This is a genomic window from Enterovibrio paralichthyis (genome assembly GCF_019209835.1).
Taxonomy (GTDB): domain Bacteria; phylum Pseudomonadota; class Gammaproteobacteria; order Enterobacterales; family Vibrionaceae; genus Enterovibrio; species Enterovibrio paralichthyis.
In genome coordinates this window covers 344,497-402,167 of sequence record NZ_JAHUTS010000002.1, presented here as the reverse complement: position 1 = coordinate 402,167, position 57,671 = coordinate 344,497, and the positions used below count along the sequence as shown (strand labels likewise).

The following is a 57,671-nucleotide window of genomic DNA, read 5'->3' as shown; positions in this document are numbered from 1 at the left end:
AAATTCAAATCGCGGCGAAAGGCGGCGGTTCTGAAAACAAAACCAAAATGGTGATGCTGAACCCATCAGATGACGTGGCGGCATGGGTAGAGAAAACCCTGCCAACCATGGGCGCGGGCTGGTGTCCGCCGGGCATGCTTGGCATAGGCATTGGCGGTACAGCTGAAAAAGCGGCAGTACTGGCAAAAGAATCCCTGATGGAACACATCGATATTCAGGAGCTGATTGAGCGTGGCCCACAAAACGCCGAAGAAGAGCTTCGTCTGGATATCTTCAACCGCGTCAACAAACTGGGTATCGGCGCACAAGGCCTTGGCGGCTTAACCACGGTCGTAGATGTGAAAATCAAAACCGCACCGACCCATGCAGCGTCTAAACCGGTTTGCCTGATCCCTAACTGTGCGGCAACCCGCCATGTTCACTTCACGCTTGATGGCTCCGGCCCTGCAGAACTGACACCGCCAAAACTGGAAGAGTGGCCACAGGTAACCTGGGAAGTGGGCGACAACGTTCGCCGTGTCAACTTGGACAACATCACCCAGGCAGATATCGAAGAGTGGAAGACCGGCGAAACCGTGCTGCTCTCCGGTAAAATCCTGACAGGCCGCGATGCGGCGCACAAACGTATTCAGGAAATGCTGAACAGCGGTCAGGGCCTGCCAGAAGGCGTGGACTTCAAAGGCCGCTTTATCTACTACGTAGGCCCTGTTGATGCAGTGGGCGATGAAGCCGTAGGCCCTGCTGGACCAACAACCTCAACCCGCATGGACAAGTTCACTGAGATGATGCTCAGCGAAACCGGCCTGATGGGCATGATTGGTAAAGCAGAGCGCGGCCCAGCGACTGTTGAATCTATCAAACAGCACAAAGCCGTGTACCTGATGGCCGTCGGCGGCGCAGCGTATCTCGTCGCGAAAGCCATCAAGAAAGCGCGTGTTGTTGCGTTTGAAGATTTGGGTATGGAAGCGATTTACGAATTCGAAGTCGAAGATATGCCAGTGACCGTTGCCGTTGATTCACAAGGCAACAACGCCCACCAAATTGGCCCTGATACCTGGAAAGTGAAAATCGCCGAAATGGAAGGCTGATTTCCCACGACATTTCAATGTAAATAAACCGCAGCTCGTCTGCGGTTTTCTTTGTCTAATGATCTGATATTGCTCATCAGTGGGGGTAGCGTGCCTTAGCACGTTAGATGTTCGAGAGTGGGCTGCAAACTCCTTGGGCACCATTCTGCAGAATATGCGTGTAAATCTGAGTTGTTCTGACATCGGAGTGGCCTAACTGCGCTTGTACCGTCCTAATATCAGCGCCAGATTGAAGTAAATGTGTAGCAAAGGAATGTCGAAGTGTGTGCGGCGTTACATGCCTATTTATCTCTGCATTCTTTGCGGCACTGTTTACTGACCGCTGAATTTGTTTTTCATTAATGTGGTGCCTGCGAATCAGGGCTGTCTCTGGATCTTGGCTTACTTTGTGGGAAGGAAACAGATACTGCCAAGGCAGTGCTCTACTTTGAGAGGCATACTTCTCTCTGTGCCTATGCGGCATCCAAACCCCTGCGTAATTTTGGTGGTTTAAGTCTCGGCTAAGCGTGGTTTCAACCTGCTCGATTTGGTTTCTTATAGGCTCAAATAACTCGGGTGCCAACGTCACGATCCGATTCTTGCCGCCTTTACCATCAAAGATTTTCAAACATTGATAGTCGAAGTCGATGTCTTTTACTCTCAAGCGCACCGTCTCCATCAAGCGAAGTCCACTGCCATACATAAGTGCACAGGCAAGGTAGTGGTGGTGCGGAACAAGTGAAAGCAGCTTTCTTATTTCATTTCGGGTCAATACAACAGGAAGCTTTTGCTTTCTTTTTGTCATCGCGAAATCGAGAGTGACAGAGAGTGGTTGTTGAATGATTTCCCGATAAAGAAAAACGAGTGCATTTAAAGCCAATGCTTGCGTGTTGGGAGAAACATTACGTGCATTGGCAAGATAGCTTAAATACTGTTCTACTTCGTTATCACCCATTTCCGCAGGATGTTTCATGTTGTGAAAACGAATATATGCCGCAATCCAATGAAGATATGATTCTATTGTCTTCTTCGCATATCTCCTGCGATACATGACTTCCTTGATGGATTGAAGGAAAGGCGAGTTCATAGATGACTCGACCAGAAATTGACTGTATGTATATACAGTTTTTATCGTCATAAGCAGGATTGCAAGAAATGCCCCATTTTGGGGTATTTCCACATCACATTTTTGTGCATTCGCTATTCATCTCATGAAAACAATGAGTTACTCAGTGGTGTAGAATGTGGTATCGGTATTATTGGACAAAGTGGGGTGTTTAAACACCCCACTTTGGGATCTAATAAATTGTTATGCCGCAAGAGTATCAATTTAAGTTCGGAGAAGATATGGGACTCTACATAAGAAAGAGTATCAGCGTTGGTCCATTTCGTTTCAATTTGTCAAAATCTGGATTTGGCGTTTCAGCTGGTGTTAAAGGGCTGAGAGTAGGAACTGGTCCAAGAGGTAACTATGTCCGTATTGGAGCAAATGGTATTTATTATCGTTCGACTATTCCGATTGGTTCTCAGGAACGAATTGTCGACAACACTATTCAGCCCAACTATCAAGAGTCCTTCGAAGCACCGACTCACGAACCACTGAAAGAAATTGAGTCAGCGCATGTTTCGCAGATAGTAGACTCTTCTTCGGCTGAGCTGCTAAAGGAGCTTAATGATAAACGGAAAAGGTCTAGTTCATGGCATTTTATTTTTATTCTATTTTTCGCTGTTGTTTTTGGAATTCATAATGCCGAACTCCCTAAATGGGTTGTCGCTTTGACTGCTGTGTTGGGGATTGTTTCTACTTGGGTTTGTTATACGAGAGACACGTTAGCTAAGACAACGGTACTTTTCTATGACTTTGACTCCGAAATGGAACTTGCTTATGACAAGCTGTTTTCGGCAGCAGAACAAATGGCAAAAGCTAATAAATGTTGGCATATATCAGCCTCAGGCAAAGTCCTTGATAAAAAATATCATGCAGGTGCAAGCAATCTTATAGACCGAAAGCTGACATCGATTATGATCTCTGAACCGCCTCGATTAAAAACAAATGTGAAGACAGTTTCCATTGCAGTTGGTCGTCAAACATTACATTTCTTTCCTGACCGAGTGTTGGTCTATGACACTACAGGTGTCGGAGCTGTGAGTTACCAAGATTTGGTTGTGATGGTCGGAGATAAAAAATTTATCGAAGAAGAGTTAGTTCCTGCTGATGCATTGATCGTTGATAAAACGTGGAAATACGTAAATAAGTCCGGTGGACCAGACCGCAGGTTTAAAGATAACCATGAGCTACCAATTTGCCTATATCAGGAAATGTCATTCACAAGCCAATCAGGTCTTAATGAGCTAATTCAATTATCAACTCGAGGACCAGCGGAAAAGTTTGAAGCCTCTTTAAATTGTTTAGCAGCAGTTCTTCCAAGAGAAATTGACAGCGATAAAATTGCGGCTTAACACATATGAGCCCTTCTCCGGTCAATAGGCAATAGCTTTCTGTTGGCTGCGCTAGCAGCCAATGTTCGCGTCGACTTCGGTTTGTCATTTCCGCTATTACATCGTTTTTTCCGGCAAAAGAGATCATTGTCTGCGATATCACCGCTTCCTGCCAATCGAATAACAGGACAAGATCAGGCATCCCCAAGACACTATTCGGTTAACCTAGGCTGGAATAGAAGATTAATGCCCTCTGAACTCTTTTGCCCAATAATGCGCTCCGGAGCACGCTTCAATATCTATACGCATAGCTCGAATATTTGCTAATGTAGTCAGCAATTTAGCGCGAGATACGGATTTGTGAAGAATGACCTTTCCACGGTCATCCACCGCGTGAAGGGAAAAGTGGTGCTTGGCGAGGTCAACGCCACAAAAGAATTGAGAAGACATGGTTACCTCCGGTATTTGATGCAACACCTAAGTGTGGTAAATCCTCGTGAGGGGGAATTTATGTCATTCGTTATGACTTCTTATCAATAACGGGGTAATCATGGAGTTTTTAAAACAGATAGGATTTGGTGCAATAGTCAAAGGCTTCATCATATTTTCATTTTATGGCTTTTTCACAGTAGGCTATATTTACTTTGCTCATGGTCTAGATGCTGAATTACCAAAGGGAGTAATGGCAACATTAGAAGGGCCGCTATCTCTTTACACTTTTGGTTGGCTGGCTTTGGTCGGGCTGATATTACTGTTGTTAGTTACAAAGTTCGGCTTTAGTCATATTGATATCGAAAGTCGGACACCAAAGCTGGCATTTTATTTAGCGGTTCCAATCTGTGAGTCTGCAATTGCTTTGGGTGTTGTTATTGGTGCAACATTTTTTGGTATCGCCCTAGGTGCTCATTTGTTGTCTGCAATTAACTGGACAGATATTATCTTATATCCTGTTTTCTATACTATGGCATGGGCTATGTTCGTTTTTACCTATCCAGTATGTATGCTTGTAATTTATATATTGGATCAGAAGAAAACAGTAAGACTAAACTTAAATATAGCTACAGCACTTTATATTTTGTGCGTGGTCTTGTTTTTGTATATAGGTTTACCTTGGCAGTCTGTTGTGGAGATAGGCGTAATGATGACTGTTTTGATCGGGGTATACTTGATTCTTCATTGGCGTTTATAGAAGTCATAACACATATGAGCCCTTCTCTGGTCAATAGGCAATAGCTTTCTGTTGGCTGCGCTAGCAGCCAATGCTCTCGAACAACAAAGTCGTCTACTTCGTTTTGTCATTTCCGCCATTAAGTCGTTACTTACAGCAAATACATATAGAGGGTCTATTACTGCGGTCTCACCACTGCCTGTTATTCGAGTTACAGGGCCAGACTAGGCGTCCCCAAGACACTATTCGGTTAATCTAGGCTTGAATAGCAGACCATAAGGCTTAATGCCCTCTGAATTCTTGCTCATTAATGCGCCGCAGAACACGCTTAAATACCTATACGCATAGCTGGCATATTTGCTAATGTAGTCAGCAATTTAGCGCGTGATACGGATTTATGAAGAATGACCTTTCCGCGGTCATCCACCACGTGAAGGGAAAAGTGGTGCTTGGCGAGGTCAACGCCACAAAAGAATTGAGAAGAAATGGTTACTTCTGGTATTTAATGCAACACCTAAGTGTGGAAAATCCTCGAGAGGGGGAATCCATGTCATTCATTATATTTTCGGAGGTTCTGTGAAATTAGTTGATAGCGCAGGAGTAGCAGCGATCCTCACCGCGTATTTATATTGTGTAAGTACTGCGTTTACTCACGGTTACTTCTATACGCTGGGTTTAGATAGTGATCTCCTTGATCGAAACTTTCACCAAATCATCTATTCGGGCTTGATACAAAGCTTAAATAGTTTCGTTTGGCTTGCTTTAGTAGTCTTTATCTTAGTGACAATTTATTCTACGTGGCGAGTCGCAATCAGCTACAACGTACGCAAGGGCTATAAAACTGCAAGAAAAATAGTAAGGTTTAAGAAGCGGTGTGGAATTCGCACAAAGAAACCAACTAAACTAGAAGCTCGCTACCAGCTGCACTTCAATGCTGCTGTTGGTCTTTTTATGGCGACAATAGGGTTCGTTACTCTACTTCTTATACACGAGAATGAAGGGGTCAAAAGAGCTAATTTAGTCATTGAGTCAATCCAGAATGAGCCCGAAACTACTTTCAAAGCTGAGAACTATGAGAATGAGTTAGTGTTTTTGTATTGTGGGGTGCGAAATTGTGCAGGTTATGACCCAAAAGTAGACAGGGTCGTATATGTACCTCAACAGCAGTTCTCACTTCAAAGCAAAAAAATTTAACACATATGAGCCCTTCTCCGGTCAATAGGCAATAGCTATCTTTTGGCTGCGTTAGCAGCCAATGCTCTCGAACAACAAAGTCGTCTACTTCATTTTGTCATTTCCGCCATTAAATCGTTGCTTACAGCAAACACATATAGAAGGTCTCTTACTGCGGTCTCACCGCTGCCCGCCGCCAAATTCAATGACACAGATGTAAAGATTGCGAGCATGCAGAATGATTCCACAGTAACAGCCGTGCTATTGGTTATAGAATTTCATTGAGTCTTCTTCGCTTGGTTTCGTTGCACTCCAGCGTAGCCAGTCTATATGGCTAGCAATCCCCCGTTTTTGAAATGTTTTTCGAGAACCAAAACTCACCAAGTTGGCTTTAAAAGGGTCACTTATGAAAAAGATTGTATGTACATCTCCAGCAGATAACTGGTTTCATTTTTCCAAAAACAATGGAGGAGGTAGCCACAAAGTAAATTTTATGAGGGTTGCAGTTTGGGCAACTTACGATGACGGTGAAACGGTAGGTTTGTTGGGACTAGAGAAACCCAAGTCATATTTGTTAAGCCTTCCTCCTGATCCGAAGGATGTGGCTGGAGGCTATGTACATTGGGATGATTTGAATGAGGAAGAAAAGAGGGAAGCCTTAGAGCAATGTCGTATCGTGCCTTCGTTTTACAGATGACGAGATTGGCAATGCATTAATCCCATTCGCTGATCAAACATATCCACAAAAACGGTAGCTCATACCGTTGTTTTTCCTTACGCTGCGATGAGTTAGCACATTTTATCGTCATTTTTTGCGTGGAGAATGGAGTGAGTAATGGATCCTGGCCGAATTAAAAACGTGGTGTTCGACATTGGTAATGTCGTTGTCCGATGGGCGCCGATGGAGATTATCCGGCTTACGTTTGGGGATTCCGATGATGTTGAACGTCTTGCTAAATCAATCTTTCAATCTGATACATGGTTGAACCTCAACAAGGGGCTTATCTCAGAAAGCGATGCAAAATTGCAGTTTCAGCAAACGCTTGGCCTATCTGAGTTGGAGTCGGATTCCCTTTTTTACTACGTGAAGCAAACACAGCTGTTACTCTATGGCTCGGTTGAGCTGATTCAGCGGCTAAAGTCTGCGGGGTATTCAGTGTTTGCACTGACCGACAACGTGCATGAAATCGTGTCTCACTTAAAGGCGACGTATTCGTTCTGGCCGTTATTCGAGGGCGCTATTGTTTCGGCAGAAGTGGGTTTGTTGAAGCCACAGGCGGAAATCTATCAGACACTGCTCTCCCAGTTTGATTTGCAAGCGTCCGACACGGTATTTATCGATGATATGCCACACAATGTGCAAGGCGCGGAGTCTGTCGGAATGGCAGGCATCCAGTTTTCAAATGCAGCCCAATGTGAAAACGCTTTGAAGGCTTTGGGGATGCACTTCTGAACCTTCGAATTTTGATGGCTGAGTTTACAGCCCAATGGAGAGTCAGTGGCAGGGGATAGCTTGAAAATATCACTCATTGAAAGTGGCAATATTGAAGCTTATCGGGATGCTCTCGATTTGCATCTCTCCCAGGTTTTCGGTGAAGGCAGCACATTGGTTTTGAATGATGAGTTTGTCTGTGCGGCCATCGTTGAGGACAACAACCACATTGTGGCGGCGGGGTTGGCGTATCTCCGCCTTATGAAGCAGGGAGGGAACAGCTTCGATGCAGGCATTATTGGCGGTATCGCTGTTGATTCAGAATACCGCGGGCAAGGCTTGGGTAAGGCCATCACCTCAGTACTCGACCAGTTTTTGTCATCACGTGGCGTAAATCACGCCTTTCTCTTCGCCTATAAACCAGACGTTTATCGCAGCTCAGGATATACAGAGCTAACTGCGCCTATTCACTACTATGACGTGCAGCAGCAACGTTGGAACCAGTTTGTCTACCGCGGTGGTATGGTCAAAGCGCTAAGTAGCGGTCAGCCATTAACTGACCAGGTGATAGAGTTTAACGGTTGTGTGTATTGATCGTGGCGTCGCCTGTTAACGCACTTTTCTTGGAGGTCAAATGGGGTACGTGTATCTGACCATTGCCATCATTGCTGAAGTGATTGCAACGGGGGCGCTTAAATCGTCTGATGGGTTCACCAACTTAGTGCCAAGCATTGTCGTGGTTATTGGCTATGCGGTAGCCTTCTACTTTTTATCGCTGGTGCTGAAATCTATCCCCATTGGGGTTGCGTATGCGATATGGGCCGGGTTGGGCATGGTATTAATCTCCATTGTTGGGTTGGTCGTTTTTAAGCAGAAGTTGGATATTGCCGCTGTGGTTGGCGTGTTGCTGATTATCTCCGGTGTGGTAGTGATACAAGTCTTTTCCACAACATCTGGGCATTAAAGAACCTCGTTAAATTAAATCTCTCTGAATCCTTTCGAATGTGCATGCATCTACAATTTCTGCACATCCCACAGAAACCGTAGCGTGAGCTGCGGTTTTTCATTTTAGCCTCCCCTAATCAATAAACTTTTCTGAGTTGTGAAGCGCCTGTTTTGATTGATAAAGGCCTACCATGTAATGCAATGGATTGGGTGAAAGTCGCAGAAGAGCATGCTTGCAGAAGTACGCCTTTTCAGGGAAAGAATATGAAGAAGTTTTTGAAAGTCGTAGGGATTGTGCTTGGCGGAATCGTCCTCTTTTTCGCCGCATTAGCATTTTGGTCTGTGCAGGCGATTTCCGATGCTCAAGAAAGAGTCACTCCATTTATGGAGCAGAGCGTGCCTTTAGTCGCAACATGGGATGTGAATAATTTCGAAGCGTTGTTGACGCCTGAAATGGTTGAGTCTGCCCAGAGTGAAAAAGGTCAAAAGGCATTCAAATACCTTTCCAAGGTAGGTGGACTGAAAAGTTTCAGTGCACCAAAAGTTCTCAAAGTATCGTCGATTTCCGATATCAGTGGAACGGGGACTGATATTGCGATAGTGCAGGTGAACGCGGAGTTTGATAACGGGCCGGGTGTATTCACTTTCACTTTGCTGGAAACAGATTCCGGTTACCTTATTCAAGGAATTAACTTGAACTCAGATTTCTTTTTGGAAGAGGGAAATTAGGTCTCTTTAACCGGTTGAGTTTTTATACCTTTGGGCAGTGAAGAAGTGGGTTTTTATGTGTAAGTGGTTGATTTTAATTGTTGCTGTTTTGCTCAATGGGTGCGCTTTAACCCCAAATATCGAAAGTGCGGATGAAATTGTTGGCGGTTGGGAATGCGAATCGAAAGACGATTTTGTAGGCCAAATCAATTACAGGGACAAAATCGACTACAACGCCAACGGTACCTTCAAGAAAAATTCAACGGTTGAAATTCAAATGCCCGGCAATCCTGAAACCTATGAAATCTACATTGATGGTATTGGTGGCTGGATGATGAAAGATGGACAGCTAACCGAGCACCTCAGTAAGTATGATGTCGCGGTGAGCAGCAACATCCCAGCGCGATACGCGGATGAATTTAAGAATGATCTTGATTTGCCACAAAAAGGTGTTTGGACGCTGAAACCCTTTGGTGACAACCAAGCACTGAAAACAAGCCAGTATGGGCAGAAACTGACGTGTAAAAAAACGTACTGAATCAATAATTAAAAAACCCAGCGTTCAGCTGGGTTTTCAATTCTAACGCTTGGGTCAAATGGCAGTTATTTTACTTTCCAGCTAATGCTTTCACCGGCGCGGATTGGCACGATAACATCTGAACCAAATGGCATGGTTTGCGGTACTGGCCATTCTTCTTTGGTCAGTGTCACAGTGTCACTGTTGCGCGCAATACCGTAGAAATCCGGGCCATTGTGGCTTGCGAAGGCTTCCAGGTTTTCCAGCTTACCTTCCTGTTCAAACACTTCTGCATAAAGCTCCAGCGCTGCGTGAGCGGTGTAAGAACCAGCACAGCCACAGGCAGACTCTTTGGCACCTTTTGCGTGAGGTGCGGAATCCGTGCCCAGGAAGAATTTCTTGCTGCCGCTCGTTGCGGCTTCAACCAGTGCTTTCTGGTGCGTGTTGCGCTTCAGGATTGGCAGACAGTAGAAGTGCGGTTTGATGCCGCCAACCAGCATGTGGTTGCGGTTGTACATCAGGTGATGCGCAGTAATCGTCGCAGCAACATTCTCGTTCGCGTTTTTTACGAAGTTCGCGGCATCAGCAGTGGTGATGTGCTCAAGAACGATTTTCAGGTTAGGGAAGTCGTTTACGATAGGTGCCAGAACGGTCTCGAGGAATTCTTTCTCGCGGTCGAAGATATCAACATCGTGGGTTGTCACTTCACCGTGAACCAGCAGCAACATGCCCACTTCTTCCATTGCTTCCAGAACAGGGTAGATGTTCTTCGCATTGGTCACGCCGGAGTCGGAGTTGGTTGTCGCGCCTGCCGGATACAGCTTTGCGGCAACCACGGCACCAGAAGCCTTGGCTTTGCGGATTTCATCAGCAGAAGTGTTGTCGGTCAGGTAGAGCGACATAAGAGGTTCAAATTGCTCAGAAGGCTTTTGCGCCATGATGCGTTCGCGGTAAGCAAGCGCCATTTCGGTGTTGGTAACAGGAGGAACTGTGTTCGGCATGATGAGCGCGCGACCATTGTAGCGGCTGATATCGCGGACGGTATCGGTAAGTACTTCACCATCGCGCAGGTGAACATGCCAGTCGTCAGGGCGAGTAATTGTTAGTGTGGTCATTAAGGCGTCCCTCCATAGCTAAAATATCGGATTGGCGCCTGTTGGCAAGGAATGTGAGAAAAAAGCAAACGCTTGCGCTCAGGCGGCAGGATGATAGAGGAAAAGGGCTTTTATTTCATCTTCTTTCTCGAATTAATGCCAACAGGCCAACTATCACCTTTGCATTTTCTTTGAATAAAATCAGGAGCATTGAGGTTTGATGTGCTGGCGTGATCGGAGTCTTAAAGTATCCATTTCACCATAAATCAGCCGCTGGAATGTTTGACTTCATAGGTTGCTATGTTCAGCCTGAGTGTCGCAATGTTTGACAGGGAGTGGGACATGAAGTGTCTAGTGGTGCTATCGCACCCGTTAAAAGAAAGCCTGTGCAGCCATCTTTGCCAACAGACCATCGAGCATCTTGAAGGCAAAGGTTATGACATTACCTTGCTTGACCTTTACGAAGAGAGCTTTGATCCTGTGTTGAGTGCGCAGGAAAGACAGAGCTACTATGCCGACAATTTTGACCGAAGCCAGCTTAACAAGGAGCTGGAGCAGTTGGTTGAAGCCGAGTCGCTGGTGCTTGTTTTTCCGACCTGGTGGTTTAGCTTTCCCGCGATGCTAAAGGGCTGGATTGACCGGGTATGGGCGCCGGGCTATGCCTATGATCATGATGCCGCGCTTGGTGCAATCAAACCGAGGTTACACCGCCTGAAAGAAGTGAAAGTGGTGACGACACTTGGATCGCCTTGGTGGGTAGATAACCTGGTGATGCGCAAACCGGTAAAACGTGTGTTGAAAACCGCAATTTTAGGCGCGTGTGCGAAAGATTGCCGGGTGACTTTCCTGTCGCTCTATAACGCAGAAAAGGCGAGCACGGAGAAAGTCGATAAGTTTGTCCGGAAGATAAAAGCCAAGTTCTAAGGAGTGGGAATGGAAATCCGCAAAGTAGTGTTGAAGGATTTGGAAGCTGTGCAGCAACTGGTTAACGCGGTGTCAAAACTCGATGTGATGCCATTGCTCAATGAACAGGGGCAAGAAGAGTATAAATCTCGCGTATTGCCAGATCTCGCCACTACCTTCGATGACTCACGTTTTTACACTGTGATCGCCTTGAACGACGATGTTGTCATCGGCTTTGCTGCGCTGCGGGAAGGGAACTACCTGACACACCTTTTTGTATCCAAGTCCGCGCAAGGCGCTGGGCTGGGTAAAACGCTGCTGAATCATGTATTGGCAACTACTGAGGCTAAAGAAATTTCACTTCGATCTTCGCTGAATGCATCGTCGTTTTATGCATCTCAGGGCTTTGAGACAACAGGGGATGAAGCGGCGTTTAACGGTATCCGTTTTGTGCCAATGAGACTGGTCAGGTAGCAACATTTATCCCGAAAAAGGACTCGTCGGTCTAAGCTGGATCGCATCGTAGTCCGATGGACGCAGAACCATGAAAAAAGCGTATGGCATCGTCAATATCTTGAATATTTCCGATCAAACCAAGTTTGCTGAGTACGTGAAAGGACATATCCCGACTATTGAGCAATATGGTGGCCGATTTCTGGTAAAAGGTGCAGTGGGTGAAGCACTGGAAGGTGAATGGGAGAGCACGCGTATGGTTGTGCATGAATTTACCAGTATCGAGCAATACAAACTCTGGTATAACTCGGAAGAATACAAACCTTGGAAGGCACTGCGTCAGTCCTGTTCTGATGTGAAGGTCGTACTGGTAGAAGGCTGTATTGATTTCTAACCAGGCGTTTGAGAAGAGAAAAGGGCGGTCAATCCGCCCTTTGTTGTTAACCATAGAGTGATTGCATCACCAGTTTTGGCGTGCGATCCACTTTGAACAAACCCCAGTGTTTTTCTGGCTCCTGCGGGTGCGCATCACCTTTCCATGGCTCATCGAACGCTTCAAAAACGAAGGTGAGGATCTTCTCTTTGCGCGTCCATTCCAGCAGCTGATCGTAATATTGCGCCTGAAGATCTTCCGAAGCATTCCACGGCTCAATACCCCGCCCGTTTGAGGCAGTCGCCCAGCCCGCTTCGGTGATCACCACCGGTTTATTTGGATACAGTTCAGCAACAGCAAGGTAGTTCTGCTTTGTGTATCCCAGTGCATCATCAATGGTTTTGTATTCCCAAACCGGATAGGTATGCAGGGAGATAAAGTCCACAGCTTCCGCCAAGGGAGCGAGTTTGTTTGTCCACGGAACATAGTTTTCACAGAAGGTGACGGGCTGCGAGATTGCCGCCTTCACCTTGTTGACGTGTTCAACCAGTTTTTCAACGGAGATCAGATGATCGCTCCATTCGACGCTGGCTTCATTGCCCACCGACACATAGCCGACGATGTCAGGGTAGGCGTTCGCCAACTCTATTAAGCGGTCAATTTCTTCTTCATTGTGCCGGCGGTTTTTTTCCAGCGTTTCTTCGCTGAATTCTGCACCCCATGGGCATTCAGGGTTGCTCATTTCAGCTGCGACATCTGCGCCCAGCATCACCTTGAAATCGAGCCCTTCGTCTTTGATTACCTGCAAAACCAGTTCGGCGTGGGTGCTGCAGTCATACAAGCGCAGTGCTGACCAGTTTGGCGCAAGAATGTGTAGATCTTCTTTGATTTCCTGATAGGAAGGATAAATTCCTTGTCTAGGGTCTTGTCCTTCGCGGTAACCTGAGTAGCAAATAGCGTTTCTGTATTCCATTGTGCGTCTACCTGTTTGTTCTTCCTGTTTGATTTGGCTGCTCATGAAAAATCATTCTTTGTATTTGAAGTTGCCGTCTTTGTCCCAAAGCCCCCAATACGCGCCCACCGCGCCTTCTTTTTCGACTTTCCAGGCCTCGTCGAACGATGAAAAATAGAACACATCAATGTTCTCTTCATCCGCCCAGTTGTAGGTATCGACGAAGTATTTAAGGGCATTTTCGAGAGAGGGGATTGCGCCACGCTCGGCAATGCCTTCGTTCGGCCAGCCTGTCTCAGACACAATGACGGGTTTGCCTTTCCCTGCTGCAATGGCGCGGCGGTACATCTCTTTCATGTAGGGAACAGCAAACTGCTCTGGGCAGCCTTCCCAGAAGGGGTAGCAGTTGGTCAGGATGACCTGGCAGGCATCCGCGACGCGCGGAAAATCTTCGAATAGAAAATACGCATCAACATAGCCGACGGGTGTATTCGGCAGGGCATCCTTGGCTTGTTCGATATACCCAATGAGCGCATCCTCAGACATATCACCACGAAGCAACACTTCATTTCCGACACCGAGAATGTCGGCACTACCTTCCTGTGCCAAGGCAATGGCGTTTTGCATTTCAACGTCATTTTTTTCCATTTCGCTGCCGAGCCAAACGCCCACCATGGTTTTCAAACCATACTCTTTGGCGATACGCGGAATATGCTCATTCCCCTCGGTGCAGGAAAAGGTTCGAATCCATTTCACGTAGGGCGCAATGATTTGCAAGCGTTCGTGAATTTGGGCTTCAGTGACCTGGGTTCCTGGCCCTTGTCCATCGACATAAGGGCTAAAACAAATGCCGTGAATCTTACTTTCTACGCGATTGCGGGTTTGCTGCTTCAAATGGCTGAGCCACTCTGCTCCATGCTGCTCAACCCTGATAATTTTGCTCGACACTGTGAATACTCCATGTGGTCGTTCATCTAGCGATGTTTTGCGTTTTTAGTTATCTGTCTGGCTTTCGTTTCTGTTTCTTACACCGAAAAGAAAGCGCTTTCTTTTTGATTTATGCCACAAGAATCCTGCGTGATGATTCGCAAAAATGCGAAGGTGAATCTGGATCACAGTTCTAGCGGCGTTGGATCGGTTTGGCTCGTCGGATTGTTTGAGCACCAAGTCATCCTTAAATGGCCTGTGTTGTTTTGGCGGTATTTACGTGCAAGATTGAGGGATATCCCCAAACGACCTGAATCCTGCATCTTTAGGTTGTTTGGGTATAAACCAATCACAAAGGATCAGTGAGATGAAAGGCAAAGCGTTCGCAGAATGGTTGGGTGTGGCGATACCCATGGTTCAGGCGCCTATGGCCGGAGTGCAGGATAGCCAACTGGCATTGGCTGTCAGCCGTGCTGGCGGTTTAGGCTCCATTCCCTGCGGCATGCTCAGTAAAAACGATATCGTTACGGAAATAGAAAGGTTTAAAGCGGCGTCAGACAAGCCATTTAACCTGAATTTCTTTTGCCATCAGGAACTGCCTTTTGATGCAGAACGCCATGCCCAATGGCGGCAGCAACTGTCAGGCTATTTCGAGCGCTTTGACATTGATGAAAGCACCTTTGGCAACAAAGCCAGTCGACTGCCATTCAGTGACGAGATCGCGGATGCCATTGCTCCATATTCGCCGTCAGTGGTGAGTTTCCATTTTGGTTTGCCGGATGAATCCTTGCTGGCAAAAGTCAAAGGGTGGGGCGCGAAGGTGTTTTCATCTGCAACAACGGTTGAAGAAGCAATCTGGCTGGAACAAAACGGCTGTGATGCCGTGATCCTGCAGGGTGTGGAAGCGGGTGGTCACAGGGGGATGTTTTTAACCGCTGATCTTTCAACACAGCTGCCAATCTTTGAGCTGCTGCAGGCGGTTTCTACCCGGGTTTCTTTGCCGTTAATCGCCGCTGGAGGCATTGCAACGCGGGAGGATGTTGTCCGGGCTTTTGACCTGGGTGCCAGTGCTGTACAGATAGGGACAGCCTTCCTGCTGTGTGACGAAGCCAAAACGTCGGCGCTGCACCGTCAGGCGTTAAAATCGGCCAAGGCTAACCATACCGAGATCACCAATATTTTCTCTGGCCGTCCAGCGCGGGGCATTGTCAACGGTGCTATGTCAGGGCTGGGGAGTGTGCGGGAAGATGCGCCGTATTTTCCGTACGCATCGATAGAAATGGGACCTTTGCGCGCCGCCGCGGAAAAGCGCGGCAGTGACGAGTTCACGCCACTTTGGTCGGGGATGAACAATGGACATTGCAAGGAAACCAGTGCGGCTGACATTACCCATGCGCTGATGGGCATCCACGATTAAGTTGGTATAGCCATAAACGACAAAGCGGGCTCGGGGCCCGCTTTGTCTGTTTTACGGCAAAGAAATATCTACACCGTGAATTTGTGTACCAGTTCGTTTTGGTTCACGGCTTGTTGATCCAGACGCTGGCTGGCACCTGCAACGTCCTGCATCGCGGTGTAGCTGTTGTCGGCAATGTAGGAAATATGCTCAACGTTGCGAGCAATATCGGCAGAGGTTGTGCGCTGCTCGGCGGCAGCTTGCGCAATCTGGCTGCTCATGTCGCTGATCATCATGATGATGGCTTCAATTTCTTCCATCGCTGAGTTGGCGTCTGAAGCCTGTGCCACGCTGTTGCTCATTTCTGTCACGCACTCTTGCATCACCTGAACAGCTTCACGTGATTGCGACTGCAGCTTGCTGATCATCTCTTCGATTTCTGATGTGGAATCTGATGTGCGCTTGGCCAGCACACGCACTTCATCGGCAACCACAGCAAACCCGCGGCCTTGTTCACCGGCGCGTGCGGCTTCAATGGCAGCGTTGAGTGCCAGCAGGTTGGTCTGGTCGGCAATATTGCTGATCACATCCAGAATGGTTTCAATGTTGGCTGACATTTCCTGCAACGACGAGACTGCGGCCACCGACTGATCCAGGCGTGTAGATAGCTGGTGGGTGGTGCTGATATTGCGGGTCATGATTTCGCGGCCTTTCGTTGCTGCGTCACTCACTTCCATGACTTTGTCCATGGTGTGCTGGGCGCTGTTTGCAACGTCCTGAACCGAGTGTTCCATTTGTGTCATGGCTGCGGCAACCGCCGTTGTCTGTTGGCGTTGCTCATTGAGCTGGGCTTTTGCGGTTTGGGTGGTGGACTGGTTTTCCGCCGCCACTTGCGCCTGCTCTTCGGCAGCGTCTTTCAGCTGACGCAAAATGCCCTGAAGGTTGGATGCCAAGGTGTTGATGTGGTCAGCAAGTTGGCCGAATTCGTTGTGTTCGTTCACTTCAATGCGTTTGGTCATGTCACCTTGCGTGAGTGCCTCAAGCACGGTCAGTGTGCTTCTCAGCGGTTTGCGTACACTGCGTGCAATGTGCCAGCCGATAAAAACAGTGATTGCCAGAATCAGCACACCGATCAGGATGGTCTGGCGCACACCGTTTGCAAATGACTCGTTCGCCTGTTCTATAGACTCAGCCATCACAGATTCTGCCTGACCACGGAACTGTTCCAGAATCGCCATGGTTTTGTCCACTTCGGCGGCCAGGTTGGCGATGTTGGTGTAAAGCTCTTTGGTAGCAACCAGGTACATGTAGTGCTGGTCCAGTACGCCGCCTTCACGGCTTACGTCGTGCGAGAATGCGTCCAATTCTTTCTGGAATTTTTCTTTCAGCTCAGGCAGCTGTGATGTGAGCGAGCGGAAAGAGTAATTCAACTGGTTCACACTGCGTTTGTTTTCTGCAATGGCTTTGGTGACATCATCCAGGTTACTGCTTGCCAGTGCGTCAGAGGTGTGGATTTCTGTTTCCTGCAGCTTTTTGAAATACGTTTTAGAGATGATTTTCACTGTGGTGTTGCCATTGTTGGCAACAAAGTCCTGCATGCCCAACGCCAAGGCTGTGTTCATTCGCTGGAATTGGCGAGCGGCTTTCACACCGGCGTCTTTTGCGGTTTGCTGGCGCTGGTAGTTGGCGATGGCGATTGACGCTTCAGCAAAGTAACGGTTTTCCACTTCGCGCAGTGCTTCCAACTGGCTGGTAAGCTCTGCGTTTTGTGATGATGCGTCGTAGAGGTTCGTCAATGCGCTGTCGAATTTTTCCCTTGCGGCTTCAAAGTTCTGCAAAACCTGTTCGCTCTGTGCACCGTTACTGCTGGTGAGATAGTCTTTGAAAATCTTGTCTGCGGTTAGCAGGCTAACGCTGGCTTCATTTGAGAGGTTAACGAACGGGAGGGCTTCTGAGGTGACGGTTTCGAGCTGTCCATGGATAGTTTGTGAGTTGTTTAGGTTGAGTGTATTGGTGGCAATTAAGCTGATTGCGAGTACTGCAAAACCTGCGTAGACGCGTCGAATCACTGAACTTTGTCGTTTTTTAGCCATTTGTATCCCTCCCACCGACCATAGGTCGATGTATCCCCTGAAAATAGAGCTCAAAGTTGAAAGAAAAGAAGCTCATAGAATGTTGGTGCCAATGGTTTAGTGCGGTATGCGTTTGTTCTGGCTCGTGAACACGCATTTGCTTTCTACCACATTGATGTTTTTATCATCCGCAAGTATTTCAAAAACTTTATGTTTGAATAGCTGTGTGGTTCCGACTCTTTGAAGTGATGCGCAAATTTGCTGACTAAGTGGTTAATAAACGACAGGTGGCTGATGAGTCCGGCTGGTTGCTGGGTGATTTTTCACCAATTTCGCGATGTGGGGTTTTCTTGAGGCAATTGGCGCTTTTAAAACATTGTTCATTATTGCTCAACGCACGGGTCTCTAGCATACTGATACACAGCCACTGCTGAAGCAGGCATCCAGAGGTGGCTCAACGTATTCATTCAAAATCATTCATTTGGAGTTGCCCGTGGCCGAAGAAACCATTTTCAGTAAAATCATCCGGAAAGAAATTCCCGCTGACGTGGTTTACCAAGACGATCTCGTCACAGCATTTCGCGACATCAATCCTCGTGCGCCAAGCCATATCCTGATTATTCCGAATAAGCTGATCCCAACGGTTAACGACATCGAAGCTGATGATGAAGCCGCGATGGGACGTATGTTTACCGTAGCGCGTAAACTTGCAAAAGAAGAGGGGATTGCCGAAGAAGGCTACCGCCTTATCATGAACTGCAACAGCCATGGCGGTCAGGAGGTTTACCATATCCACCTGCACCTGCTTGGTGGTCGACCATTGGGACCGATGCTCATCGGTTAATGATCGCTTATATCAAACGGGCCCGACCCCGCCGGAATCGGGCTCTTTTTATCTCTCCCGCTAAGTTATTGGTTGTCTGCCTGAGCGCATCGCTCGCAGGCTGCGCCAATTTATCTGCGCAATCACTTTTCAGTCATTATTCAGCAGCGTTGCAGGCGCCACATACGCTGACGGCGGCTGGCGAATACCAGCAAGCGCTTGATGAACTGCCGGATACACCGGACGGTGATATTCTCGATGGCATGGAAAAAGGCCGCATAGCCCTTTTGGCCGGTGATCCTGCGTTGAGTAAAGAAGCGTTAGAGAAGGCGGACAATGCGGCTACGGAGCAGCAAAACGCGGCGATCATTCAGTTGTCAAATGGCGTGAATCAGTTGGGGGCACTTGTCACCAATGACAATATGATTGATTACGTACCTGCGGATTATGAGCTGGGTTTCCTCCACCTTTACCTGACGCTGAACTACCTTCAGCAGCACGATTTGCAAGGTGCACTGGTGGAAGTGCGGCGCGCGAATCTGGTTCAGGAGCGTGCACGGAAAATCCGTGAACGTGAGCTTGAGGACGTGCAGCAAACTGCAACGCAAAACGGTATCAGTGAAAATGTCGGCGCTGTGCTTTCACGTTATCCCGACGTGGGTAGCAAATTGGGTACAGTTCAGAACGCATACCTTTTTTACCTGTCCGCGTTGCTGTATGAAGCAGAGGGAAACCTGAACAGCGCGTTTATTGATTACTCCAGGGCGTTGGCGGTAGAACCGGAAAACCGTTATGTGGCTTATGCTGTCATGCGCATCGCCTATCGTCAGGGGCGCGGTGATGCGTTGGCAATGCTGGAAAAAAAATACGGCAACTATCAACCGCCGGGCAAAGACAAAGGCCAGCTGGTTATTCTGAACGAGCAGGGCATTGTGAATGCGAGGGCGTTCTGGCGTTTGCCTCTTTGGCTTACCGACAGCCGGGGCTATGTGGAATCACACACGGTCGCGTTGCCATACTACCCTTCAATGAGTGTTGGAGCGCAAAAAGCACTGGTGGTGCAAGGTAGCCTTGTTAAACCTGCTGAGTTGGTGAACGTTAACCGCATGGCTCAGAAGGCGCTCAACGAAGCCATGCCATCCATGGCGGTGAGACAAATCCTGCGCGTTGTGGCAAAAAATGAAATGCGCAAGTCTTTGGCAGAGCAGGATGAAAGTGGTATCGGCAGTTTGGTGGTGAGCATCTTCAATGCGCTGAGCGAACAGCCAGACACGCGGAGCTGGCAGACATTGCCGGAAAGCGTCGGTATTTTCAGTGGTTATTATTCAAAAGGTCCACTTTCTGTTCAGGCAGAAGGACAATATATAAATGTAACGATTGAACCGGGACAAACCACCTTGTTGTGGGTATCACGACAGGGGAACAAACTGGTTCATTGGAAGGGGATTTTAGGAGGCATATGATGAAATATGCGATGATTTTGTTGTCAGGTGTGTTGCTGTTGTCTGGCTGTGCCAATCAATCAGCGGGTATCAGTATCGACAGCAGCAACCAAAATGTAGTGCTCGGCAGTTCTGTCCTGGGCAAAAAGCTGGAATTTGGCAACGCCAAAACCAGTACCGTCAATGACCGTCTGCTGGCGCAGGTGGACGTAACTAATAAAAGCGGTGAAACGCAGAATCTGCAGTATCGCTTTAACTGGTACGATGCACAGGGGCTGGAAGTGGACAGCGGTAAATCACCATGGCGTCAGTTTATCGTCTATGGCGGTGAAACCGTGACGCTCCAGGGTGTAGCGCTGAATCCGGATGCGAAGAATTTCCGCATCTCATTACGCAATATTCAATAAATAACACAAAGCAGGTAGGCGAATGAAAAAGAGTCTTATTGCGCTGATGGGCGTTGCCCTCATCATGGGCGGTTGTGCCAAACAGGTCACCTACGGTGATGCGCAGGAAGTGGAAACCACAACCATTGAATTCGGTTCAACAGATTTGCAGAGAATCGCTGTCGATATGACTGACAGTATGTTGTCATCCGGTGCCGTTGCGGCGATCACCCGTGACAGCCGTCCGATTGTCTTCGTCGAGTCAGTAAAAAACAAAACCGCGGAACACATTGATACTGAGTCCATCACAGACAGTATCAGCACCCGTCTAATCAATTCTGGTAAGTTCCGTTTTGTAGATATGACGCGCGTTGAAGCGGTTCGCAAGCAACTGGATTTCCAAAATAACGATGCGCTGGTCAACCCGGGTACTGCGATTCAGTTCGGTAAAATGGTCGGTGCGCAGTACATGCTTTACGGCAACCTTTCCAGCATCACCAAGCGCGATGGCAGCGACGAAGATGTTTATTACAAAATGACCATGCGTCTGATGGATCTCGAAACCGGTCTGATCGAGTGGGCTGACGAAACCGAAATCCGTAAGAAACAGTCAAAAGCGATGCTTGGTTGGTAAGACGGTTCATAAATACACCGAGTAATGATTTTGTCGCAGTTTGACGATATCGACATGGCCGCAGTCGCAGAAAGACTGCGGCCTGATTTTATTATTACCCACGCAGAATATCTCAGCGGGGGATTGAGTAACCGCTGCATGAAACTGACCGCAGATACCGGCGAGCAGTTTGTCTGGCGGCCACAAGCAGCATCAACCGCAGCGTTTGGCCTCAGTCGGCGGGATGAGTACAACACGCTATGCATTGCATCTGGCGCGGGGTTAGCGGGGGCACCAGCAAAACTTTACCCTGAAGGGCTGCTAAACCACTGGCTGGAAGGCGATGTGCTGGAGCATGTTGATGCTGGATTGGCAGCGAACCTTGCAGCAAAGGTACATGCCTTGCCATTGCTGGGGAACGCATTTGATCCTTTCGATAAAGGCGTGGGGTATTTCAGCCAGCTTTCAACCCATTCAAAAACCGCCGACCTCTGCGCAGTGCACCAGTATTTCCAGCAGCACCGTTTTGTAACTAGCCTTGCAATGACGACGTGCCACTATGATTTGGGATACTACAATCTGATTCGCCAGCCCGGTGGGGAACTGCAAATCATCGATTGGGAATATGCAGCACTGGGTGACCCATCCTTTGATTTAGTAATGACGTCCTTGGCAAATGACATCGAACTTGAAACCTTGGTGAACCATTACTGTCAAAATAGACGTATTGAAAATGTTGAACAGTGGCAAACCTATTGTCAGCGCTGGTTGCCGGTTGCCCAGTATCTGGGTTTGCTCTGGTTTGCCCTCGGGTTTGAATTGTACGGCTACGACCTTTACCAAGAACGCCGCGACTTATACCTCTCCCAGTTAATGGAGTACGTGGAGAGTTAACTGCACAGGAGAGAGGCAGATGAAGACGTTTAAGCTCCTTTTTCGTAAACATATTCTGCTTCCTCTCTTCACACTTTTTTTCCTTTCTGCCTGCGCCAACCAGTTCGCCTATAACACCCTGCCTTTCTGGATAGACTATTACCTGTCTGACTACGTTGATATGACGCCGACACAACAGGCGCGGTTTGACCGAGATTTGGAAGCATTTCATCAATGGCACCGCAACGTGGAGCTGCCCAAAATTCAGAAGGTGCTTAACCAGTTAAACGTTGAAATGGCAAAACCTCTGAGCTACGGGAAAATCGGGGAGTACCATGAAAAGGTTAAAGCGCTCACTTTGGCCTCATTGCAGGGGTTGACCCCTACACTGGTTAATCTCATTTCTTCTCTCAGTGATGAGCAGGCGGACGCTTGGCTTAAAACCCTTAACAGCAAAATTGAAGAGCGTGTTGAAAAAGCCCAGAAAGGAACCGAGCAAGAGCAAATCGAACGCCGGCAGGACAGGTTAATAGACCAGGCAGAGGAATGGGTTGATAACCTGAACGACAGGCAGCGGGCACAGTTGCTGGAAATGGCAGGCTACCAGATCGAAATGCGTGCAGTTTTTTATGCGATACGCGACTCGTTAATCGATGAGCTTGCCAGTGTGCTGGAAAACCGTCACGCACCGGATTTGGATGTTCGCATCAACAACTATCTGGCTAACCTTGTGGCGTTCCGAAGCCTTGAGTATCAAAACGATATGGCTCTCTACCTTGCCCGCCGCTATGAACTCCTTCAGCGACTCGATCGCAATTTGAGTCAGAAACAAAGGACAGCTCTTCGTGGAAAATTGCAGGAATACAGTGACGATATCACCGCGGTGATGAATTGAGATCTCAGTTTTATCGTGCTGCCTGCCATTTAACCTCAGGAAAAATGCGTCATTGCGTGATACTATCCTTGCAAAGATAAATCGGCTAAAGCCGGTAATTAGCGAGAGGGAGTTTCCGTGATTATTTATCTTCATGGCTATGATTCAACCAGCCCAGGCAACCACGAAAAGGTCATGCAACTTCAATTCATTGACCCGGACGTCCGTTTCATCAACTACAGCACGTTACATCCCAAACACGATATGCAACATCTCTTGAAAGAGGTGAACAAGCATATGTAGCTTTCTGACGACAAAGCACCTTTGATCTGTGGCGTTGGCCTTGGTGGTTATTGGTCTGAGCGCATTGGTTTTCTCAGCGGTATCAAACAGGTCATCTTTAACCCGAACTTGTTTCCTCAAGAGAATATGGAAGGGCGAATTGACCGCCCGGAAGAGTATGCGGATATTGCCACCAAGTGCGTCGAGAATTTCCGCAGTAAAAATGCGGGTCGCTGTATGGTGGTGCTATCCCGTCAAGATGAAGTGTTGGACAACGAGCGTACCGCAAAAGAACTCGGTGAATACTACGAGATCATTTGGGATGATGCGCAAACTCACAAATTCAAGAGCATTTCCCACCACCTGCAAGCCATGAAGGCTTTTAAAGACCAGGCCTAGAAGTGGCGAAAAAACAAAAGCGTCGGGACATCCCCCGGCGCTTTTTTGCGTTAGGGGAATACTTTCACACAGCAACGCCCATAAGGCATTTTTGACTGCGCGACAGTTGATGGCATTTTGCGACCATTTTGGTTGATTTCGCTGCAATTAGTGTGAATGAAGGATTTAAAAATTGATTGAGATCAAGTGAGCTGTATAATGGATTCAACAAAAATGAGGTGTTATCAAAAAAAGTAACGCTCTGGCACTCAAAACAAAATTAATGACAAAGATGTGCCAAGCCGAAAACGGCGAATTTTACCTCACTTCCTACTGATTTCCGGCCTGTAAAAACAACTGGCTGACGACACATTTTCCATCATCACGCCACTTTTTGGGAGCGCGGGATGAAACACAGTTTTTCGTATTAAAATCATGGTGAGGACGTATTCGTGACCAAAATTATTGTTGTAGGTGGCGGTGCCGGTGGCCTGGAATTGGCAACTAAACTGGGTCGTACCCTTGGACGCAAAGGACGCGCCAAAGTCACGCTGGTAGACCGTAAGGCAAGTCACCTTTGGAAGCCTCTGCTGCATGAGGTAGCAACCGGTTCATTGGATGAGGGTGTAGACGCAATCAGCTACCGCGCTCACGCAAAGAACCATCACTTTGATTTCCAGTTGGGTAGCCTGTCTGGTATCGACCGTGAAAACAAACTGATCACTCTTGCTGCTTTGCATGATGAAGAAGATGGCGAACTGCTGATGCCTGAGCGTCAGCTAAGCTATGACATTCTGGTAATGGCTATCGGTTCTACCTCGAACGATTTCAACACAGAAGGCGTTCGTGACCACTGTATCTTCCTTGATAGCCCAGAGCAGGCACGTCGTTTCCGCAATGAAATGAACAACGAGTTCCTGAAACTGCACGCGAAATCAGGTAACGGTACCGTTGATATCGCGATTGTCGGTGCCGGTGCTACGGGTGTTGAGCTGTCTGCTGAACTGCACAACGCAATCAAAGAACTGCACAACTACGGCTTCCAGGATCTTGATAGCTCAAAACTGAAAGTGACACTGGTTGAAGCCGGTGAGCGCATCCTGCCTGCGTTGCCGCCACGTTTGTCTGGCGCTGCACAGCAAGAGTTGATCAAGCTGGGTGTTACGGTTCGCACGGCGACAATGGTGGTTAAAGCCGAAGCTGATGGTTTGACAACCAAAGATGGCGACAAGATCCCGGCACAAATCATGGTGTGGGCGGCAGGTATCAAAGCCCCGGATTTCCTGAAAGACATCGCGGGTCTGGAAACTAACCGTATTAATCAGTTGGTGGTGAAACCAACGCTTCAGACGACCCGTGACGAAGATATTTTTGTTATCGGAGACTGTGCGGCATGTGAGCAAGCTGATGGTTCTATGGTGCCACCACGTGCGCAATCTGCACACCAAATGGCAAGCCGTTGTTTCTCAAACATCGTTGCAAAAATCACTGACCGTGACCTGAAACCATACATCTACAAAGATCATGGTTCTCTGGTTTCACTGAGCCGTTTCTCTACTGTGGGTAGCCTGATGGGTAACCTGACCCGTGGTTCGATGATGGTTGAAGGCCGCCTGGCTCGTGTGGTGTATATCTCGCTGTACCGCATGCACCAGATTGCGCTGCATGGCCTGTTTAAAACCGGCCTGATGATGGTGGTAAGCCGCATTAACCGCGTACTGCGTCCATCACTGAAGCTTCACTGATTCAGTACACAGCATTGAAAAGAGCAGCCTTGAGCTGCTCTTTTCGTTTGGGCTGACTATTCAGGAAGCTTAGGCATCAAAAGCCGATATCTGCCGGGATCAGACTGTAGACCAAGCCTTCGCGTGCTTCACCGTCATACATGTAACGGTTACGGGCTCGGCACTCAAACGTTGCCCCCAGCTTTTCTGCAATGCGGATGCTGGCACTGTTTTTAGGATCCATAACCAGTTCGAGACGAGTCAGCAGCAGGTGACCGAATGCAATAGTAGCAGCCACTTCAGTTGCTTCGACTGCATATTGCTGGCCCTGGTAGTCCTGGGCAATCCAATAACCCAGGTTCGCCATATTGGCTACACGGTCGATGCTGGAGATGTAGACGCATCCCACCAGTGCATTGGTATCTTGCTCGAAAGCAACCAACTCATAGCTTGAACTGGTTATCCACCCTTGTCTGCTGCGGTTGATCCACGCCTGTGCATCCATTTCGTCGAATCCCTCGTGGCACCAGTCCAACCAGGGGCCAATGGATTCGGCTGATGAGCATATTGCATGGCGGAGCGCTTCGGCGTCTTCGTTTCTCAAGGCGCGAAGGATAAGGCGATCTGTTTGAAATTCCAGATTTGACTGCATCGTTGTTGTTATTTGTCTTGGTATTTAACGGAAAAAATAACGCCCTCATCAGAGGGCGTTGGGTTTATTCTACGCGGGTGACCTGAATGATCAGACCCATCAGTGGGTGGTCGAGATAATGTATCTCGCCGCTGCGCATACGGCGTTTTTGCTCAAATGCGTAGGATTTCAGGTACTTCTCTACGGAGTAGGTGCGCTCCAGTTTCTGCATTGCAGTAACTGTGTTGCCTTCCATATTGTCTGCAACCTGCTGACCATCCGCCGTGACGCCCTCGATTTCGGTATCAGACTGGCCGTCCACAACCGGCGTTTCAACCGCGTGGACTTCTTCCAGTACTTTTCGTTCACCTGGTTCACGCAGCGCAAGGTCGGTTTCAATAAACAGGTAGTGCTGCACGTAAACGCGGATAAAACCGTCCAGTTCATACATTGAGCCACTTTCTTTTGGCTCTGTAACGGACAAAGCCGTCACGGGATCAGTAGCGGTGATTGGTGCGTCTTTCGATGTGCCATCTTTGTAGAACGCATCACCAAAATTCTGTCCCGCTGTTAAACGCAGTTTTGGCATTTGGCCGCGGCTGCCGTCATTCTGGCGCCATGCTACATGAACCAAAGGCTTGAAGCCTGCGTGATTCAGGAGGCGGTTGTACTCATCATTCAGTTGCCAGTCGCTTTTCGGCAACAACTGGAGGCCTCTTGCCTGCAGAGTGGTTGAGTCAAAAACAGAAACGGCATTCTCCAGGTTGATATCAGGCTGCGCATCTGGCCATTTTTCCTGAACGGTTTCTGGGTTCTGATTGCGTTTGAATACAATCACTTCAACGTCAAATAAACGTTCTGCAAGCGTCGGCCAGCTAAGTGTGCACAGCAGCAGGAAAATTAGCTTTTTCAAAGCATTACTCCATTTATAAAGCCTGTTGCCAGTTATCAGGCAACCAATAAATTGTCGGCAAATTGGTTTAACAGCGTCTCGATGAAAGCCACACGGTCACGGCGGTCATTGAGTGATTCGACGATTTTGAGTTTGGTTGGCCCTTCGAATCGATATCGGCTTGGGTGGGATTGTAACAGACCCACCAGGAAGCCGGGATCAATTTGGGCATTTTGGCTAAACTCGATCACACCGCCTTTGTCATGGGCATCAATTTTTCTCACGCCCAGTTTGGCTGCGTCCAATTTGATTTGCTGCACTTTAAGCAAGTTGGTGGCGGCATCCGGTAACAGACCAAATCGGTCGATCAACTCTACCCGAAGCTCTTCAATGTCATCGCCGGTTTTTGTACCAGCAATACGTTTGTAGAGCGACAGTCTGGTGTTCACGTCTGGAATGTAACTGTCAGGCAATAGTGCAGGCAGTCGCAGCTCTACATCGGTTTGTTGGTTTAGAAGGTCTTCCAGTGACGGCTCTTTGCCTTCTTTCAATGCCTCAACCGCTTGCTCCAGCATTTCCATGTACAGGGTGAAACCGACAGACTGGATTTGACCACTTTGCTCTTCGCCCAGCAGTTCACCCGCGCCGCGGATTTCCAAATCATGCGTTGCCAGCGTAAAGCCTGCGCCCAGATCTTCCAGCGACGCAATGGCCTCAAGACGCTTGACCGCATCTTTCGTCATGCGCTTAGGATGTGGCGTCAACAGGTAGGCGTAAGCCTGGTGGTGTGAACGTCCAACACGGCCACGCAACTGGTGCAACTGCGCCAGACCAAGGTGGTCAGCGCGATCCATGATAATGGTGTTCGCGGTAGGTACGTCGATGCCGGTTTCAATGATGGTGGTACACACCAGCACATTGAAACGCTGGTGGTAGAAATCTGACATGATGCGCTCAAGCTCGCGCTCACGCATTTGGCCATGTGCCACGGTAATACGCGCTTCCGGCACCAGCTCTGCCAGCTCATCGGCGGTTTTATCTATGCTGTCGATGTCGTTGTGCAGGAAGTACACCTGACCACCACGCATGATCTCACGCAGCACGGCTTCGCGGATCAGGTTCTTTTCGCGTTCGCGGACAAACGTTTTGATGGCTAGACGACGTGATGGCGGCGTCGCAATGATCGACAAGTCGCGCATACCGCTCATTGCCATATTCAGGGTACGCGGGATTGGTGTAGCGGTCAGCGTCAGGATATCCACATCCGCGCGCATCGCTTTCACTTTCTCTTTCTGGCGTACACCGAAACGGTGTTCTTCATCGACAATCAACAGGCCAAGATCCTTGAACTTGACGTCACTGCTTAAAAGCTTGTGCGTACCAATCAGGATATCGACTTTGCCTTCCGCGCAATCGGCGAGGATTTGCTTTTGCTCCTTGGCGGATTTAAATCGCGACAGCACTTCAACACGAACCGGCTGGTTGGCAAAACGGTCGCGGAAGTTTTCGAAATGTTGTTGGGCGAGCAGGGTGGTCGGTACCAGCACCGCTACTTGCTTGCTGTTGTTAACGGCAAGGAAGGTAGCACGCATAGCCACTTCAGTTTTACCAAAGCCCACATCACCACACACCAGTCTGTCCATCGCGATAGGTTGGCACATGTCAGACAGCACGGCATTAATCGCCTGGATTTGATCCGGTGTCTCCTCAAACGGGAATCCGGCGCAGAAATCCAGATACGCTTCACGATCGTGCTTAAAGGCAAAACCGGGTTTGGTTGCACGCTTGGCGTACACGTCCAACAGCTCTGCCGCCACATCGCGGACTTTTTCCGCAGCACGCTTTCTTGCTTTCTCCCAAGCTTCACCGCCCAGCCTGTGAAGCGGGGCAGTTTCTTCTGCACCACCGCTGTAGCGGCTGATAAGGTGTAGGGAAGCCACTGGCACATACAGTTTCGCGCCTTGCTGGTATTCAAGCGTAACGTATTCGGTGGCAATACCACCGGCTTCGAGCGTTTGAAGGCCGAGATAGCGACCGACACCGTGTTCGAGGTGAACAACAGGCTGACCGATTTGAAGCTCAGCGAGGTTTCGGATCAGGGTATCGTTGTTCGTCGTCGTTTTTTTGTTGTCGCGGCGGCGTTGTTGCACCACGCGCTCGCCCAGCAGGTTGCTTTCACAAATCAGGGCAAACGCCGGTGACTCACAGGCAAAACCGATTTCGGCAGGGCCAACTACCAACCCAAACTGGGTAGGATTATCCAGCGCTTCTTCGAGCGAGCCACAAACCATAGGGCGGATTTTGATGCGGGCCAGCAGATCAAGCATGGCTTCGCGGCGGCCTTCGGTTTCCACTGAGAAAATAACTTTCCCGCTAAAGCTTTCGGCAAACTTTCGCAGCGCACCCAGCGGCTCTTTGAGTTGCTGGTTGACTGTCAACTCCGGCAGTGCTGAGACCGGCGCGTTGTGACGACCTGCTTTTTCTTCGGTCTCGTCAATTTGCACCTTAATACGCGGGTAACTTTTGAACGACGCAAACAATTCGTCGACGTTTTGCCATAGCTCGTTAGGCGCTAACAACGGACGGAGTGGGTCGACGCGGCGCTGGTCGTAACGGTAGTCAGCGTCACCAAGGAATTGCTTGGCGGCAGCTTCCAAGTCGCCTTTGGTCAGCAGCAGGGTGTTATCCGGCAGGTAGTCGAACAGGGTTTCAGTTTGTTCGAAAAACAGTGGTTGCCAGTATTCGATACCGGCTGGCCAGGTCTTTTTGCTGACTTGCTGATAGATAGACTCCGGTTCGCGGCGTGCTTCAAAGCGCTCACGCCAGCGGCCGCGAAACTGTTCTACGGCGTCATCATCCGTCGGGAATTCATGGGCTGGCAGCAGGTTAATGCTGTCCAGTTCCTGGGTGGAACGCTGATTTTCAGGGTCGAACTCTCGGATGGTGTCCACTTCATCATCGAAGAAGTCGATCCGGTAAGGCTGGCTCGAGCCCATTGGGAACAGGTCGAGTATCGAACCACGACTGGCGTATTCACCGTGCTCAATCACCTGATCAACATGGCGATAACCGGAAAGTTCCAACTGGTGGCGGAGTTTTTCCAGCGACAGGCGATCGCCTTTTTTCACCATCAATGCATGCTGCACCAGGAATGAGCGCGGCATGACACGTTGCATCAGGGTACTGACCGGCACGATCAATATGCCATTTCGCTGCTGGGACAACTGGTACAAGCGGGCGATACGGTCTGAAATGATGTCTTGATGTGGTGAGAAATTATCGTAAGGCAGGGTTTCCCAGTCCGGGAAAATGTGGCACTCACGTTGGGTAAACTGGCGGATTTCAGGCAACAGTTTCAGGGCGGTTTGGTTATCCGGCACCACCATGAGAATGAAACGTTGTTGTTGCTGCGCCAGTGTTGCAACGGTCAGTGGCAACGCGGCACCGTGAAGGTTGGCAACAACCCGGGTATCTCCTGCTTTTTTGGGAGACGGTAAATCAAATAAGGCTTGTTTGGTCATGGATCTGGCTTAACTGTTTCGTTCCAATGCACGCTGTCGGAGTAGTTTTTGCTGCTGGTGTAGGGCGGCGCGGATCAGTACATCGCGATCCTCTTCCAGAAGGCGGATATATTTCACGCCAACAGCAAACTTGCCGTTTTTCTCTTTGCAGCCATAAACGCTACCGTAGCAATAAATTGCACTTGGCGGGTTCTCAAGAAAGAGTTTCAGGCGCACTGTCTGGCCTTTTTCAAATGCTTTGCGCGCGATAAAGGTAAGACTGCTGGCACCAAACGTTTCGGTTTGATAGCGAAGGGTAGGGTCATCCTGCTGTGCCAGCATAAAGCCGAGAAGCAGGTTAATTTTTTCATTCTGGGCACGCAGAAATTTGCTGAGTGCCTGGCCTTCATCGTGGTTCAGCGCATTGATCTCTTTTTCTACGCTGTTGTCGATGTCACCGCATTGGCTGGCGATGCGGAAAGCAATGGGTATTTCCCGGCCAAATTCGACCTCGGAAGGGACAGGCTCACCGTCGCCTAACACTTCGACATTGATTTTCAAATGAGCATGTACTGAAAAGTATTCGTCCTGACTCATGGTTGTCCTGAGGTCTCTTTACGTTACTGCGGTATTGGGGGAGCGTAATTGACGCGACCAAAACGGCAGGTACGAATTGCATGATGTTTTCGATTATACCCAAAGTATATACCTAAACGACCTGAAGATGCTCGCATTCAGAGGTCGTCAATGCGTTCAATTTGAGGCAAATTTTACGAGGAACAGTCGTTCTATTTCCGTGGAATTTAAAGAAAAAGTGGGCGCATTGATGGCCTCCCTTCGGGCGAGTTGACTGATGCCGTGCTCTTTGTTGTTCCTTTTTGATGGAGGTGACTACACCTACAAAGGAACGCCGCGATCACAACGTCAGTCAATCTCGCTGAATCTTACATCTTCAGGTTGTTTAGGTATAGATATACCCAACCAGAAGGGAGGGATAAGTGGCTATTTTTGCAGCATTTATGCAAGCGCTGCTGATAATTGATACAGCTTTCCCGCCAATTACGGGAATTGGTAGAAAACAGGGAACGTTTTGGCTGAAAAAACATCTGACTGCTGTATTGATTGTGGGGTTTCGTGGCAATTAACTGACCTAAAAGGTATTCTTGCTGCAGACTTTTTTCGTAGTGGTTGGGCGTTAAAACCCGCCCTTAACGGTTGAGATTGCCAACTATGTTTCACCCTTTACCGGTATTTATCGGGCTTCGCTATCTGCGCGGCCGGACCGGGGATAAATTCGGTCGATTTGTTTCCTACATGTCGACAGCAGGGATCACGATTGGTGTGATGTCGCTAGTGACGGTACTTTCTGTCATGAATGGTTTTGAAGGCCAGTTGAAGCACCGCATTCTGGGTGTGATCCCTCAAGCCATCATCGCAGGCAATGCAGAACATGCACCGGATGTCCATTCGATTGCCAATTGGGACAAAGTAACCGGTACCGCGCCCATTGAAATGACGGATGCGGTTGTGCAAAGCCCAAAATCCATTGGTGCCGGTAAGCTGATCGGTGTCGATGTGAACAGCCCAGAGCCAATTCGTGAGTACATGGTTCGCGGCGATTTTGGCGCCCTGACACCGGGCAGTTACGCATTGGTGCTGGGACGTAAAACCGCGCGGGATCTCGATGTCACCGTGGGGGATAAAGTCCGGGTGATGATCACCAGCGCCAGTCAGTTCACCCCGGTTGGCCGTATTCCGTCACAACGTAACTTTACTGTGGCAGGGATTTACGACACGGCGACAGATGTTGATGGCCAGTTGATGTTTGCCAACCTCAATGATGTTTCAAGATTAATGCGCCTGCCCCGGACTAAACCGGCCGATTTGCGCCTGTTTGTCTCCGAACCGTTTGATGTACCGGCACTACAGAAAATCGCGGAAGTGAAAGGCTATGAGTGGTCTGACTGGCGAGCCCTTCGCGGAGAACTGTTCCAGGCAGTGAAAATGGAAAAGAACATGATGGGACTGATGCTGAGCCTGATCATTCTGGTGGCAGCGTTCAACATCATTTCTGCATTGATCATGGTGGTAATGGAAAAACAAGCCGAAGTGGCCATTTTGAAAACCCAGGGTATGACCAACCGCAGCATCGTCGCGTTGTTTGTTGTCCAGGGGGCAAGCAGTGGTGTCATTGGCGCCATCCTTGGGGGTATCGCCGGTTCCGCTGTTGCCTTAAATATCAATGAGATTATGTCTTTGTTACATGTCAGTTTGCTGGGCGGTGGTTTATCGCTCCCTGTGGTGCTGAAACCTGAGCAGGTTCTGACTGTCGTTTTGGGTGCGATTGCACTCAGTCTTGTTGCTACTTTATTCCCGTCTATCAAGGCGGCTTCTGTTCGTCCTGCCGAGGCGCTTCGTTATGAGTAATACATTGTTAACCTGTACTAATGTCACCAAAACCTACCAAGAAGGGGAACTGGAAACCCAGGTCTTGAAAGGTGTTTCTTTTTCTATCGAAAAAGGCGAGTTGGTGGCAATCGTCGGTGCGTCGGGTTCGGGCAAGAGCACGCTTCTGCATATTCTGGGTGCACTGGATACCCTGAGCGGCGGCGAGGTTTGGATTGACGGTAAAGATCTGATCAAGATGCGTGCATCCGAACAGGCGACGCTGCGTAACCAAAGCATTGGTTTTATTTATCAGTTCCATCACCTGTTGGCTGATTTCACGGCGGTGGAAAATGTGGCGATGCCACTGATGATTGGCGGCACCAAACCGGCGGAAGCGAAAAAACGCGCGCTGGAAATGTTGGAGTCCGTGGGTATGGGGCACCGGGCACAACACAGACCGTCAGAGCTTTCCGGCGGTGAGCGCCAGCGTGTCGCTATTGCCCGTGCAGTGGTTAACCGTCCGGCATTGGTATTGGCGGACGAGCCTACCGGTAACCTTGACCATAAAACCGCGCTGGATATCTACGATCTGATGCGTACGCTGAACCGCGAATACAACACGGCTTTTCTGGTGGTCACTCACGACCGCGAGCTTGCACAGAAAATGGATCGTCAACTGTCGATGCTGGACGGGCAGTTCATTGAAAACCCGGTGGAGGCTGTGGCGTCATGTTAGAGCCGTTAGCGCTGTTTATCGGCCGCCGTTTCAGCAAAGCCAAACGACGTAACAAGCTGGTTTCGTTCATTTCTGTCTCTTCCATGATAGGCATTTCCGTTGGTGTGATGGTGATCATTGTTGGTCTGTCTGCCATGAACGGTTTTGAACGTGAGCTGGAAAACCGTGTGCTGTCTGTGATCCCCCATGCGCAGCTGCAGGGCGTTGATGCACCGGTTGCCAATTGGAAAGGGATGCAGAAAACGGCGGAGGCTAACCCCTGGGTTGTTGCCGGTGCGCCGTATGTCATTTTTACCGCCTTGCTGGAAAAGGGAGCAAATCTGAAGCCTGTACAGGTGCGGGGTATTGACCCTTCCCAGGAAGAGAATGTCAGCCGCATCCACGATTATGTGCAGGGCGATGGCTGGCGTTCGCTTAAGCCGGGCGATCACGCGGTAATTCTTGGTAAAGGGATTGCTGACGGATTGGATGTGAAAGTGGGGGATTGGGTGACCGCGCTCATCCCGTCGCCAGATCCTGAATTGAAACTTCGCGCACCGCAGCGCATTCGCCTAAAAGTGTCAGGCATTCTTAGTCTGGGTGGACAGGTAGACCATGGTTTGGCGCTTATCCCGCTTAAAGATGCACAGACCTATCTTGATATGGGAGACGCTGTCTCCGGTGTCGCGTTAAAGCTCAAAGACCCGCTAAACGCGCGCAATATCGTGCGCGAAGTGGGGCGTACCCTGACTGAATACGTTTACCTGAAAAACTGGACGCAGGAATATGGTTTCCTTTATCGCGACATTCAGATGGTGCGCACCATTATGTATCTGGTGATGGTATTGGTGATTGGAGTGGCCTGTTTCAACATCGTTTCGACACTCATGATGGCGGTGAAAGACCGCGCGGCAGACGTGGCAGTGCTGCGAACCATGGGGGCGAAAGATGGCCTTATCCGCGCTATCTTCATCTGGCATGGCCTGCTTTCCGGTTTGTTTGGCAGTGTGATTGGCTCCGTTGCCGGTTGCCTGTTGGCCTTGAACCTGACGGAGATTGTCGGCGTAATTGAAAAGCTGACAGGGAAAGATTTTCTGTCCGGTGATATTTACTTCGTTGATTTCCTGCCAACCCAGTTGCAGGTGACTGATGTGGTCGTGGTGTCAGCCACGGCGATCATTTTGAGCTTGCTGGCTACTTGGTACCCTGCGCAACGCGCGTGCAAATTGCAGCCAGCAGCGGTGCTGAGTGCACGATAGGAACGCTGCCTCCCATTGATAAACCGGTGAGTTACACCTTGATGGGTTGAGAGTCAAAACAGCGTCGCAATCAAATCACAAAGCAAAAAAATACCCCGCATTGCGGGGTATTTTTTTAGTTATCCGTTTTCTTTTTGCCGAGTGGCTTAATCTTTGGCAGGCGTAAACGGCGCTTCTGCCAGCTTCTGACAACGGAATAGCGCCAGATACCGCGAACACCAAAATAACCCAGTGTTGCAAAGAAGATGCCGCAGACCAGACAACCCAAAAGGAAAGGAGGGCCAATCTGGCTCATCTGATGGAACAGGAATTCCCATGTAAGCTCAAAATGGAAAGCCTGATGCGGTGTTTGCATCAGCCAGGCGCCAACCTTATAGGTGCCATAGAAAATGATCGGCATGGTGATCGGGTTGGTGATCCAGACCAGAGCGATAGACAGCGGAAGATTCACGCCGAACATGATGGCGAGCCCGGCAGCCATGATCATCTGGCTCGGGAGTGGCACAAAGGCCATGAACAAACCTACAGCAAACGCACCGGACGCAGAGCGACGGTTAAGACACCAAAGGTTCGGGTCGTAAAGCAGGTTGCCAAATACAGCGAGTGCCTTTTGTTTCCGAATCACATCGTGTCGGGGGAGAAATTTTTTAATTATTTTTCTTGGCATAGAGTTTCATTTCGCAAGGGATCGTTACCGGCATGATGTTTCTCGTCGGTCTCGTGTTAGCTATCGTCTCGCTTAAATGGTGGCCAGCGCTACCCGAACTGTTTGCTTTGCTGGTAATACTGACAGTTGTTGTCATCCAGCACAAACGCACACCATCTATCGTTACCGGGATGACCATAGGTTGTATGGTCGCTACCAGCGCTGCAGCACTCTTCATTTACAAATCAGAAGCCGCCTTAACTGTGGCACAAGATACTACCATAGCAGGGGAAGTTGGCAGCCTTTTTACAGGTGAAAATAAACAAACCAGCGTGATCTTTGATGTCGACACAGTCAATGGACGCAAGTTAACCATTTTCGAGACATTCCGGGCGCGACTTTACTGGCGCAGCGATATACCGGTAAAGGAAGGGCAGCGCTGGGAAATCACGGCCAGATTGCGTGAGCCATATGGTCGCGTCAACGAAGCGGGCTTTGATGCTGAAACCTATTTTCTTTCCCGTCATATACATAGCAAAGGTTCCGTGCTGACTGCAACCCAGATCGATCCGGCAACTTCGCTCAGACAAGCCTTCTACGACCGCATCTTGCCCGTGGTGAGTGAAATGGGGAATGCCCGCTATCTTCTCGCATTGAGTTTTGGTGAGCGTGCCTGGCTGACAGACAGTGATTGGGTTGCATTGCGCAATACCGGTTTGGCGCACTTGCTTGCAATTTCGGGTCTGCACATTGGCCTGGCGTTTATCTTTGGTACCACGCTGTTCAAAATCGTTTTGCCTCTCGTCTTTCGTCGCGACAATTTGGTGTGGCTTCCGATGATGGCGGGCGTCGCAGGCGCTGTAGCTTACGCCTGGGTTGCCGGATTTTCATTGCCGTCGCAGCGGGCATTGCTGGCCTTGTGTGTCTTTGTCGGTATACGGCTGACAGGGTTCAGCTTAAGCCCATTGATGACAGTGCTTTGTGTTCTCTCTCTTTTATTGGTCTTCGACCCGCTGGCGATATTCTCTGTCAGCTTCTGGCTCTCATTCGGCGCCGTCATGGTGTTATGTGTAATGAGCCTATCCGGGTCAGCATTGACTAAGGAGGGCGAAAGTAAGCTGCGGCGATATGTCACCACCTTGTTCAGAATGCAGCTCTTTCTTTTTGTCGGCATGGCACCGCTGATGTGGAACTGGTTTGGCGGGATAAGTCTGCCGGCCATTTTCTTTAACTTACTGGCAGTGCCGTGGGTCAGTTTAATCGCGGTACCCGTAATTTTGCTGGCGCTTACTGTATCCATGTTTGTGCCCGTCTATTGGCTATGGACACTGGCTGATCTCACTCTGGAACCTGTTGTTTGGCTACTGTCTTGGGCTGACGTGGGTTGGGTAGAGTTTCCCCAATTTCCATTGTGGGCTGTACTACTGGCCGTTATTGCTAGCTACCTGTTTTATCTGTTCCGTTTACGTTCATTCCCCATGCTTCTTGCGGTCGTCGCATTGGTGCTGGCAACCGCCGCTGTCGATCTGAATGATGAAAAGCTCTGGCGTGTTGCGTCCATGGATGTGGGACATGGCTCGGCGATCATTATTGAAAAGGGCGGCGAGGCCATTATTTACGATACGGGCGCGGCATGGGGGCAGAGTTCAATTGCTAAATCGGTGTTGGAGCCGGTAATGCGAAAAAGAAACCTCACGCTGGCTGGACTCATTCTCAGCCATGATGACAATGACCATGCCGGTGGCGCCGAGTGGTTGGTTGCCAATCTCTCTCCCCGCTGGGTGAGGGCGCCCAAGGTTGGCGATAGGATGTTGCCCTGTCTTCGAGGACAGAATTGGACGTGGCAAGGGCTGACGTTTTACGTTTTGTATCCGACAGAATTATCTGACGATGCGGAAAACCGCGATTCGTGCGTGGTTCAGGTTACAGATGGCAACTTTGCAGTATTGTTGACGGGTGATTTACCCAAGGCGCAAGAGTTGCAGCTGGTGGAGGAAAATCAGTCGCTGTCCGCCGATGTGCTGATGGTGCCTCACCATGGCAGTGACACTTCTTCCTCGGCCATATTTCTTGAAGCAGTGAGGCCGTCAATTGCGATTGCGTCTACCGGGCGGTATACACCTTGGATTCTGCCAAACCCTGATGTTGTCAGTCGATATAAAGAGAGAAACATCATCTGGTATGAAACAGCTCTGCATGGGCAAGTGAGTGTTTGTTTCTCAGACAAAGGTTGGTGGGTAAATAGTCAACGCTTTGATGTGGAGCCCTATTGGTACCGCAAGATGTTTGGAGCACCTCGAATAAAAGAGTAGAATGCCCGCAACTTGCAAGAAGATAAGCAAATAAAATGTCATCAAATTATCAAGATAAAACCACCTGGCAGACCTTTAAACAGCTTTGGCCTTATATCGCCGACTACAAGCTCGGGCTGGTGGTAGCTATCATCGCACTGGTTATCAACGCCGCCAGTGATACCCTGATGCTTTCCATGCTCAAGCCGCTATTGGATGAAGGTTTTACCTACGACAGCGTTGATGGTGATTTCCTTAAGTGGATGCCGCTTTACCTGATTGGTTTGATGCTGATTCGCGGCGTATCCAGCTTCGTATCCGCTTATGGACTGTCCTGGGTTTCAGGTATGGTGGTTATGACCATGCGCCGCCGCATGTTCAACCATTTCATGAAAATGCCAGTCAGCTTTTTTGATAAAGAATCCTCCGGTGCGCTGCTTTCCCGCATTACCTATGATTCTGAGCAGGTGGCTAACGCGACCAGTGGCGCTTTGGTCAGTCTGGTACGTGAAGGTGCATCGATTATCGGCCTGATGGTGTTGATGTTCTATAACAGCTGGCAACTGTCTGCGATCTTGTTGATTATTGCGCCGATCGTCGCCTGGGCTATTGGTTTTGTTTCCAAGCGTTTTCGCGCCATTTCCTCCAACATGCAAGAAGCAATGGGCTCCGTAACTTCTTCCGCTGAACAGATGCTGAAAGGCCACAAAGTGGTGCTTAGCTTTGGTGGTCAGGAAGTGGAAAAGACCCGTTTTGAAGACGTAAGCAACCGCATGCGTCAGCAGACCATGAAGCTGGTTTCTGCTCAGGCGATTGCAAACCCGGTTATCCAGCTTATCGCCTCTTTTGCACTGGTTGCTGTACTGATGCTGGCGAATACCGAGTCAATCCGAAATGAACTGACTGCAGGTACCTTTGCCGTTGTGTTTGGTGCCATGTTCGGCTTGATGCGTCCATTGAAAGCGCTGACCAACGTAACCTCTCAGTTCCAACGCGGCATGGCTGCGTGTACCAGCCTGTTTGAGCTGATGGAAATGGAGACGGAAAAAGACAACGGCCAACATGTTGCAGAGCGTGTAAAAGGCGACATCAAAGTGAATGATGTGGTTTTCACCTATCCAACCAAAGACACGCCTGCACTGAATAAGGTGACCTTCGATGTCCCTGCGGGCAAGACATTGGCGCTGGTGGGGCGCTCAGGTTCAGGTAAGAGTACAATTGCCAACCTTCTAACCCGTTTTTATGACATCGACAGCGGTGAAATCACCATCGATGGCGTGAAGATCGAAGACTATACCCTGTCAAACCTGCGCGAGCATGTGGCGATTGTGTCCCAAAACGTTCACCTGTTTAACGACACCATTGCGAATAACATTGCTTACGCCGCGGAAGACAAATACAGCCGCGAAGAGATTGAACGTGCCGCTGAACTGGCTTTCGCAACCGACTTTATCCGTAATATGGACAAAGGCTTTGATACCGTTATCGGTGAAAACGGTGTCAGCCTCTCTGGCGGTCAACGCCAGCGTATTGCGATTGCCCGTGCATTGCTGCGCAATGCACCGGTACTGATTCTGGATGAGGCAACCTCAGCGCTGGATACTGAATCAGAGCGCGCTATTCAAGCAGCATTGGACGAGTTGCAAAAAGACCGTACGGTGCTGGTGATTGCTCACCGACTCTCTACCATTGAAAACGCTGATCAGATCCTGGTGGTGGATGAAGGTGAGATTGTTGAGCGCGGTACACACGCGGAATTGATTGAAAAAGACGGTGCATATGCACAGCTTCACCGCATTCAATTCGGAGATTAAGGCTTGGCTGGGTTGGTCGAAAAAATCTGGTTTGAAAACCACCCACTAGGCTGGATTGGCGCGCCACTGCTGTGGCCGCTGAGCAAACTGTTTGGCTTGATTGCCCGAAAGCGCCGGGCTGAGTTTCTGGCTGGTACCAACGGTGCCTATAAAGCGCCCGTGCCAGTGATTGTCGTCGGTAATATCACCGTTGGCGGTAATGGGAAAACCCCGGTGGTGGTCTGGCTGGTCGAACAACTGAAAGCCAAAGGATTCAATCCCGGTGTGGTTTCCCGTGGCTATGGTGGGAAAGCAGAAAACTATCCCTTTGTAGTTGATGAAACCACAGGGACAGACAAGGCCGGTGACGAACCTGTTTTGATTTACCAGCGTACCGGCGCGCCAGTGGCGATTTCTCCTGTACGCAGCGATGCCGTTAAGGCACTGTTGCCACTGGGCGTGGATATCATCATTACTGATGATGGCCTCCAGCATTACAAACTGGCACGTGACATTGAATTTGTTATCGTCGACGGTGAACGCCGGTTTGGCAATGAGCACTACATGCCTTTTGGTCCGTTGCGCGAGCAGACCGACCGCTTGAGTAGCGTCGATTTTGTGGTGTGTAACGGAGGAGAAACCAAGCAGGGTGAGGTGGCGATGACACTAAAACCCTCTGAGTTGGTTAATCTGAAAACCGGCGAGCGTGTTGCTGCAAAATCGCTAGCCTCGACTGTCGCATTTGCGGGTATTGGTAATCCACAGCGGTTTTTCAATACACTGAAAGAGCTTGGCGTTGTGCCGCTCCATTGTGAACCGTTTGCTGACCACAAAGCGTTTGAATACGAGCAACTTAATGCCTTGGCAAAGAGAGGCGAATATTTGCTGATGACAGAGAAAGACGCGGTAAAATGCCGTGCTTTTATCGCGCAGCATCCAGAGATTGAAAATTGGTGGTATCTCCCCGTTGATGCAACATTCAGCGAAAAAGATGCGGCCAACATAATGAACAAAATCATGAAAGTGAAGGATGGATATGGATCACCGACTGCTTGAAATCGTGGCTTGCCCAGCGTGCAAGGGAAAGCTCAACTACAACAAAGAGAACAACGAGCTGGTCTGTAAGTTTGACCGCTTGGCCTATCCAATCCGCGACGGTATTCCTGTCATGCTGACGACAGAAGCGCGCGAGATGTCTTCTGACGAGGTTAAACAATGAAATTCACCGTGGTGATCCCGGCGCGCTATGCGTCGAGCCGCCTGCCTGCGAAACCTCTGGTTGATATCGGTGGCAAGCCGATGATCCAATGGGTATACGAACAGGCGATGAAGTCCGGCGCGGACAAAGTCATCATTGCGACAGACGACCAACGTATTGTTGATGCAGTAAACCAGTTTGGTGGCGAAGTCTGTATGACCCGCGAAGACCACCAGTCGGGTACTGAGCGTTTGGCTGAAGTCGTAGAGAAATACAACTTGGCGGCCGATGAAATTATCGTCAATGTTCAGGGTGATGAGCCCCTGATCCCACCAAGTGTGATTCGTCAGGTCGCAGAAAACTTGGCACGTAGCGATGCACCGATGTCGACCCTGGCGGTGAACATTGATCATGCGGACGAAGTGTTTAACCCGAATGCAGTCAAAGTGGTCACCGACAAGGATGGCTACGCACTGTACTTCAGCCGTGCAAGCATTCCTTGGGATCGCGATAATTTCGCCAAAGCACCAGCTCAAATCCACCACAACCTGAAACGTCACATCGGCATTTATGGTTACCGTGCAGGCTTTATCAACACTTACATCAACTGGGCGCCAAGCCCGATTGAACACATTGAATGTCTAGAGCAATTGCGCGTGCTTTGGTACGGAGAGAAGATCCACGTTGAAGTGGCGATCGAAGCGCCGCCAGCGGGTGTGGACACGCCAGAAGATCTGGAGTTGGTACGAAAGCTTATTGCCCAGTAATCGTCTACCAGAAATGAAAAAAGCTGCCATTGGCAGCTTTTTTGCGTTTAGTGTTTGAGAGTAAATCAGGTTGCAGGTACAACCTGTTCAGTTTCAACCACCTCTTCATCTATGGTCGTCTCAGGTTGCGTCACTGGCGCTGTCTGGAACTCCGCTTCCTGCTCAGCCACTTTGTCACGCAGGCGTTGCCAAAGCTGTCCCAAGTTCTCATGCCAATAGCGTTCAAACTGCTCCAGGTACTGGGCGCGGGGGCTGTACTTAATCCAAGGCTGGTGGATTTCTTTCTGTGCCATGAAATTGGTCGGTGCAGGAATAGGGTTTAAACCCGCATTCTCAAATTCATACATCGCGCGTGGCATGTGGTTGGCAGAGGTGACGAGTACCAGATTGCTGTCACCGACAACGGATGCTGCCTGAAAGGCCTCTTCCCACGTATCCTTCGCTGTTTCCAGCAGCAGTATGTTGTTTTTGTTCACGCCCAATGCCAGAGCAACTCGTGCCAGCATTCGGGCATGACTCACTTCATATCCACCGTCATAGCCAGACAGGATCAGTTTCGACGTTGGATACATAAAGTGAATGCGGATCCCTTCAGCCAGTCGCATTAATGCTACACGTGACAATTCAGACGTAGGTGGTATCTCATCATCAACCACATGGCCGTGACCCAACACCATCACATAATCGACCGGTTTTTCCGTGGGCAGGAAGGGTGGGTATTGGCGTTCCATTTTCATTAAAAGTGAAGAAGTGAACGGTTGGAACGAAACCAGGCCAATTAACAACAGAGAAACAAAAACAACGAAAGATCCGAACCCTTTTCTCTGGGTAAACCAGATCAAAAACAGGCCGAAAAATCCAAGTAGCAGTAGCGCAGGAAGGGGCATCAGTAAAGTTGATATAAGTTTTTTTAGTTCAAACATGAAATGTCGCCCGAAATATAGTCAAACAGGGGCCAGAAAGTGCATCAGACCTTTATTAACGGCAGGCTTATGCGAAAATAAACCCCTTAGCAGACAATCATAACGAAGGCACTGTGACTGAGGATAGAAATTTCGACGACATTGCCCACAAATTTGTTAAAAACATTTACGGCTCGGGCAAGGGAGAAATCCGCCAAGCCGTTGTTTGGCAAGATCTCGAATCAATATTGAACCGCCTGGGCGAATCTAGTCCGCTGGACATTTTAGATGCCGGTGGCGGATTGGCACAGCTTTCGCAACAAATCGCGCAGCGTGGCCACAACGTGACCTTATGTGATCTTTCTTCACAGATGCTCGCGCTGGCAGAAAAAGACATCGATGAAGCAGGGCTATTGCCGCACTATCGCTTCGTTCATGCACCGGTGCAGGAAATCGCGCAGCATACAGACAAGCAGTTCGATCTGATGCTTTTCCACGCAGTAATGGAATGGCTTGGTGACCCGCGTGAAGCGCTGGATGTCGTACTGTCACAAGTCAAACCGGGCGGTGTTGCATCGGTCATGTTCTACAACCAAAATGGCCTGCTGTTTAAGAACCTGATCTGTGGCAACCTGACGCATGTTGAAGAGGGAATGCCTCACCGCAAGCGCTTTAAACTGCAGCCACAGAAAGGCCTTCAACCTGAAGATGTCTATCAGTGGATTGAAGAGGCCGGTTTTACCATTTTAGGGAAAAGTGGTGTTCGCACGTTCCATGACTACATGAAAGACACGAGAACAGGCGAATTCACCTTTGAACAGGTCGTGGCGATGGAGCAAAAACTCTGCCGTCAGGAACCTTTTATCTCGTTAGGTCGTTACATTCACGTGTACGCACAAAGGCCTCTCGAGTCATAACGATTACAAGATACACGTAAACAACAAGGAAAACGGATGAGCGAATTCTCTCAGACTGTTCCTGAGTTGGTTGGTTGGGTGAAAACGAATGACTTCTCCCTCAATCTGCCGCCGGAACGGCTGGCATTTCTCCTTGCCGTTGCTGTACTCAGCAGCGAGCGTTTCGAGGAGGAGCTAGGGGAAGGGGAGCTGGTCGATGCATTCCGTATCGTCAGTGACCAATTCGATCAAGCTAGCGAAACCATCGCGTTTCGTGCAAACAATGCCATTAACGACTTGGTGCGCAGCCGCCTGCTGAGCCGTTTTACCAGCGAAATGACCGACGGCGCGAGTATTTATCGTCTTACGCCGCTGGCACTGGGTATCAGCGATTATTACGCGCGTCACCGCGAATACAGCTCACTCAAGCTTTCAATTCAACTGTCCATGGTGGCTGATGAGATTGATAAAGCCCTGACCGCAGCTGCAGAAGATGGTGACGCGGATTTCTGGCGCAAGAACGTTTACGGCGTACTGAAGTATTCAGTGGCCGAAATTTTCGATCGTATCGATCTGAACCAACGCACCATGGATGAGCAGCAGCAAAAAGTGAAAGACGACATTGCTGCGCTGTTAAACCAGGACTGGCAGGCTGCGATCGCCAATTGTGAGCAACTGCTGAACGAAACTTCCAGCACCCTGCGCGAGCTTCAGGATACCCTGCAGTCGGCGGGTGATCAGTTGCAAACCCAGCTTCTGAATATTCAGGAACAGGTTCACGGCCGCGACGATTTAGATTTCGTCGATGCCATGATCTACAACCTGCAAATGAAGCTGGATCGCATCGTGAACTGGGGCCAGCAGGCGATTGATCTCTGGATCGGCTACGACCGCCACGTACACAAATTTATTCGTAATGCCATCGACATGGACAAGAACCGCGCGTTCAGCCAGCGTCTTCGCCAGTCGGTGACAGAATACTTCGATAACCCTTGGTTCCTGACCTTTGCCGATGCAGAACGTCTGCGTGATATGCGCGACGAAGCACTGGTACTTCGTGATGACGAAGTGACCGGTGAAATGCCGGCAGAAGTCGAGTTTGAGGAACTGACGCTGGTTAACGACCAATTGAGCGACCAAATCTCTGACATGCTGTCTCGCCACCGTCAAACGGGTGAGGGCATAGATTTGGGCGTGGTACTGAAAAACTATCTGGCTCAACACCCACAAGCCCGTCACTTTGATCTGGCGCGGATCGTGATCAACCAGGCGGTTCGCCTTGGTTACTCACAGTCCGACATGAATGCAATTCAGCCGGACTGGCAGGCAATTAACGAATACGGAGCCAAGGTACAAGCGAATGTCATCGATAAATATTGAAGAATTTATGCCAGAGGAACTGGCAAAAGCGATTGCCAATCCGCTGTTCCCGGCATTGGATAGCGTCCTGCGTGCTGGCCGCCATATCGCCAGCGAAGATTTGGATAACCACGCTTATCTGATTGAGTTTGAAACCCCGCTGCAGCATTTCTACCAGCGTTATAACGCTGAGTTGGTGCGCGCACCTGAAGGTTTCTTCTACCTGCGTCCGCGCTCAACCTCATTGATTGGTCGCGCAGTGCTTTCAGAACTCGACATGCTGGTAGGTAAGGTGTTGTGTTTCCTTTACCTGAGCCCAGAGCGTCTGGCACAGGAAGGCATTTTTACCACCCAGGAACTGTTCGACGAGCTGCTGACACTGGCAGACGAGAAGAAACTGATGAAGCTGGTGACCCTGCGTGCATCAGGTTCGGATCTTGACCGCGAGAAGCTATACGACAAAGTGAAGACCTCACTGCGTCGTCTTCGTCGTATCGGCATGATTGTGCCAATCGGCGACAACGGTAAATTCCGCGTGAGTGAAGCGACATTCCGCTTCGGTGCGGATGTGCGTGCGGGTGACGATATCCGTGAAGCACAGCTGCGCCTTATCCGCGATGGTGAAGCGGTTATTCACCAGCAGGAACATGCACAATCCAGCTTGCTAAAAGAAGATGATCACGACGAAGATCGTGACGAAGATGCTCAGGAGGTTCAGGCATGACCCAACGCGGTAAATACCAATCGCTGACCATGGTCAACTGGAACGGTTTCTTTGCCCGTACCTTTGACATCGACAATCTGGTCACAACCCTCTCAGGCGGTAACGGTGCGGGTAAATCCACTACCATGGCGGCATTTATTACAGCGCTTATCCCTGACCAAAGTCTGCTGCACTTCCGTAACACCACGGAAGCGGGCAGCTCGACGGCATCACGCGACAAAGGCCTGCACGGTAAACTGAAACCAGGTGCCTGTTATGCGGCGCTGGATGTGGTGAACTCACGTAACCAACGCATTCTGTTCGCTGTTCGTCTGCAGCAAGTGGCGGGTCGTGATAAGAAAGTCGACATCAAACCTTTTATCGTTCAGGGCCTGCCATCTGGCGTGAAGCCAACTGACATCCTGATCGAGAACGTGTCTGCCAACCAGGTACGTGTCCGTCAACTAAATGAAGTGAAAGATGCGCTGGGTGACTACGACACTGCGCATTTCAAAGCTTTCAACTCTTTGACGGATTATCACGCACAGATGTTTGAATACGGTGCATTGCCGAAGAAACTGCGTAATAGCAGCGACCGCTCCAAGTTCTACCGCCTGATTGAAGCATCGCTTTACGGTGGTATCTCCAGTGCAATTACCAAATCCCTGCGCGACTACCTGCTGCCACAAAACGGCGGTGTGAAGAAAGCCTTCCAGGACATGGAAGTGGCGCTGCGCGAAAACCGCATGACACTGGAAGCGATCAAGCTGACCCAGCGTGACCGTGACCTGTTCAAACACCTGATCACTGAATCCACCAACTACGTTGCGTCTGACTACATGCGCCACGCCAACGAGCGTCGCAACAAGTTGGAGCAAGCGCTGAAACGCCGCGGTGAAGTGCAGGGCTCTCGTCGTCAACTGGATGATTTCCAAGGCACATTCGGCCGCATGACTGACGAGCTGGATGCATTGAACGAACGTCAGACTCACCTTGAGCAAGACTATCAGGCCGCGTCTGATCACCTGCAGCTGGTGCAGACCGCTGTTCGCCAACAAGAGAAAGTAGAGCGTTACCAGGAAGATCTGGAAGAGCTGGCCGTTCGTCTCGAAGAGCAAATGATGGTGGTGGAAGAAGCCACTGAACAGCTCGCGATGGCTGAAGAGCAGGCGCATCTGACGGAAGAAGAAGTCGATAGCCTGAAAACCCAGCTTGCGGATTACCAGCAAGCGCTGGATATGCAGCAAACCCGTGCGTTGCAATACCAACAAGCGGTGAAAGCGCTGGAAAAAGCGCGCGAGCTGACAGGTAACGACGAGCTTTCGCAGGAAAATGCGGCGGAGTATCTGGGGTCACTCAAAGCAAAAGAAGAGGTGCAAACCTCTGAGCTTTTGAGCCTGAAGCACAAGCTGGATCTCTCTTCTGCGGCAGCCAAACAGTTTGAACGTGGTCTTGATCTGGTACGCAGCATCGCTGGTGACGTGAGCCGTGCTGAAGCGGGTGTTAAAGCACGTGAAGTAATTGCCAAAGGCCGCGAATTTGCCAACCTGTCTGCAAATGCTGACCAGTTGAGTGCGCAGCACCGTGACCTTGAGCGTCAGATGCGAAGCTTCCAACAGGCGAAAACCCTGTCTGAGCAATACCAGCGCCAATTCAACGAAACCGTTGCCTCTGAAGACGCGGTAGAGCTTGAAATGGCGCGCCAGCAGGAACGTCTGGAGTCAGCAGAAGAAGCAGTAGGTGAGCAGGCAGAGAAGGTCCGCGAACTGCAACGCGCTGAAAACGATATCAACGCAAAAACTGCCCAGTTTGAAAAAGTCGCACCAGCGTGGATTGCCGCGCAGGAAGCACTGGAAAAACTGGCAGAGCAAACCGGCGAAGAGCTTTACGACAACCAAGCAGTGCTGGATACCATGCAGCGCGTTATGTCGGAAGAGCGCGAAACCATCGCTACCCGCGACAAACTGCATGCTGAAAAGCAAACGCTGGAAGCGGAAATCGAGCGTCTGGCACAGCCGGGCGGCAGCGATGACGCGCGTCTGCAATCGCTGGCTGATACCCTGGGTGGCACGCTGCTGTCTGAGATTTACGATGACATCACCATTGATGATGCACCGTACTTCTCAGCACTGTACGGCCCTGCGCGCCACGCGATTGTGGTGCCAGATCTGAAAGGCATCAAAGAGAAGCTGTTGGATCTGGATGACTGCCCGGAAGACTTGTACATCATCGAAGGTGAAGCAGATGGCTTCGATGACAGCGTATTTGACGTTGAAGAGCTGGAAAATGCGGTTTGCGTTCACCTGAACGACCGCCAGCTGCGTTACTCTCGCTTCCCGAAAATTCCGCTGTTTGGTCGTGCGGCGCGTGAGCACCGTTTGGAAAGCCTGCGTGAAAAACGTGAAGAGTTGGTAGAAAACTACGCCAAAGCCTCCTTCGATGCCCAGAAGCTTCAGCGTCTGACCCAAAGCTTCAACCACTTCGTGTCCAACCACATGAATGTGGCGTTCAATGAAGACCCGGAAGCGGCACTGAAAGCCCTGCGTGAACAACGCAACAGTGTGCAGCGCCAGCTTGCACAGCCTCGTGAAAGCGAGCAACAGGTTCGCAGCCAGTTGACCGGCTCGAAAGAAGCGATTGCGCTGCTGAACAAACTTCAGCACGTAGTTAATGCGCTGGAAGATGAAACGCTGGAAGCGCGTCTGGAAGAAGTGGAAAGCCGCTTGTCCCAGGCAGACGAAGCGCGCCATTTCACCCGTGAACACGGCAAGGCGCTGGCAGAACTGGAAAATCTGGTGTCGACACTGGACGCTGACCCAGAACAGTTTGATGCCCTGAATGCCGCTTACCAGCAAGCAGACGAAGCGCTGCAATCGCTGAAGAAAACCCTGTTCGCCCTGTCTGATCTGGTTGAGCGCCGTCACCACTTCGGTTACGCCGATGCGGTTGAACTGCTGAACAAGAGCAGCGAGCTGAACGAACAGCTGAAAGCCAAGCTGGTGGATGCAGAGCGCGCCCGTACCCGTTCACGTGAGCACGTGAAACAGGTTCGCGATCAGGTGAACCAGTACAACCAACTGCTGGCATCACTGAAAAGCTCGCACCAGGCGAAGCAGGAAACGGTTGCAGAATTCAAACGTGAACTGACTGAACTGGGCGTTCGCGCGGACGTGGAAGCGGAAGAGCGTGCTCGTATCCGTCGTGACGAACTGAATGCACAGCTTTCACAATCACGCAGCCGTAAGAGCGAGCTGGAAAAAGGCCTGACCTCGATTGAGCTGGAGATGCGTTCTCTGGTGAAAACGCTGAAGAAAGCGGGTAAAGAGTACACTGACCTGCGTACTTTCGTGGTGAACGCGAAAGCCGGGTGGGTGGAAGTACTGAAGATTGCCCGCACCAGCAACGTAGAGAAGCAGCTGAATCGCCGTGAAATGGCGTACATGTCTGCCGACGAACTGCGTTCACTGTCGGATAAATCACTGGGTGCACTGCGTTTGGCGGTGGCTGACAACGAAACCCTGCGTGATGCACTGCGTGCGTCGGAAGACATGGCACGTCCAGAGCGTAAAGTTCTGTTCTACGTTGCGGTTTACCAGCACCTGCGTGAGCGTATCCGTCACGACATCATCCGTACCGACGATCCGGTTGAAGCGATTGAAGAGATGGAAGTGGAACTGGCGCGCCTGACTGAAGAATTGACCCAGCGTGAGAAACGCTTGGCAATCAGCTCTGAGTCTGTGGCGAACATTATCCGCAAGACCATTCAGCGTGAACAAAACCGTATTCGTTTGCTGAACCAAGGTTTGTCTAATATTGCCTTTGGTCAGGTTAAAGGTGTGCGCCTGAATGTTTCTATCCGCGAAACCCATGCGCAGCTGCTTGAAGGCTTGGCAGAGAAAGCAGAGCAGCATCAGGATTTGTTCGGTAACAACCGTCTGACCTTCTCTGAAGCAATGGCGAAACTGTTCCAGCGCCTGAACCCGCATATCGACCTTGGTCAGCGTTCTCCTCAGATCCTGGGTGAAGAGCTTCTGGACTACCGTAACTACCTGGAACTGGGTATTGAAGTTAACCGTGGTACTGACGGTTGGCTGCAAGCGGAATCCGGTGCGCTGTCGACCGGTGAAGCGATCGGTACCGGCCAGGCAATCCTGCTGATGGTGGTGCAAAGCTGGGAAGAAGAATCCCGTCGTCTGCGCGGTAAAGATGTTATTCCTTGTCGTCTGCTGTTCCTTGATGAGGCCGCGCGTCTGGATGCGAAGTCAATCTCGACCCTGTTCGAACTTTGTCACCGCCTGGATATGCAGCTTCTGATTGCAGCGCCGGAAAACATCAGCCCAGAGCAGGGCACCACCTACAAACTGGTACGTAAGATCTTTAACGATAAAGAGCACGTGCATGTGGTGGGTCTGCGTGGCTTTGGCGAGGTGTCGAAATCTACGCTGCCACTGGAGCAAACACTGGAAACGGTTGAATAGAACCAGATTCCAAACATTGAAAAGGCCAGCACTGCTGGCCTTTTGTCTTTCAAGGAGAGTAATTACGGGTTAAGCAATTTTAAATATACCGATTTGTTGGGTCAGTTTGTGCGCCTGTTGATTCAGGCTGAGTGAGGTTTCGTCAGTACTCACCGTACTTTCTGATACCTGTTCTGCAGACCGGGCGATATTGTTCACATTCATGGTGATCTCTTCCGTCACGGAAGATTGCTCACTTGCCGCTGTCGCAATCTGGGTATTCATATCGTTGATTTCCATCATCATACCCGCGATTTGATCCAGCATTTCATTGTTCTTATTACAGTTGTCGACGCTGCTGGCCACATATTCATTCGCACCGCTGATCCCTTTCACCACTTTGCCGGTTTCAGACTGTAAAGACTCCACTTTGGCGCGGATCTCTTCGGTAGAGGTTTGCGTACGTATCGCCAGCGAGCGAACTTCATCGGCGACCACGGCGAAGCCACGGCCTTGCTCACCTGCGCGGGCGGCCTCGATAGCAGCGTTCAGCGCCAACAAGTTGGTTTGTTCAGCAATACCCTGAATTACATCCAGCACTGAACCAATGGAGTCGCTCTCTGCAGAGAGCTGCTCCATCGACTTGGTGGCTTCATTCATCCGGCTAGAAAGCTCAGAAATGTTGCTCACCAACTGTTGGCCAACATCAGCGCTTTGACGCACAGACTGCACGACATTTTCAGATGACTCAGATGCGTTGTTGGCAAAAGAGGCAACCTCTGAAATAGAGGCACTCATTTCTGTTGCTGCAGTCGCCACCTGACTGGAGTTTGACGCTTGTTGGTCAACTTCACTGCGCATGGCGGAAATGTTTTTCTGGATAGATTCAGATGCGTCACCCAGCGCTTTAGCCGTGGCATCTGCACCTTTTATCAAGCCCATAAAATCATCCAACATGGTATTCATTGAGCGCGAAAGCTCGCCGATTTCATCTTTACTTTTCGCTTCCAGACGAATCGTCAGGTCATGCTCTTTGGCTATCTGGATGATTTTTGATGTCAGCACAGAGATAGGTCGGCTGATACTGTTGGCAATTAACCAAGCAATTAGGGCAGAAATAACAATGATGATGAACCCAACGACCCCAGCTTTGGTGTAAAGCGAGTTTTGCAGAGCGTGAACAGTGGTCAATGCCTCAGATTTGGTGATTTCAGTAACGAGTGCCCACCTTTGCCCCAGAATATCGATAGGGGTGTATGCCGAAAACACATCCTTTCCGAAATGGTTTTTGGTGACCGTAAATCCAGCCTCACCACCGATGGCTGCGTTGATATGGGCTGTATTGATAGGTTGCTGGCCAGCTGAGGATTCAGTGGTGGCGATACGGCTTACGGTATTTTCTGCCACACCGGAAGCACGCAGGGCATCCAGATAAGCATCTTTGTTCTCAACCAGCATACGTGCTTGGGACCGGATAAGGTTGTCGCTACCCACAAGGTATGACTCGCCTGTATCACCTAATCCGTCTGCACGCCATTCCGAGTCGTATGTCATCATGCTGTTGATGGCATCGATTGGCATCTGGAAGATAATGACACCAATACGCTCACCATTTTTCACGACAGGTGACGCGATAAACGAGGCAGGGCTGTCGTAAGAGGGGTAATAGGGAGCAAAGTCGATGAACGCGAATTCACCGGCTTTAAGATTTTTCGCGCCTTTGTAGGCTTGCGCTAACCCCGTGTCTTTATAGGCGCCGGTATCTAGGTTCGTTGCATAGTCTAGCTCTTTGAAAACGGTGTAAACGACATTGCCTGAGGTATCGACAAGGAAGATATCGTAGTAGCCAAACGACTCGAGATATTTGCGGTAATTTGGATGGTAGACTTCATGGACTTCACTGTAGGTCGTGCCGTCATCCGCTTTGTCGAGAAGGTGTTTGCTACCAAGAGGGTGTTGGTTCATGCCGATATAAGCTTGCTGCAGCAATTGCCCGCTGGTGCCAATGGTGTTGAGTTTCGACGTGGCATCGGTCGCTTGGTTGTTGGTTTCCTGATAGGTGCGTCCGAATTCATCGACATAGTAATTGTTCAGAACTTCAGCTTGGTTGGCTTTTGGAAGGGCTTCTGATTCCACACTTTGGAAGCTTTTCGAAAACTGGACAATGGCATTCTCTGTCATGGTCGAGTTAGCCATGTTGACGATTTGACGGCTGATCGTCGCAAAGTAATTTTCAATTTCTGTTTTTTTAATGGCTCTTACGGAGCGGAGCTGGTTCTCTACCTGAGTTTCCAGTGCTTTCCCTGATTCGCTGACCGCTGCAAAAGTCAAAAAAATAGTGGTAGCAATAACGCCAGCGACACCAGTCCCGATCAGCGCAGCTCTTATTTTTGTGGATACTTTCATGTTTCCCGCCCCCAAAAGTGTTACTAATGTCTTACTTACAACACTGTTAGTGTAGAAAACGTTTTTGGGATCTGCGTCAAAAATTAATATCCCTCAGGTTTTCTATGAAAGGGTTGAGCGGGCGAGCAGCAGCAGGGTCATCGGTCGTTAAAGCAGTTGATTTGAAAGCAGAAGCAATGTGCAATGTATGGAAAAATAACCATATCGACGCCGCCTGCCTTAAATGATGGGTTTAGCAAACTTTTGAGTGTGTATTTATAGCTGGGCAGTGTAGAAGCCTGATGCCCAGCCTGTTTCAGTCGAAAGTAAGTTTCCGTGGCTGTTTATGCTGTGAGGCTAGTTTTTTCCAAAATCGCGACACTGTGAAATTGGTCAAATTTGTATCCCACGTTAGTCAGTATCCCAACTTGTTGAAAACCAAACTTCTCATGCAAACGGATGGACGCTGGATTTGGCAAAGTGATAACCGAATAAGCCCTTTTTACCGGGGAGTGTGCCATTTTTTCCAGCAGTGTTTGCATCAGGGCAGATCCCAGCCCTTTGGCATGGCATTCATGATGTAGGTAAATAGTGATTTCGGAACTGACTTTATAGGCCAGCTTTTCGCGAAATTCCCCATTGTAGGCAAACCCAATCACTTCCCCCTGGTCGTCTTCTTTCACCAGTACGTGATAGTAGCCATCACTGTCAGTCAGTTTATTAAACCAAGCTTCCCGGCGCTCAATCTCCCATTCGTCATAGTCAAAGGTGATGGAGGTGTGTTTTACGTAATGGTTATAAATAGCGTTGATTGCGGGCAGATCTGCTGCCGTCGCTGTCCTTATCGTCATTGATGTGTCCTTAATTACTTCAGTCGGACAACGCCATATTCACAGCGGATTCTGCGTGAAGATCGGTGGTGTCATAAAGGGGAACCGGGGTGTGATGTTGCTGCACCAAAAGGCCGATTTCAGTGCAGCCAAGAATAATCGCATCAACGCCTTGATGCTTTAGCGAGTCAATCACAGATAGGTACTGTTTCCGGGAATGGGAGTTGATTTCGCCTTGAACCAGCTCCTGATAGATAATCTCGTGGACGATGTCCTGATGCCAATCTTCCGGCACGGTGACGCGAATGCCGTGGGATTCAAGCCGCTCTTTATAAAAGGGCTGTGACATAGTAAACCGTGTGCCCAGCAGCCCCACATGATGGTTGCCATCGCGCTTTAGGCGCTCTGCGGTGGCATCGGCAATGTGCAGCAAGGGAATAGAGATCGCAGCCTGAATCTCTGGCGCGACTTTGTGCATAGTGTTGGTTGCAATCACAATGAAATCTGCGCCGGCATTTTGAAGTTTCAGTGCCTCGTCAGCCAACATTGCGGCCGCATTATCCCAGTCACCCGCGCGTTGAAGCGCTTCTACTTCGGCAAAGTCGACACTGCTTATCATTAGTTTGGCTGAGTGGTGTCCACCAAGTTGCTGTCTGACCCGCTGGTTCAATAAGCGGTAGTAGGTCGCGGTTGACTCCCAGCTCATTCCGCCAATTATGCCAATAGTCTTCATATCTGCTTCCTTGTCAAACGTGCCAGAGGGGAGGTTCATACGTCACTGTATGGCGTCTATTTGGGTATATATACAAAATAAGTGGCTAAATGAAAACAGAAAACGCTTGGCAACCACCAGGCAGTGACTGGCGGTTGAATCAGGCAGGCGATCAGGGTTATTGGGTGTAGGTTTTGTGATCCTCGATACCGACGCCTTTGAGCCAGCTTTTGTACCAGGAGGCTAAACAATCAATGGGTTTCGGCTTTGAGATAAGAAAGCCTTGCAACAGGATGTCAGGGTAACGGGTTGAGAGGTATTCGAGTTCGGCAAAGTTTTCGACCCCTTCAGCCACCAGGCCCACATCGAATTTCTCGGTAATTTCTGACAGGGATTGCACAATCACCTGGCTGAATTTGTCGCTGTGGATTTGGCTTACCAGAGTCCGGTCGATTTTTACTTCAGTAAACGGCAGGCTGCGAAGCTGATGAAGGTTGGTAAATCCGGTGCCGAAATCGTCCAGTGACAATCCATAGCCTTTGATTCTGAGGCGGTTAAGCGATTCCATCTGCTCTGATGATTTCAGAGCGTATTCTTCAGTTATTTCCAGAATGACGCGCGACTTGTCGATGTCACGAAACTGGAAAAGGCTATCGAGTCGGTCGGCTATTTCCAAATCTGCAAGTTGCTGCGCAGAGAGGTTGAGGCTGATTTTGACTTTGTCGCCAAAAATTTCAGAGAGAGTACCAATGTGCTTGGCTGTCGTTTCTGCCAGTTGCATGGTCAGCAAATCCATAAGGTCATGCTCAACCGCAGTCGGAATGAAGCGGCCGGGAAGGATCGCACTGCTTTGCCCCGGCTTTTCAATCCTCGCCAACACTTCCAGACTGTCTACTAGGTTGGTTCTGGCATTCAATTTGGGTTGATAGTATGGAGCGACCTGATGGCGCTCGATGTGGTGGAGTAACTCCTCCGCGCTCATTTTCTCGTAGTTGGTGAACTTACGCTCTTCGAGTTGCAGCTTGCGGTCAATGATGAGTTGCAAGGCTTCTTGCTGAATGGGTTTTGCAATGCTGCCAAGCAGGCAGACCTGTTGCTGTCGGGCAACTTCTGCTGCCAGTTCAATGATCCTGCTGTCCAAATCCGAAATAATACAAATGCTGCCTTTGTAATGCATGTTACCCAGTTCACGGATCAGCGCCATGCCGTCCATGCCAGGCATGTTTAAGTCGGTCAGGACAATATCATATCGAGACGGGTCATCGCGCAGCTCGTTGAGCGCTTTCTCCGGGCAAGTGAAACAGTCGACTGTCCTGTGCCCAAGTTCAGCCAACATGCTTTTGACCATCACAGTCATAGCCTGGGAGTCATCAACGACGAGTATTCGCCTTTGGCGCGACATTGTTTCAACCTTGATAATTTGCCTATCTATTAAAACTAGATGTTTAACGTCAAATTTCAATCACCTGATGGCGGAAAAAGTCGGCAAAAAATGTTCATCTAGTATTTTCTTTTTCTTTGATGACGTTAGCTGAATCTTGCGGCCACGCTTCATCAAGAGAAAGCAGTGAAAAGCTGCTTCACGGTTTGTCAGTGCCGAATCCGGCGAGGATCCGGCGACCTTCCCGGTATGCTTATTTCGTCTGACCGACTCTGAAGGACTAATACCATGAATAGATTCGATGTGACGGAACTGCTGTTACTGGCTGCGCTGTGGGGCGGCTCCTTTATTCTCATCCGTTATGCCGTACCGGAATTTGGGCCCTTTGCGCTGATTTTGGTAAGGGTGGGGCTGGCGACGCTTTTCCTGGTTCCCATTCTTGTTGTCCGCCGTCAGGTCAATGCACTGAGGGAAAACTGGTTCCATGCTTGTACGGTTGGGTTGTTCAGTTCCGCCATTCCTTTTTTACTTTTTGCCTATGCCATGGTCAGCGTGTCAGGCAGTTTTGCTTCGATACTTAACGCAGGGACACCCATCTGGGGAGCGATCATTGCGTACTTCTGGTTGGGAGAAGCAATGAATGGACGGCGTATTGCTGGTCTGGTACTTGGCGTTGTTGGTGTATTGATTCTGGTGTGGGGAAAACTTGATTTTGGGCAGCAGGGTTTGGGATGGCCTGTGTTGGCGGTGTTGGGCGCAACCGTGTTTTACGGCGTGTCTGCCAGCTATACAAAGCGTTACCTCTCTGGTGTTCCGCCACTGGTTACTGCGGCAGGCAGCCAGATAGGCGCTATGGTCGTGCTTCTACCTATGGGGATTGCTTTCTGGCCGGATACAGCGCCAACCGCATCCGCTTGGTCTGCAGGTATCTTGCTTGGTGTGGTATCAACCGGGTTTGCCTACATTCTCTTTTTCCGGTTAATCCGGAGTATTGGTCCGGCAAACACCATTGCTGTTACCTTCCTCATTCCCCTTTTTGCCGCGCTTTGGGGCGCCTTGTTTCTGGGCGAGACTATTACGTCACGAATGGCGGTTGGCGGGGCGACAATATTCCTGGGAACGGCTTTGGCGACGGGAATCATTGGCACGCGGCGGGCAACGAAAGAAGCTTAACGACAAAGAGCCCATCAAGGGCTCTTTGTTTAACTCAGCGTTCGTTTTTATGTTCTTCTTCTGCAGTGGTCAGCAGCGAGACTTCTAACAGAGGCGCTGCATCAATGTTGTCGGCATTCATCATTGAAGAAATGCGTTGAACCGAGGAGATCAGCAGCGACTGTTCCCACTCTTCCAAAGACTGAAAGCGGGAGATGAAGCTTTCCTGCAACGGTTTCGGCGCTTGTTCCAGTGCCTGCATGCCTTCAGGTGTCAGGTGCGCATGCACCTTGCGTTTATCCAGGTTGCTTCGAACGCGGACAATCAGGTTTCGGCTCGCAAGTCTGTCCAGAATGGTTGTTGCTGTTGCTTGGCTCATGTTGGTGTGGTTGGACAACTGGCGGATAGTCACCTCACCGAGATCCTGGATAGCGCGCATCAATACCAATTGTGGGCCTGTCAGGCCAGCAACTTTATTGAGTTTGCGTGAATGCAAATCGATGGCTCGAATAATTTGTCGTAATGCTACCAGTACCTCTTCGTGCTTCTCCATCGAAGCCTCTCCTTTAAACAACAGCGAAACGTAAAGTGCCGGGATTATCCGGGTTAAACATCAAATGTTAAAGCCCTTTCTTACCGATAAACAGAGGTAGGAGCAGGCCAATGTCTTAAAACATTAACCATACACGCTAATTAACCGTTTTCTCAAGGATGTTGCCCACTCAACGGCGAAAAGAGCAGGGTGAGATAGGCGTGAAAAAGTGGGAGCGATCAATGATGTTCTGCCTGAAAAATTGCCGGGTTTAACCTGAGTTTGGCAAGATTTTTAGTCATCGAGAGGAAGGCATGTCTATAGCAGGATTTTGTCCACGAATGCAATGAGATACAACACCTGAACGCTTTTTTCGACTGAGTATCCAAACCGGAAAAATGGCATTCGATTAATCATTTTAAAGTGTCAAAATTCATTAAAAACAATTGCATATGCAAATCCTAATTCAGGGTGGGCTAATGCTTTTTGATGAAGGTTTTCTAACTCTTTGTTTTCAAATATTCATGCAATTTCCGGCAACAAAAACTGTGACGTTTGCCATACTAGGATCTCTAGTTGGAGGTGGCGCATGGATTTTTCTCGTACGCTTTTTAAGACAGTCATTTTGTTTGTTGTCTTATCACAATCGGTCTGGGCGGTTGAGGTAGCTGAAGCTGAAACCCAACCTTCGCTCGAGGCAATGCTGTGGGTGCGACAGGCAGAACCTCAGGCGGATGCCGTCGTCTATGACAGAACGCTTGCAACTATCTATGATCAATTCTCATTTGCTCCAATCTGGCGCGACTATCGCGCGAAAGATGAGCTGGAAACCCAGATCAATATCATTTCTCTGGCAGGTATCAGCCAAGACTTCGAATGGCGGGCTTTATTGCTCCGTGATTTGCGAAACAGTGGCGACTGGCGCGCCTATGATGTCTTCGCAACAGACAGCCTGTTAGCGCTTATGAGTTACATTGACCAGATACCTGAGCACGGTAAAAGGTGGTATTTCGGCACTGACATCACTGAGCAGCTTCCTGTCCCTACTCAAGGGCGCACATTATCCCTTATTGCGGCAGCCACCCAGAATGCATTGTATGACTTTGTATTTGGTTTGCGTCCTGACACACCCCAGTACCGTGCAATGGCAAAAGCCATTGTGAAATTGCAGGATATGCAAACGCATATCTGGCCCAAGATAGTTCAAAAAGGCTTGATCCGGGAGGGTGATCCGCTAGAGGATGCTGACCACTTTATTACCGCACTTG

Annotated in this window: 52 protein-coding genes and 3 pseudogenes (2 of these 55 only partly in view); 37 read left to right on the top strand and 18 right to left on the bottom strand. The window is 49.6% G+C overall.

Features of this window, described 5'->3' with window-relative positions; genetic code table 11:
• A protein-coding gene (locus KU854_RS04180; protein WP_218357202.1) for a fumarate hydratase crosses the window boundary here: on the top strand, positions 1–1,088 show its 3' portion. Its footprint begins 427 nt before the window's first position; only the last 1,088 of its 1,515 coding nucleotides appear in the window; the start codon falls outside the window, past its left edge; its stop codon occupies positions 1,086–1,088.
• A 103-nt stretch (positions 1,089–1,191) separates the two neighbouring features.
• Here KU854_RS04180 and KU854_RS04175 read toward each other — a convergent pair whose 3' ends face one another.
• Positions 1,192–2,154: an integron integrase gene (locus tag KU854_RS04175; protein WP_218357201.1), complete on the bottom strand. Its 963-nt coding sequence runs from the start codon at positions 2,152–2,154 to the stop codon at positions 1,192–1,194.
• A gap of 224 nt (positions 2,155–2,378) precedes the next feature.
• Here KU854_RS04175 and KU854_RS04170 point away from each other — a divergent pair, with 224 nt between their 5' ends.
• Entirely contained in the window at positions 2,379–3,527 is a 1,149-nt protein-coding gene (locus tag KU854_RS04170) for a DUF4236 domain-containing protein (protein ID WP_218357200.1), read from the top strand.
• Between the two features lie 240 nt (positions 3,528–3,767).
• Here KU854_RS04170 and KU854_RS04165 read toward each other — a convergent pair.
• Positions 3,768–3,956, bottom strand: a pseudogene (locus KU854_RS04165) (IS110 family transposase); the annotation flags it as partial.
• Positions 3,957–4,056: 100 nt separating this feature from the next.
• Here KU854_RS04165 and KU854_RS04160 point away from each other — a divergent pair.
• A complete protein-coding gene (locus tag KU854_RS04160) occupies positions 4,057–4,695 on the top strand; it encodes a hypothetical protein (RefSeq protein ID WP_218357199.1) in 639 nt (212 codons plus the stop codon).
• Between the two features lie 310 nt (positions 4,696–5,005).
• Here the strand turns inward: KU854_RS04160 and KU854_RS04155 are convergent.
• Positions 5,006–5,161 (bottom strand): annotated as a pseudogene (locus tag KU854_RS04155) (IS110 family transposase); the annotation flags it as partial.
• Between the two features lie 89 nt (positions 5,162–5,250).
• Between KU854_RS04155 and KU854_RS04150 the strand changes: the two are divergent.
• From KU854_RS04150 to KU854_RS04120, 7 genes are all read left to right on the top strand, one after another.
• On the top strand, positions 5,251–5,868 hold the full coding sequence (locus KU854_RS04150) for a hypothetical protein (RefSeq protein WP_218357198.1): 618 nt from the start codon (positions 5,251–5,253) through the stop codon (positions 5,866–5,868).
• 385 nt (positions 5,869–6,253) lie between these two features.
• Positions 6,254–6,544 carry a hypothetical protein gene (locus KU854_RS04145; RefSeq protein WP_218357197.1) on the top strand — a complete coding sequence of 97 codons (291 nt, stop codon included), beginning with the start codon at positions 6,254–6,256 and terminating at the stop codon, positions 6,542–6,544.
• A gap of 138 nt (positions 6,545–6,682) precedes the next feature.
• Positions 6,683–7,300 (top strand): HAD family hydrolase, encoded by a 618-nt coding sequence (locus tag KU854_RS04140; RefSeq protein ID WP_218357196.1) that lies wholly within the window; start codon positions 6,683–6,685, stop codon positions 7,298–7,300.
• A 60-nt stretch (positions 7,301–7,360) separates the two neighbouring features.
• Positions 7,361–7,873, top strand: coding sequence for a GNAT family N-acetyltransferase (locus KU854_RS04135; RefSeq protein WP_218357195.1), 513 nt, complete (start codon positions 7,361–7,363; stop codon positions 7,871–7,873).
• Positions 7,874–7,913: 40 nt separating this feature from the next.
• On the top strand, positions 7,914–8,243 hold the full coding sequence (locus tag KU854_RS04130) for a DMT family transporter (protein ID WP_218357194.1): 330 nt from the start codon (positions 7,914–7,916) through the stop codon (positions 8,241–8,243).
• Between the two features lie 245 nt (positions 8,244–8,488).
• On the top strand, positions 8,489–8,953 hold the full coding sequence (locus tag KU854_RS04125; RefSeq protein ID WP_218357193.1) for a hypothetical protein: 465 nt from the start codon (positions 8,489–8,491) through the stop codon (positions 8,951–8,953).
• A gap of 55 nt (positions 8,954–9,008) precedes the next feature.
• Entirely contained in the window at positions 9,009–9,470 is a 462-nt protein-coding gene (locus tag KU854_RS04120; RefSeq protein WP_218357192.1) for a hypothetical protein, read from the top strand.
• Positions 9,471–9,535: 65 nt separating this feature from the next.
• On the opposite strand, the gene pyrC is transcribed toward KU854_RS04120, so the two are convergent.
• Positions 9,536–10,564 carry a dihydroorotase gene (pyrC, locus tag KU854_RS04115; protein ID WP_218357191.1) on the bottom strand — a complete coding sequence of 343 codons (1,029 nt, stop codon included), beginning with the start codon at positions 10,562–10,564 and terminating at the stop codon, positions 9,536–9,538.
• 321 nt (positions 10,565–10,885) lie between these two features.
• Here pyrC and KU854_RS04110 point away from each other — a divergent pair, with 321 nt between their 5' ends.
• From KU854_RS04110 to KU854_RS04100, 3 genes are all read left to right on the top strand, one after another.
• Positions 10,886–11,467 carry an NAD(P)H-dependent oxidoreductase gene (locus KU854_RS04110; RefSeq protein ID WP_218357190.1) on the top strand — a complete coding sequence of 194 codons (582 nt, stop codon included), beginning with the start codon at positions 10,886–10,888 and terminating at the stop codon, positions 11,465–11,467.
• Positions 11,468–11,476: 9 nt separating this feature from the next.
• Entirely contained in the window at positions 11,477–11,920 is a 444-nt protein-coding gene (locus KU854_RS04105) for a GNAT family N-acetyltransferase (protein WP_218357189.1), read from the top strand.
• Positions 11,921–11,990: 70 nt separating this feature from the next.
• Positions 11,991–12,293: a DUF1330 domain-containing protein gene (locus KU854_RS04100; protein ID WP_218357188.1), complete on the top strand. Its 303-nt coding sequence runs from the start codon at positions 11,991–11,993 to the stop codon at positions 12,291–12,293.
• 46 nt (positions 12,294–12,339) lie between these two features.
• Here the strand turns inward: KU854_RS04100 and KU854_RS04095 are convergent, their stop codons facing one another.
• Positions 12,340–13,245: a glycoside hydrolase family 17 protein gene (locus tag KU854_RS04095; protein WP_218357187.1), complete on the bottom strand. Its 906-nt coding sequence runs from the start codon at positions 13,243–13,245 to the stop codon at positions 12,340–12,342.
• A 51-nt stretch (positions 13,246–13,296) separates the two neighbouring features.
• A complete protein-coding gene (locus tag KU854_RS04090; protein WP_218357186.1) occupies positions 13,297–14,172 on the bottom strand; it encodes a glycoside hydrolase family 17 protein in 876 nt (291 codons plus the stop codon).
• A gap of 346 nt (positions 14,173–14,518) precedes the next feature.
• On the opposite strand from KU854_RS04090, the gene KU854_RS04085 reads away from it, so the two are divergent.
• Entirely contained in the window at positions 14,519–15,568 is a 1,050-nt protein-coding gene (locus KU854_RS04085; RefSeq protein ID WP_218357185.1) for an NAD(P)H-dependent flavin oxidoreductase, read from the top strand.
• A 68-nt stretch (positions 15,569–15,636) separates the two neighbouring features.
• On the opposite strand, the gene KU854_RS04080 is transcribed toward KU854_RS04085, so the two are convergent.
• On the bottom strand, positions 15,637–17,640 hold the full coding sequence (locus KU854_RS04080) for a methyl-accepting chemotaxis protein (protein ID WP_218357184.1): 2,004 nt from the start codon (positions 17,638–17,640) through the stop codon (positions 15,637–15,639).
• 472 nt (positions 17,641–18,112) lie between these two features.
• Between KU854_RS04080 and hinT the strand changes: the two genes are divergently transcribed.
• The 8 genes and pseudogenes from hinT to KU854_RS04040 all read left to right on the top strand — a co-directional run bounded on the left by hinT (position 18,113) and on the right by KU854_RS04040 (position 25,035).
• Positions 18,113–18,463 (top strand): purine nucleoside phosphoramidase, encoded by a 351-nt coding sequence (gene hinT, locus KU854_RS04075; protein WP_054779007.1) that lies wholly within the window; start codon positions 18,113–18,115, stop codon positions 18,461–18,463.
• Positions 18,463–19,905: a COG3014 family protein gene (locus KU854_RS04070; RefSeq protein ID WP_418885834.1), complete on the top strand. Its 1,443-nt coding sequence runs from the start codon at positions 18,463–18,465 to the stop codon at positions 19,903–19,905. The genes hinT and KU854_RS04070 overlap by 1 nt, the downstream gene beginning before the upstream one ends.
• Positions 19,905–20,291: a YcfL family putative periplasmic lipoprotein gene (locus KU854_RS04065; protein ID WP_054779009.1), complete on the top strand. Its 387-nt coding sequence runs from the start codon at positions 19,905–19,907 to the stop codon at positions 20,289–20,291. The genes KU854_RS04070 and KU854_RS04065 overlap by 1 nt, the downstream gene beginning before the upstream one ends.
• Before the next feature lie 22 nt (positions 20,292–20,313).
• Entirely contained in the window at positions 20,314–20,904 is a 591-nt protein-coding gene (gene lpoB, locus KU854_RS04060) for a penicillin-binding protein activator LpoB (protein ID WP_218357183.1), read from the top strand.
• A gap of 24 nt (positions 20,905–20,928) precedes the next feature.
• On the top strand, positions 20,929–21,777 hold the full coding sequence (locus KU854_RS04055) for a phosphotransferase (RefSeq protein WP_255555388.1): 849 nt from the start codon (positions 20,929–20,931) through the stop codon (positions 21,775–21,777).
• A gap of 19 nt (positions 21,778–21,796) precedes the next feature.
• Positions 21,797–22,651, top strand: a complete 855-nt coding sequence (locus KU854_RS04050; RefSeq protein WP_218357181.1) for a DUF6279 family lipoprotein — start codon at positions 21,797–21,799, stop codon at positions 22,649–22,651.
• Positions 22,652–22,768: 117 nt separating this feature from the next.
• A pseudogene (gene ycfP, locus KU854_RS04045) lies at positions 22,769–23,311 on the top strand (alpha/beta hydrolase YcfP).
• A gap of 431 nt (positions 23,312–23,742) precedes the next feature.
• Entirely contained in the window at positions 23,743–25,035 is a 1,293-nt protein-coding gene (locus KU854_RS04040) for an NAD(P)/FAD-dependent oxidoreductase (protein ID WP_218357180.1), read from the top strand.
• Between the two features lie 76 nt (positions 25,036–25,111).
• On the opposite strand, the gene KU854_RS04035 is transcribed toward KU854_RS04040, so the two are convergent.
• The 4 genes from KU854_RS04035 to KU854_RS04020 all read right to left on the bottom strand — a co-directional run bounded on the left by KU854_RS04035 (position 25,112) and on the right by KU854_RS04020 (position 30,634).
• The gene (locus KU854_RS04035) at positions 25,112–25,666 is read right to left on the bottom strand and encodes a GNAT family N-acetyltransferase (RefSeq protein ID WP_218357179.1); all 555 of its coding nucleotides are present in this window, start codon (positions 25,664–25,666) and stop codon (positions 25,112–25,114) included.
• 64 nt (positions 25,667–25,730) lie between these two features.
• Complete coding sequence (locus KU854_RS04030) at positions 25,731–26,558, bottom strand: peptidoglycan binding protein CsiV (RefSeq protein ID WP_218357178.1); 828 nt, start codon at positions 26,556–26,558, stop codon at positions 25,731–25,733.
• A gap of 35 nt (positions 26,559–26,593) precedes the next feature.
• Positions 26,594–30,058, bottom strand: a complete 3,465-nt coding sequence (mfd, locus tag KU854_RS04025) for a transcription-repair coupling factor (RefSeq protein WP_218357177.1) — start codon at positions 30,056–30,058, stop codon at positions 26,594–26,596.
• 9 nt (positions 30,059–30,067) lie between these two features.
• Positions 30,068–30,634 (bottom strand): PilZ domain-containing protein, encoded by a 567-nt coding sequence (locus KU854_RS04020; protein ID WP_054779014.1) that lies wholly within the window; start codon positions 30,632–30,634, stop codon positions 30,068–30,070.
• 401 nt (positions 30,635–31,035) lie between these two features.
• On the opposite strand from KU854_RS04020, the gene KU854_RS04015 reads away from it, so the two are divergent.
• The 4 genes from KU854_RS04015 (at position 31,036) to lolE (ending at position 34,399) form a co-directional block, all read left to right on the top strand.
• Entirely contained in the window at positions 31,036–31,182 is a 147-nt protein-coding gene (locus KU854_RS04015) for a hypothetical protein (protein ID WP_218357176.1), read from the top strand.
• Positions 31,183–31,267: 85 nt separating this feature from the next.
• On the top strand, positions 31,268–32,464 hold the full coding sequence (gene lolC, locus KU854_RS04010) for a lipoprotein-releasing ABC transporter permease subunit LolC (RefSeq protein ID WP_218357175.1): 1,197 nt from the start codon (positions 31,268–31,270) through the stop codon (positions 32,462–32,464).
• Positions 32,457–33,161 (top strand): lipoprotein-releasing ABC transporter ATP-binding protein LolD, encoded by a 705-nt coding sequence (gene lolD, locus KU854_RS04005; protein ID WP_054779016.1) that lies wholly within the window; start codon positions 32,457–32,459, stop codon positions 33,159–33,161. Before lolC ends, lolD begins: the two co-directional genes overlap by 8 nt.
• Positions 33,155–34,399 (top strand): lipoprotein-releasing ABC transporter permease subunit LolE, encoded by a 1,245-nt coding sequence (gene lolE, locus KU854_RS04000; protein WP_218357174.1) that lies wholly within the window; start codon positions 33,155–33,157, stop codon positions 34,397–34,399. Before lolD ends, lolE begins: the two co-directional genes overlap by 7 nt.
• Positions 34,400–34,514: 115 nt before the next feature.
• On the opposite strand, the gene KU854_RS03995 is transcribed toward lolE, so the two are convergent.
• The gene (locus KU854_RS03995) at positions 34,515–35,066 is read right to left on the bottom strand and encodes a DUF2062 domain-containing protein (protein WP_218357173.1); all 552 of its coding nucleotides are present in this window, start codon (positions 35,064–35,066) and stop codon (positions 34,515–34,517) included.
• Positions 35,067–35,098: 32 nt separating this feature from the next.
• On the opposite strand from KU854_RS03995, the gene KU854_RS03990 reads away from it, so the two are divergent.
• From KU854_RS03990 to kdsB, 5 genes are read left to right on the top strand one after another with little or no spacing between them, the layout of a single operon-like run.
• Positions 35,099–37,357 carry a DNA internalization-related competence protein ComEC/Rec2 gene (locus KU854_RS03990; protein WP_218357172.1) on the top strand — a complete coding sequence of 753 codons (2,259 nt, stop codon included), beginning with the start codon at positions 35,099–35,101 and terminating at the stop codon, positions 37,355–37,357.
• A gap of 35 nt (positions 37,358–37,392) precedes the next feature.
• The gene (msbA, locus tag KU854_RS03985; protein WP_218357171.1) at positions 37,393–39,150 is read left to right on the top strand and encodes a lipid A ABC transporter ATP-binding protein/permease MsbA; all 1,758 of its coding nucleotides are present in this window, start codon (positions 37,393–37,395) and stop codon (positions 39,148–39,150) included.
• Between the two features lie 3 nt (positions 39,151–39,153).
• Positions 39,154–40,185: a tetraacyldisaccharide 4'-kinase gene (gene lpxK / locus KU854_RS03980; protein ID WP_218357170.1), complete on the top strand. Its 1,032-nt coding sequence runs from the start codon at positions 39,154–39,156 to the stop codon at positions 40,183–40,185.
• On the top strand, positions 40,166–40,348 hold the full coding sequence (locus tag KU854_RS03975) for a Trm112 family protein (protein ID WP_054779019.1): 183 nt from the start codon (positions 40,166–40,168) through the stop codon (positions 40,346–40,348). Before lpxK ends, KU854_RS03975 begins: the two co-directional genes overlap by 20 nt.
• Complete coding sequence (kdsB, locus tag KU854_RS03970) at positions 40,345–41,094, top strand: 3-deoxy-manno-octulosonate cytidylyltransferase (RefSeq protein ID WP_218357169.1); 750 nt, start codon at positions 40,345–40,347, stop codon at positions 41,092–41,094. The genes KU854_RS03975 and kdsB overlap by 4 nt, the downstream gene beginning before the upstream one ends.
• Positions 41,095–41,159: 65 nt before the next feature.
• On the opposite strand, the gene elyC is transcribed toward kdsB, so the two are convergent.
• The gene (gene elyC / locus KU854_RS03965; RefSeq protein ID WP_218357168.1) at positions 41,160–42,017 is read right to left on the bottom strand and encodes an envelope biogenesis factor ElyC; all 858 of its coding nucleotides are present in this window, start codon (positions 42,015–42,017) and stop codon (positions 41,160–41,162) included.
• A gap of 113 nt (positions 42,018–42,130) precedes the next feature.
• On the opposite strand from elyC, the gene cmoM reads away from it, so the two are divergent.
• The 4 genes from cmoM to mukB are packed head-to-tail and all read left to right on the top strand — an operon-like array spanning position 42,131 to position 49,432.
• On the top strand, positions 42,131–42,913 hold the full coding sequence (gene cmoM / locus KU854_RS03960) for a tRNA uridine 5-oxyacetic acid(34) methyltransferase CmoM (RefSeq protein ID WP_054779020.1): 783 nt from the start codon (positions 42,131–42,133) through the stop codon (positions 42,911–42,913).
• Positions 42,914–42,949: 36 nt separating this feature from the next.
• Positions 42,950–44,272 (top strand): chromosome partition protein MukF, encoded by a 1,323-nt coding sequence (mukF, locus tag KU854_RS03955; RefSeq protein WP_218357167.1) that lies wholly within the window; start codon positions 42,950–42,952, stop codon positions 44,270–44,272.
• Positions 44,253–44,975: a chromosome partition protein MukE gene (gene mukE / locus KU854_RS03950; RefSeq protein WP_054779021.1), complete on the top strand. Its 723-nt coding sequence runs from the start codon at positions 44,253–44,255 to the stop codon at positions 44,973–44,975. Before mukF ends, mukE begins: the two co-directional genes overlap by 20 nt.
• A complete protein-coding gene (gene mukB, locus KU854_RS03945; protein WP_218357166.1) occupies positions 44,972–49,432 on the top strand; it encodes a chromosome partition protein MukB in 4,461 nt (1,486 codons plus the stop codon). The genes mukE and mukB overlap by 4 nt, the downstream gene beginning before the upstream one ends.
• A 69-nt stretch (positions 49,433–49,501) precedes the next feature.
• Here mukB and KU854_RS03940 read toward each other — a convergent pair whose 3' ends face one another.
• The 4 genes from KU854_RS03940 to KU854_RS03925 form a co-directional block, all read right to left on the bottom strand.
• Positions 49,502–51,817 (bottom strand): methyl-accepting chemotaxis protein, encoded by a 2,316-nt coding sequence (locus KU854_RS03940; protein ID WP_218357165.1) that lies wholly within the window; start codon positions 51,815–51,817, stop codon positions 49,502–49,504.
• 323 nt (positions 51,818–52,140) lie between these two features.
• Positions 52,141–52,647: a GNAT family N-acetyltransferase gene (locus tag KU854_RS03935; protein ID WP_218357164.1), complete on the bottom strand. Its 507-nt coding sequence runs from the start codon at positions 52,645–52,647 to the stop codon at positions 52,141–52,143.
• 19 nt (positions 52,648–52,666) lie between these two features.
• Positions 52,667–53,359 (bottom strand): aspartate/glutamate racemase family protein, encoded by a 693-nt coding sequence (locus tag KU854_RS03930; RefSeq protein ID WP_218357163.1) that lies wholly within the window; start codon positions 53,357–53,359, stop codon positions 52,667–52,669.
• Between the two features lie 157 nt (positions 53,360–53,516).
• Positions 53,517–54,740 carry an EAL domain-containing response regulator gene (locus KU854_RS03925; protein ID WP_218357162.1) on the bottom strand — a complete coding sequence of 408 codons (1,224 nt, stop codon included), beginning with the start codon at positions 54,738–54,740 and terminating at the stop codon, positions 53,517–53,519.
• A gap of 267 nt (positions 54,741–55,007) precedes the next feature.
• On the opposite strand from KU854_RS03925, the gene KU854_RS03920 reads away from it, so the two are divergent.
• On the top strand, positions 55,008–55,892 hold the full coding sequence (locus KU854_RS03920; RefSeq protein ID WP_218357161.1) for a DMT family transporter: 885 nt from the start codon (positions 55,008–55,010) through the stop codon (positions 55,890–55,892).
• A gap of 34 nt (positions 55,893–55,926) precedes the next feature.
• On the opposite strand, the gene KU854_RS03915 is transcribed toward KU854_RS03920, so the two are convergent.
• Positions 55,927–56,424, bottom strand: a complete 498-nt coding sequence (locus tag KU854_RS03915; protein ID WP_218357160.1) for a MarR family winged helix-turn-helix transcriptional regulator — start codon at positions 56,422–56,424, stop codon at positions 55,927–55,929.
• A 568-nt stretch (positions 56,425–56,992) separates the two neighbouring features.
• Between KU854_RS03915 and KU854_RS03910 the strand changes: the two genes are divergently transcribed.
• On the top strand, positions 56,993–57,671 hold the start of the coding sequence (locus KU854_RS03910; RefSeq protein ID WP_218357159.1) for a L,D-transpeptidase family protein. It continues 962 nt past the right edge of the window; 679 of the gene's 1,641 nt are visible here — the first part of the coding sequence; its start codon is at positions 56,993–56,995; its stop codon lies beyond the right edge, outside the window.

Bases quoted from the DNA above. Each gene is read 5' to 3' on its own strand.
- KU854_RS04055 (WP_255555388.1), top strand. From the start codon at position 20,929: ATGATTTTGTCGCAGTTTGACGATATCGACATGGCCGCAGTCGCAGAA.
- KU854_RS04080 (WP_218357184.1), bottom strand. From the start codon at position 17,640: ATGGCTAAAAAACGACAAAGTTCAGTGATTCGACGCGTCTACGCAGGT.
- lpoB (WP_218357183.1), top strand. From the start codon at position 20,314: ATGAAAAAGAGTCTTATTGCGCTGATGGGCGTTGCCCTCATCATGGGC.
- KU854_RS04050 (WP_218357181.1), top strand. From the start codon at position 21,797: ATGAAGACGTTTAAGCTCCTTTTTCGTAAACATATTCTGCTTCCTCTC.
- KU854_RS04125 (WP_218357193.1), top strand. From the start codon at position 8,489: ATGAAGAAGTTTTTGAAAGTCGTAGGGATTGTGCTTGGCGGAATCGTC.
- lolE (WP_218357174.1), top strand. From the start codon at position 33,155: ATGTTAGAGCCGTTAGCGCTGTTTATCGGCCGCCGTTTCAGCAAAGCC.
- elyC (WP_218357168.1), bottom strand. From the start codon at position 42,017: ATGTTTGAACTAAAAAAACTTATATCAACTTTACTGATGCCCCTTCCT.
- KU854_RS03940 (WP_218357165.1), bottom strand. From the start codon at position 51,817: ATGAAAGTATCCACAAAAATAAGAGCTGCGCTGATCGGGACTGGTGTC.
- mukE (WP_054779021.1), top strand. From the start codon at position 44,253: ATGTCATCGATAAATATTGAAGAATTTATGCCAGAGGAACTGGCAAAA.
- KU854_RS03935 (WP_218357164.1), bottom strand. From the start codon at position 52,647: ATGACGATAAGGACAGCGACGGCAGCAGATCTGCCCGCAATCAACGCT.
- KU854_RS03915 (WP_218357160.1), bottom strand. From the start codon at position 56,424: ATGGAGAAGCACGAAGAGGTACTGGTAGCATTACGACAAATTATTCGA.
- KU854_RS04070 (WP_418885834.1), top strand. From the start codon at position 18,463: ATGATCGCTTATATCAAACGGGCCCGACCCCGCCGGAATCGGGCTCTT.
- KU854_RS03930 (WP_218357163.1), bottom strand. From the start codon at position 53,359: ATGAAGACTATTGGCATAATTGGCGGAATGAGCTGGGAGTCAACCGCG.
- KU854_RS04085 (WP_218357185.1), top strand. From the start codon at position 14,519: ATGAAAGGCAAAGCGTTCGCAGAATGGTTGGGTGTGGCGATACCCATG.
- mukF (WP_218357167.1), top strand. From the start codon at position 42,950: ATGAGCGAATTCTCTCAGACTGTTCCTGAGTTGGTTGGTTGGGTGAAA.
- KU854_RS04120 (WP_218357192.1), top strand. From the start codon at position 9,009: ATGTGTAAGTGGTTGATTTTAATTGTTGCTGTTTTGCTCAATGGGTGC.
- pyrC (WP_218357191.1), bottom strand. From the start codon at position 10,564: ATGACCACACTAACAATTACTCGCCCTGACGACTGGCATGTTCACCTG.
- KU854_RS04140 (WP_218357196.1), top strand. From the start codon at position 6,683: ATGGATCCTGGCCGAATTAAAAACGTGGTGTTCGACATTGGTAATGTC.
- KU854_RS04175 (WP_218357201.1), bottom strand. From the start codon at position 2,154: ATGAACTCGCCTTTCCTTCAATCCATCAAGGAAGTCATGTATCGCAGG.
- KU854_RS04105 (WP_218357189.1), top strand. From the start codon at position 11,477: ATGGAAATCCGCAAAGTAGTGTTGAAGGATTTGGAAGCTGTGCAGCAA.
- KU854_RS04160 (WP_218357199.1), top strand. From the start codon at position 4,057: ATGGAGTTTTTAAAACAGATAGGATTTGGTGCAATAGTCAAAGGCTTC.
- KU854_RS04100 (WP_218357188.1), top strand. From the start codon at position 11,991: ATGAAAAAAGCGTATGGCATCGTCAATATCTTGAATATTTCCGATCAA.
- KU854_RS03925 (WP_218357162.1), bottom strand. From the start codon at position 54,740: ATGTCGCGCCAAAGGCGAATACTCGTCGTTGATGACTCCCAGGCTATG.
- KU854_RS04095 (WP_218357187.1), bottom strand. From the start codon at position 13,245: ATGGAATACAGAAACGCTATTTGCTACTCAGGTTACCGCGAAGGACAA.
- kdsB (WP_218357169.1), top strand. From the start codon at position 40,345: ATGAAATTCACCGTGGTGATCCCGGCGCGCTATGCGTCGAGCCGCCTG.
- KU854_RS03995 (WP_218357173.1), bottom strand. From the start codon at position 35,066: ATGCCAAGAAAAATAATTAAAAAATTTCTCCCCCGACACGATGTGATT.
- KU854_RS04170 (WP_218357200.1), top strand. From the start codon at position 2,379: ATGCCGCAAGAGTATCAATTTAAGTTCGGAGAAGATATGGGACTCTAC.
- lolD (WP_054779016.1), top strand. From the start codon at position 32,457: ATGAGTAATACATTGTTAACCTGTACTAATGTCACCAAAACCTACCAA.
- KU854_RS04035 (WP_218357179.1), bottom strand. From the start codon at position 25,666: ATGCAGTCAAATCTGGAATTTCAAACAGATCGCCTTATCCTTCGCGCC.
- KU854_RS04145 (WP_218357197.1), top strand. From the start codon at position 6,254: ATGAAAAAGATTGTATGTACATCTCCAGCAGATAACTGGTTTCATTTT.
- KU854_RS03920 (WP_218357161.1), top strand. From the start codon at position 55,008: ATGAATAGATTCGATGTGACGGAACTGCTGTTACTGGCTGCGCTGTGG.
- KU854_RS04110 (WP_218357190.1), top strand. From the start codon at position 10,886: ATGAAGTGTCTAGTGGTGCTATCGCACCCGTTAAAAGAAAGCCTGTGC.
- KU854_RS03975 (WP_054779019.1), top strand. From the start codon at position 40,166: ATGGATCACCGACTGCTTGAAATCGTGGCTTGCCCAGCGTGCAAGGGA.
- KU854_RS03990 (WP_218357172.1), top strand. From the start codon at position 35,099: ATGATGTTTCTCGTCGGTCTCGTGTTAGCTATCGTCTCGCTTAAATGG.
- KU854_RS04020 (WP_054779014.1), bottom strand. From the start codon at position 30,634: ATGAGTCAGGACGAATACTTTTCAGTACATGCTCATTTGAAAATCAAT.
- KU854_RS04130 (WP_218357194.1), top strand. From the start codon at position 7,914: ATGGGGTACGTGTATCTGACCATTGCCATCATTGCTGAAGTGATTGCA.
- mukB (WP_218357166.1), top strand. From the start codon at position 44,972: ATGACCCAACGCGGTAAATACCAATCGCTGACCATGGTCAACTGGAAC.
- lolC (WP_218357175.1), top strand. From the start codon at position 31,268: ATGTTTCACCCTTTACCGGTATTTATCGGGCTTCGCTATCTGCGCGGC.
- msbA (WP_218357171.1), top strand. From the start codon at position 37,393: ATGTCATCAAATTATCAAGATAAAACCACCTGGCAGACCTTTAAACAG.
- mfd (WP_218357177.1), bottom strand. From the start codon at position 30,058: ATGACCAAACAAGCCTTATTTGATTTACCGTCTCCCAAAAAAGCAGGA.
- KU854_RS04065 (WP_054779009.1), top strand. From the start codon at position 19,905: ATGAAATATGCGATGATTTTGTTGTCAGGTGTGTTGCTGTTGTCTGGC.